The sequence below is a fragment of the Pseudomonas sp. P5_B3 genome (genome assembly GCF_056400405.1).
This window is the reverse complement of the sequence record NZ_JBFULI010000014.1, coordinates 1-57,671: the sequence shown is the minus strand read 5'-3', so window position 1 is coordinate 57,671 and position 57,671 is coordinate 1. Positions and strand designations below refer to the sequence as shown.

Below are 57,671 nucleotides of genomic sequence, written 5' to 3'. Positions count from 1 at the left end.
GCGAGCAAGCTCGCTCCCACAGTAGATCTCTGTAGTTCAAACCGGGATCAGGGTTGCACGACAGCCCCCGGCACCAACGGCAATTCCAGACTGGCAATGAACCCGCCCTCCGGGTGATTGGCCAGCACCAGGCTGCCGCCATGTCGCTCCGCTGCTCGCCGGGCAATGGCCAGGCCCAGGCCATGTCCGGCGGCGGTCTGTCCCGGTGCCCGATAGAACGGCTCACCGAGCTGGCTGAGGTTTTCGGCACTGACCCCCGGCCCGTGATCGCGCACGGTCACGACGATCCGCTCACCCTGACGTAGCGCCTGCATTTCGATCGGCAGGCCACCCACCGGATTGAAGCGCTGGGCGTTGCGCAGCAAGTTGTCGACGGCCCGTTCGATCATGGTCGGCCAGCCCTTCAGATTCAGTTGCGACTCGGCTTCAAGGTGGACGAGTTGCTCGGGTGAACCGAGTTGCGCGTCCTTCTGCAGGGTATAAAGCAAGGCGTTCAGATCCACCTCTTCGGCACTGGCGTTATCGGAATCGACCCGCGCCAGTACCAGGATTTCGCTGATCAGCGCCTCCAGTCGGTCGCACTCACGGGTCAGGCGCGGCCAGAGCTGTTCCCGTTCCTGCGCGGTGGCCCGTTCGGCCAGCGCCAGTGCGATACGCAGGCGAGCGAGGGGCGAACGCAGTTCGTGGGACACATCCCGCAGCAGTTGCCGCTGACTGCCAATCAGGCTTTGCAGGCGCGCGCCCATACGGTTGAAGTCGTTGGCCAGGACGCCGAACTCATCGCGACGGTTGGCCAGTTTGACCAGGCTGTTTTGTTGATAGGTGGTTTGGCCAAGGTCATGCACCGCGCCACGCAGACGGCTGAGCGGGCGGGTGATGGAAAAGGTCACGAGCAGACTGAACAGGGTCAGCACCACCAGGGCGATCCCCAGCGCACTGAGCGGCCAGAGCAGGCTCTCGCGGTGCCAGGCGTCCAGTTCCGGGTGCGGAATGCGGTAGATGAACAGGTAGGTGTCACCGGTTTTTTCGCTGGTGAACTCATCGGTCAGACGCCGCCACGGCAGGCGCCGGTCATTGTTGTTCTGTCGCGCCTCAAAGGCCGCCGCACGTTTGGGGAAGGTGCCGCGCACTACAGGGTCGCCACTTTCGTTGAGCACCTGAACGTCGATGTGATACTGGCGTTTGCGTTGCTGGAGAATGTCCTGGGCGGCGTCTTCGCCCTGACTTTCGTAGGTTTGCGTCCACTGTTCGGCCAGCGTGTTGAGGCCCGGGTGGCGGCTGAGAATCCATGCGTCCTGGTTGAGCATGTGCCCGAGCAGGATGGAAAGCCCTGCAACCAGAGCGATGGCCAGCCAGAAGCTGGCCAGGATACGCCAGAACAATGAACGCACGGAAAATCCTCAGGCAAACACAACCCCTGTGGGAGCGAGCTTGCTCCGGGCGGCGTTCCGACGATGGCGGTCTTTCAGTCACGTTGATGTTGAACGTGCTGACGCTATCGCGAGCAGGCTCGCTCCCACAGTGATAGGTGTGGTGTCAGACCCAACGGTGCTTGGCCGTCGGGTCCCGGGTCAGCGCATTATTGCGCTTTTTGCTGTTGTTGCGCTTTCCAGGCTTTGAACTCGGCCCACTCGGCGCGGCGTTCGGCCTGTTTTTTCTGGATCTCGTCGAATTTCTTCTGTTGATCCGGTTTCAGCAAGGCGCGCACGTCCGCTTCAGCTTTCTTGTGGTTAGCGGCCATCTCGTCTTTCATGGCTTTCTGGTCGGCTGGCGAGAGTTTCTCCAGGTACTTCTCGACCAGTTGCTTACGCTCGTGCATCTGCTCGCCCATGATCTTGCGGATCTGCTCGCGCTGTTCGCGGCTCAGGTCCAGTTCACTGTAGGGGCCTTTGCCGTGCATGCCGTGCATCTGACCGCCGTGGCGCGAACCGTCCATCGGCCCATCCATCGGGCCGGTGCCTTCAGGCATGGCCATGGCAACGGTCGGCAGGGCAGCAGCGAACATCAGAGCGATAAGAGTCTTGCGCATGGTGAATCTCCTTGTCTCGTTCCCGGTACGTTCCGGATGAATACAGATTACGCAGATCAAGGTCAGCGGCGGTCAGCGGAGGGTAAAGCTTGGGTAAAGACGGTTTTCCGCCGACCTGACAAACCCGTATACGGGGATCAGAGGCTGTAGTAGTAGCCGCGGCTGCGCAGGGCGACGATGCGCGGTCGACCATCGGGGTGTGGGCCGATCTTCTTGCGCAGGTTGCTGACGTGCATGTCCAGGCTGCGGTCGTACAGGGTCAGCTTGCGACCGAGAGCGATCTGCGCCAGTTCCTGTTTGTCCAGGGGTTCGCCGGGTTGCTTGAGCAGGGCTTCCAGCAGGCGGCTTTCGGAAACAGTGAGGGTGAACTCTTGCTCATCGATGCTGACCACGCCGCGCACCGGGCTGAAACACAGGTCGCCCAGTTCCATCTGGCTGGACACCGCTGCCGGGTGGCTACGACGCAGCACAGCGCGCAGGCGGGCGGTCAGTTCCCGTGGATCGCAGGGTTTGGCCAGGTAATCGTCGGCGCCGAGCTCCAGGCCGAGGATGCGGTCCAGGGGCTCGCCCCGGGCCGAGAGCATCAGCACCGGCAGATCCGGGTGATCGCTGCGCAACTGCTTGAGCAGTTCCAGGCCGCTACCATCGGGCAACATCACATCCAGAACCACGGCCGCCGGGGCGGTTTCGGTCAGTGCACGGCGCGCGCTCTGGCCGTCGTGACAGGCACGTACCTGAAACCCTTCCTGGCTCAGCCAACTGCTCAGGAGCTCACACAGCTCCTGATCATCATCAATAAGTAACAGCTCGCTCATGACTCACTCAATTTAGCCATTGTCGACGTTTTCGACTTGCTCCACTGGCGAAGATACCGCAGAGCAGAGCCAATAGCGCTACCCCGGCGCCAATGACAAACCATTGTTGCTGGTCGGTCAGCAGGCGCGGCAGCGGACTGCTGGCCTGGGCTTCCTTGAGTTGCAGCTTCAAGCGCTGGTTCTCCTGGCGCAACCGGGCCAGCAGCGGGCTTTCGCGTTCGCCATCGGCAGTTTGCAATTGTTTGCTCAGTTCATCCCGTTGCCGTTCGCTTTCTTTCAAGCGTTGCTGCAACTCGGTGATCTGGCTGCCGGCGCTCAAGGAAAGCGGCGTCGAATTACCGCCCTCGACACTTTCCTCACCGTGGGCGGGCGCCCCGATCGACAACGTGACCAACATCAGACACAACGGACCCTTGCGCATCGCGACTCCTGATTCCAAGACGAGTATTGGGCAGGTTGTCGGCAGGCAAACGAGAATAATGAGCGATTGAGAGCGCGAYGAACCGACAAGGTTCATCGCGTGGGGGCAATTGCGAGAAGAAAGTTACGGAAGGACTTGCTTGAACGGCTTGACCAGAACGTTGGCATAGACGCCTGCGGCGATGTACGGATCAGCGTCGGCCCAGGCCTGGGCGGCGCTCAGGGAATCGAATTCGGCGACGATCAGGCTGCCGGTGAAACCCGCCGCGCCCGGATCATTGCTGTCGACCGCCGGATTTGGACCGGCCAGAACGATGCGACCTTCGCCCTTGAGCACTTGCAGGCGCTCGAGGTGCGCAGGCCGTGCGGCCAGGCGGGCTTCCAGGGAGTTGGCGACGTCTGTGGCAATGATTGCGTAAAGCATGTCAGTCCTCGGTTTTTGGCGTAGTGGTATCGGCATCGTGCAGATGGCGGGACAGGTAGATGCCCTGGCCGACCAGGAACAGCAAAGTCATGCCCAGGCTGCCGAAGACCTTGAAGTCGACCCAGTAGCTCTGGAAGGTGAACGCGACAAACAGGTTGGCGGCACCGCAAAACAGGAAGAAGGCGATCCAGGCGATGTTCAGGCGCGTCCAGACCGGCTCCGGCAAGGTCAGCGCGTGGCCCATGATGCGCTTGATCAGCAGGCTGTCACCGACGAAGTGGCTGCCGATGAACGCCAGGGCGAACAGCCAGTTGACCACCGGGGCTTTCCACTTCAGGAAAGTCTCGCTGTGGAACGCCAGGGTCAGGCTACCGAAGACCAGGCAGGCGATCAGGGTCAGCCACTGGCTCTTCTCCAGCTTGCGCTGTTTGATGAACAGTGTGCCGTAGACCACCAGGGAGCTGACGATCAGCATCGCGGTGGCGCTGTAAATACCGCCTAGAGTGACCTCATGGCCGGCGATGTCGACGACCCGTGGATCGATCTTGAAGACGATGAAAAACAGCAGGAGCGGGATGAAATCGATGAATTGTTTCACAGTGGCAGCCAGAAGCAGGATGTGGCGGCATAATAACAAACATATGGGCGTGCGATAGCGCCAGCTGATTTGAGGTTACAAAGCCCTGTGAATGTTGATTTGCACTGCCATAGCACGGCCTCCGATGGCGCCCTGGCGCCTGCGGTTCTGGTGGCGCGGGCGTACGAGAAAGGCGTGCGAGTCCTGGCCCTGACCGATCACGACACCCTTGAAGGCCTTGACGAGGCCCGCCACGCGGCCACCGCGCTGGGGATGCAACTGGTCAATGGCGTCGAATTGTCCTGCACCTGGGGCGGCGCGACCATTCATGTCCTGGGCTACGGTTTTGACGTGAACGCCGCGCCGTTGGTCGAGGCCATCGCCAGATTGCATGATGGCCGCTGGCTGCGCTCCGAGGAAATCAGCCGCAAACTCGCGCTCAAAGGTATGCCGGGGGCGCTGGAAGGCGCCCGCAAGATCCAGCAGGAGCTGGGCGACAGCGGTAACGCGCCGGCCCGCCCGCATTTCGCCGACTGGATGGTGCGTGAAGGTTTCGTCAAGGATCGCGCCGAGGCGTTCCGTAAATGGCTGGGTGCTGGCAAGCTGGGCGACGTCAAGCAACACTGGCCGACCCTGGAAGAAACCGTCGAAACCCTGCGCGCAGCCAAAGCCTGGGTCAGCCTGGCACACCCCTGGCACTACGAATTTACCCGAAGCAAGCGTCGTCGCCTGATTGCCGACTATATTCAAGCAGGGGGCCACGCCATCGAAGTGGTCAATGGTTACCAGCCTGCCGAGCAAGTGGGCAGCCTGGCCATTCTGGCCCGCGAGTTCGGTCTGCTGGTCAGCGCCGGCAGTGATTTTCATGGCCCTGGAGGCTGGTCGGAGATCGGTGAATACCGGCCACTCCCGGAGGATCTGCCACCACTATGGTGTCGATTCAAACATGACCCAGTTATTGCCGCCGTCTGAACAGGTAGAGAATGTGAGTCAATTTTTCCAGATTCATCCGGAAAACCCGCAAGCGCGCCTGATAAAACAGGCAGTCGAGATCATCCGCAAGGGCGGGGTGGTGATTTATCCCACAGACTCTTCCTACGCCATTGGTTGCCAGATCGGCGACAAAGTGGCTGTGGAGCGCGTGCGACGTTTGCGCGGGCTGGATGAAAAGCACAACTTCGCGCTGATTTGCTGCGATCTGTCGCAACTGGGGCTGTTTGCCAAGATCGACACCGGCACTTTCCGCTTGCTCAAGGCCCACTTGCCGGGGCCGTACACGTTCATTCTCAACGCCACCCGCGAAGTACCGCGACTGTTGTTGCACCCGAAGAAGCGCACCATCGGCCTGCGGGTGCCAAGCCATCCGATTGCCCTGGCACTGCTGGAGCAGCTCGGCGAGCCGTTGATGAGCGTGAGTCTGATCATGCCCGGTGAAACCGACCCTATGTTCGATCCCTATGAAATGCGCCAGCTGCTCGAACATCAGGTTGATCTGATCATCGACGGCGGCTTCGGCGGGATCAAGGCGTCCACCGTGATCAACCTCGCCGACGGCGAGCCGGAAGTCATCCGCGTTGGCTGCGGCGACCCTGCGCCGTTCATGGTCGAGGCCTAGATGTCCGCAGTAGAACCCGTCGACAGTCAGGCCGGAGCCCAGCAGGAACTGCCCTTCGCCATGGTCTATGGCCAGGCGGTCATGGAAATGCCGCTGGACCTGTACATTCCGCCGGATGCCCTCGAGGTCTTCCTCGAAGCCTTCGAAGGGCCCCTCGACCTGCTGCTGTACCTGATCCGCAAACAGAACATCAACATTCTCGACATCCCGGTGGCGGAAATCACCCGCCAGTACATGGGCTACGTCGAGTTGATGCAGTCGGTGCGCCTGGAACTGGCCGCCGAATACCTGGTGATGGCCGCGATGCTGGCCGAGATCAAGTCGCGGATGCTGCTGCCACGGGCCGAAACCGTCGAAGACGAAGAGGAAGACCCGCGCGCCGAACTGATCCGCCGCTTGCAGGAATACGAGCGTTTCAAGGCTGCCGCCGAAGGCATCGATGGGCTGAGTCGCGTTGGCCGTGATGTGGTGGTGCCCAAGCTTGACGCCCCGCAAGCCCGGGCGCGCAAGCTGTTGCCGGACGTGCGCTTGTCAGAGCTGCTGTTGTCCATGGCCGAGGTGTTGCGCCGTGGCGATATGTTCGAAAGCCATCAGGTCAGCCGCGAGGCGCTGTCGACCCGCGAGCGTATGAGCGATGTGCTTGAACGCCTCAAGGGCGGCGGTTTCGTGCCGTTTGTCGAGCTGTTCACCGCTGAAGAAGGGCGCCTGGGGGTGGTGGTGACCTTCATGGCGATCCTTGAGTTGGTCAAGGAATCCCTGGTCGAGCTGGTGCAGAATGAGCCATTTGCCGCGATCCACGTGCGAGCCCGAGCCGAATAACGAGTCGAAACATGAACCTGAGTGAACCCCGTGATCTGGCACCCTTGCTCGAAGCCTTTCTGTTGGCTTCGGGAAAGCCGCAATCTCTGGAAAGCCTGTTCGAACTCTTCGAGGAAGGCGAGCGCCCGGAGCCGCCGGTCTTCAAGAAGGCCCTGGCGATTCTGGCCAAGTCCTGCGATGGCCGCGCCTTTGAACTCAAGGAAGTGGCCTCGGGTTATCGCCTGCAAATTCGCGAGAAATTTGCGCCTTGGGTCGGGCGTCTGTGGGAAGAGCGCCCGCAGCGTTACTCCCGTGCCATGCTGGAAACCATGGCCCTGATCGCCTATCGCCAACCGATTACCCGTGGCGAAATCGAAGACGTGCGGGGTGTGGCGGTCAACAGCAACATCGTCAAGACGCTGATGGAGCGCGAGTGGATCCGCATCGTCGGCTACCGTGACGTGCCCGGCAAACCGGCGATGTTCGCGACCACCAAGGCGTTCCTCGATCACTTCAACCTGAAGAACCTCGACGACCTGCCGCCGCTGGCGGAACTGCGCGAGCTGGAACCGGATCCGGTGCTCGATTTCGATGACGCGCCCGTACCCGCCGGGCTTCAGGAGTTGGCCGACGCCAGCGCCGAGCAGGAAGAGCCGAAGGAAGAAACCAGTTTCCACACGCTGTTGCTGGAACTGGACAGCATGGAGGAGGGGCTCAAGACCGACTTCGACGATTTGCTGCGTGATGGTGCGTCGCCTGAATTCGATCCGGAACAGTCGGTTATCGAACCGGAAGTCGAAGCGGCGCAGCCCGAGACTGAGTCGGAAGGCGAGCCTGAGCCGGAAATTGAACCGGAGCAGGACGACGACATCCTTGGCGTTGCCGAAGCCCGGGAAAAACTCCTGGCCGCCGTGGCTGCCCTCGAACAGCCGAAACCCGAGCCGGAGCTTTCGGACGAAGAGGCCGAGGCCCAGGCCCTGGCGGAAGCCATCGAAGCCGAGCGCCGCCAGTTCGAAGACTGATGCAATTCTCATGAACAATGGATATTCACTGTGGGAGCGAGCTTGCTCGCGATGGCGGCAGTACATTCAACATCAATGTGACTGAAAAACCGCTATCGCGAGCAAGCTCGCTCCCACAGGGTTTTGTGTTCGCAAGCAAGCTGCGTGTCACCGGTCAGCGGAAAAACAAATAACCTTGCATTGATCAGCTAGTCTCTGATGCGCAAACGCCCGCATGCGCGTATGATTCGCGACCCTTCGGCGATCCCTTCGCCCAAGTACCCAGTTTTCAGACCACACCGGGAGGTGCCCAGATGAGTATCAAAGACCAGCAAGACGACCAGCCAATCGGCCCAGCAGGCGAAAAACTGCAGAAAGTCCTCGCCCGTATCGGCGTCGGCTCGCGCCGTGACGTGGAAGCCTGGATCAGCCACGGCCGCATCAAGGTCAACGGCAAAGACGCCACCCTTGGTCAGCGTGTCGATATGCACGACGCCATCACCATCGATGGCAAGGTGATCAAGCGTGAAGAGGCCGCCGAGTCGGTCCGCCGCGTGATCATGTACAACAAGCCCGACGGCGAAATCTGCACCCGTGTCGACCCTGAAGGTCGTCCGACGGTGTTCGACAAGCTGCCGCGTCCGAAAGAAGGGCGCTGGATCAACATCGGCCGTCTCGACATCAATACCACCGGTTTGCTGATGTTCACCACCGACGGTGAACTGGCCAACCGTTTGATGCACCCGTCCTACGAGATGGACCGCGAGTACGCCGTGCGTGTACGCGGTGAAGTCGACGACGAGATGATCGAGCGCCTGAAGGCTGGCGTTGTCCTTGAAGATGGCCCGGCCAGGTTCACCGACATCAAGCAGGCGCCAGGTGGCGAAGGTTTCAACCACTGGTACCACTGCGTGGTGATGGAAGGTCGTAACCGTGAAGTGCGTCGCCTGTGGGAATCCCAGGGCCTGGTGGTCAGCCGTCTGAAGCGCGTGCGTTTCGGCCCGGTGTTCCTCAACTCTGACCTGCCGATGGGCCGCTGGCGTGAAATGAGCCAGTACGAAGTCGACATTCTCAGCGCCGAAGTTGGCCTGACGCCGGTAGCCATGCCGCAACTCAACGCCAAGAGCAAGGACAAGCTCGACCGGATGCAGCGTAAATCGTCGCGGCCGATGGCCAGGACCGAGCGCGTGCGCACCCTGCGTCCAGCGAATGGCGGGCCTGCTGCCCCGCGTGAAAACCGCGAGCCGCAGATCGAAGGCGAGCGTCCAGGTCGCAAGCCAGCCGCCCGTCAGGACGGGGAACGCGGTCCACGCACGCCACGTCCGGCCAACGGCCGTAGCGAGCGTGGCGAAGGTCGTGGTACGCCGGTGGCGGACCGTCCGGTCGACACCAAGCGCCCGGCCAAGCCTGCACCGAAGCGTCCGGGGATCAAACTGGTCGACGGTGACACGCCATCGGGCAAGCGCCGTGGCGCACCAGCCGGTTCCGGCCAGCGTCCGGGCTTTGGTCGTCGCAAGCCGGAGTGAGGCAGCTGTAAGCTGAAAACTCCAGGTAAAAAACGTCAATCTTCGGGTTGGCGTTTTTTTTTGCCAGGCTTTGTGTCTGTGTTGTGTTTGAGTACGCCATCRCGAGCAAGCTCGCTCCCACAGGGAAATGAGTTTGCTTGGAGAATCGCGATCAAAATGTGGGAGCGAGCTTGCTCGTGATGGCGTCAGTCGCCGCACCGAGAGCTTCAATGTGGAAACGCTAATTTACGTCGTGTAAAGAAAACCTGACAAAATCCACCGATTAACCCCGTGGATTCGCCACCTCCTGGATTCCGTAAGAAAACTCTTACGCGTCAGCGCCTTCCTTCCTACATCCGACCCCCTAGCCCGCTTGTTTCCCCGCTCCATGCAGGGTGTTATGCGCGCCATGCCTGTCGTGCAGGTGCATAACAAAAAGGAGGCGCAATGAACGCCGTATTCCATCTCCATCTCTCTGCGAGGGGCGGTTTTCCTGCCTTTCCCGTCGATGATCCGCAAGGATCTGACCCTTTTTTTGCAGCCGCCCGAGCACCTCGGGGCGGACACAGGCAATCCCGGCCATAGGCACGCTTGTCCAGCGGGTCTGTCAGCAGGGGGTTACAGGTGTACAATGCGCCGCGTTTTACCTGTGACCTCCTGCGCACCTGCGCAAACCTCAAGGCTATCCGCCTTGTTCACTCCGTCGCGTCACGAGCGTGTCGGGTTCGATTTCGTCGCAGATAAAAACAAACAGGTGACGCATGACCGTTGTAAATACGCTGAACTCCTGGTGCCTGCGCTGGGGTTTGATCGGTGCCGCTTAACGCTTTTCTTGAGCAGCAACGTCTACTGAACATCATCAAACCTTGCGTGAGACCCTTTTCATGAGTGGACAACACCCGCAATCAGGCGAGCTGAAACGCGGCCTGAAAAATCGCCACATTCAATTGATCGCCCTCGGTGGCGCGATCGGTACCGGTTTGTTCCTCGGCTCGGCAGGGGTACTGAAATCCGCCGGCCCGTCGATGATCCTCGGCTACGCCATCTGCGGCTTCATCGCCTTCATGATCATGCGCCAACTGGGCGAAATGATCGTCGAAGATCCGGTGGCCGGCTCCTTCAGCCATTTTGCGCACAAGTACTGGGGCGGCTTTGCCGGCTTCCTGTCGGGCTGGAACTGCTGGATTCTGTACATTCTGGTGGGCATGTCCGAGCTGACTGCGGTCGGCAAATACATCCACTACTGGGCGCCGGACATCCCGACCTGGGTCTCCGCAGCGGCCTTCTTCGTGCTGATCAACGCGATCAACCTGGCCAACGTCAAAGTGTTCGGCGAGGCCGAGTTCTGGTTTGCGATCATCAAGGTCGTGGCGATCGTCGGCATGATTGCCCTGGGCAGCTACCTGCTGGTCAGCGGCAATGGCGGCCCGCAAGCGGCGGTCAGTAACCTGTGGTCCCACGGTGGCTTCTTCCCGAACGGCGTCAGCGGCCTGGTGATGGCCATGGCTTTCATCATGTTTTCCTTTGGCGGCCTGGAAATGCTCGGTTTCACCGCAGCGGAAGCCGACAAGCCGAAAACCGTGATCCCGAAAGCCATCAACCAGGTGATCTACCGGATCCTGATTTTCTACATCGGTGCCCTGGTCATCCTGCTGTCGTTGACCCCGTGGGACAGCTTGCTGACCACCCTCAACGCCTCCGGTGATTCCTACAGCGGCAGCCCGTTCGTGCAAGTGTTCTCGATGCTGGGCAGCAACACCGCCGCGCACATCCTCAACTTCGTGGTCCTGACTGCGGCGTTGTCGGTGTACAACAGCGGCACCTACTGCAACAGCCGCATGCTGCTGGGCATGGCCGAGCAGGGCGATGCGCCGAAAGGTCTGGCGAAGATCGACAAGCGCGGCGTGCCGGTGCGCTCGATTCTGGCCTCGGCCGCCGTGACCCTGATCGCGGTACTGCTGAACTACCTGATCCCGCAAAACGCGCTGGAACTGCTGATGTCGCTGGTGGTGGCCACCCTGGTGATCAACTGGGCGATGATCAGCTACTCGCACTTCAAGTTCCGCCAGCACATGAACAAGACCAAACAGACGCCGCTGTTCAAGGCCCTGTGGTATCCGTACGGCAACTACATCTGCCTGGCGTTCGTGGTGTTCGTCCTTGGCGTGATGCTGTTGATTCCGGGGATTCAGACATCGGTGTATGCGATTCCAGTGTGGCTGGTGTTCATGTGGGTCTGCTACTGGATCAAGAACAAGCGCAGTGCACAGCACGTGTCGAATGCCACGCCTGCTGTTAACTAAAGGCATCGAGCAATAACAAAAACCCGGCCTTGTGCCGGGTTTTTGTTGTATGAAGTTGTAAGGCTCGCGGGTAAGAATAGTTGCCTGGACGTAATGTTCAGCGAATTTTAATTATGACTGTGTTGAATAAAAGGCGTGTAACTCGGCGCGCCCTGTTTCAACTGGCCATGTTCGTCCCAGTCATCGGGCGAGTTGAAGGGAAGTACCGCTGCTTGATCGATGTTGCAACAGTGCGAACGGTAGCGTTGCAGTTCCTCCTCAAGATCACGCCCGGCTGCCGTGCAACCCGCCCAGATGCCGTGAATCAGGTGAGCCTGGAGCACCTCGAAGCCAACGTAACGGAAGGCGTACTGAATCGGCCATAACAGCATATGGGTGTTGCCCTCTCGACCATTGGGCGCGCACTCGTCTGCCGATGAGCCGGTGGTGACGCACAGAAGTACTTTTTTGCCTCGGCATACCCCTTGCTCGAAGCGCTGTTCACTCGAGTAAAGGCCGCCGTAAACCAATACTCGATCCATCCAGCCCTTGAGCATTGCGGGGGCGCCGAACCACCACAGGGGAAACTGGATAACCAGCAGATCGGCCCAGTCAATGGCCGCCAGTTCCTGCGCCACCTGTGCGGGCAAGGTTCCGTTCTCGTAACCGAAGCGCTGCTCGGCCTGTACGTCGAAGCGCTGGCTGTCCTTGCGTTGCTGAAAGTGTCGGGCGTGCTCGCAGGCATCGAAGTTCTGCGCATACAGGTCGTTGACCCTGACACGATGTCCCTGGGCTTCGAACGTATCGCTCGCGGTTGTTACCAGACTGTTGGTGAATGACGTGGGTTCCGGGTGTGCAGACACTATATAGATATTCATTGTTGGCTAATGAACTCCAGAGTTCGGTGGGGTGAATTCCATTCAAAACTCAGGATAGGCTTTTAGTGACCTGGGACGCTGGCTGGATATGTTCCCGAATGTAAGGCATTAAAACAGCTGAATCTCATTCAGTTGTTCCGGGCAGGGTCAATACGCGGCAGCGAAATGGCGTATCCTGCCCACTCTGTTTACGGATTTTTTTTCATGCTGGTCATTTCCAACAACGTGCATCTGCCGGATGCCGAGATCGAGTTGACGGCCATTCGCGCTCAGGGCGCCGGTGGGCAGAACGTCAACAAGGTCTCCAGTGCCGTGCACCTGCGCTTCGACATTCCGGCGTCGTCCCTGCCCGAGTTCTACAAGGAGCGGCTACTGGCGCTACGCGACAGCCGCATCACCAGCGACGGTGTGTTGATCATCAAGGCCCAGCAGTACCGCACGCAGGAGCAGAACCGCGCCGATGCACTGTTGCGGCTGACCGAGTTGATCCTCAGTGCCACCAAGGTCGAGAAAAAGCGCCGTCCGACCAAGCCGACACTCGGCTCGAAGACCCGTCGCCTCGAGTCCAAGAGCAAGCGAGGCAACATCAAGGCCGGGCGCGGCAAGGTCGATTTCTAACGGACATCCCGCGTTTCTCGTTGCTTTGGCGCCTGCCAATACAAGTAAAGGCTCAGTATCAATCCGCTCAAGGCGGCGAAGGCAGCGAACAGGAAGATCGAAGCGAACCCGAATCCGGCCGCAATGGCGCCGGCGAGCGGCCCGGTGATCCCCAGCGACAAGTCGATGAACAGCGAATAGGCGCCGACGGCTGCGCCACGGCTGGAGGCCGGGACCAGGTTGACCGCTTCCACCCCCAGCGCCGGAAACACCAGCGAAAAGCCAAAACCGCTCAGCGCCGCTCCCGCCAGAGCCCAATGTGCATCTGGTGCCAGCCACAGCAACAGCAACCCGAGTGTTTCCACTGACAGGCAGGCAATGGCGACGCGAAAGCCGCCGAGGCGGTTGATCAGGTTGCCGAACAGCAAGCGCGCGCTGATGAAGCTGGCGCCGAACAGGCTCAGGCACAGCACGGCGTTATCCCAGTGTTGCGTGGCGTAATACAGGGTGATGAAGGTGGCGATGGTGCCAAAACCAATGGAGCCCAGGGCCAGTCCGCAGCCGTGGGGGAAGACCCGCCCGAGCACGTGGATGAACGGCAGGCGCTCACCGGCAACGATCGGCGTGGCGGTTTTCGGCCAGGCCAGCAGCAGGCCGAGCACGGCCAGCAACACAATGCTTACGCCCATGCTCCACAAGCCCAGTCGATGGACGAGCAAAACACCCAAGGGCGCGCCGACGGCCAGTGCGCCATAGCTGGCGATTCCGTTCCACGAAATGACTTTGGCCGTATTCGCCGCGCCGACCCGGCCGATGCCCCAGCCAATCGAGCCCGAGCCCACCAGGCTTTCCGCGCTGCCGAGAACCAGACGGCCGATCAGCAGGCTGAACAGGCTCAAGGCCGGCAGGCTCTGGGTCCAGGCCGAGATCAACATGAACACACCACTCAAGCCGCAACCGGCCAGGCCATACATCACGGCCAGTTTGCTGCCCTTGTTGTCGATGATCTTCCCTGCATAGGGGCGGCTGAGCAGGGTGGCCAGGTATTGCACGCTGATCACCAGGCCCGCGATCACCGCGCCGAACCCCAGGTCGCTGTGGACGTAACCGGGCAATACGGCCAGGGGGATGCCGATGTTCAGGTAGCCGATGAAGGTGAAAAGGACGATGGAAACGACTTGCAGCGTGACCGCCAGGGGGCGCTGGTTTTCAGGCATGGGTAAAGGTCCACGGTAAAGCAGGATAGATAGGCTGCTTATGATAGCGGTGTGGACGGTCGCAGGTTGTGAAAAAGTAAAACTATTTGCCGGGCGCTGTCATTCAGGTTTGACGGGAGCGACCAGCTGCGTGGTGACCAGGGCGGCCAGCGCATTTTCCTGGGTGCCGAAGCGGGCGAGCAAGGCGGCTTGTTTCTCGGGGGAGAGGCGATTCCAGATCTCGATCATTTTCTCGGCGGTGCCGATCAGGACGCTGGCCTGCGCTTCGCTGAATTCATCGGTCATGGGTAAAGACTCTTTCAGGCAGTGTGGAAAGCGCATGTTAGCGCTTTCCACACGGTCTGTACGGCGGGTGTTTCAGTCTTCTCTGTCAGCCTGGCGGCTGCCAGTGGCTTCTTTCGGCTCGGGCTGTTGGGCTCCGGCTTGCTGCGTGGTCGTCTGCTCAGGTTCGTGCAGGCTTGGGAAGGGGAGATTAGGAATCTCGTGCATGGTCGCGCTCCTCGCTAAGTCTGTTGATAGATCTGGTAGATCCGCGCTTTAAAAAAAGCTTGGGCAGGATACAGCACTGAAAATGACAAACAGACTTTTATATCCATTTGTTTCGACGGATGGGGTTGTATAGACAGATCGATAACAGTTGCGCAGAAACAACTGTGGGAGCGAGCTTGCTCGCGATGGCGGCCTGACAGTCAACAGAGATGTTGAATGTTATGGCCTCATCGCGAGCAAGCTCGCTCCCACAGGGTTTGGTGGTGTTATTTGCAAACCTTGGCAATCGCCTCAGCCAGCAAATCCAGGCGCGTTGCATCAATGCCTGCGACGTTAGCCCGTCCTGAGCTAACCATGTAAACACTGTGATGATCCCGCAGGTTCTTCACTTGTTCCGGCGACAGGCCGGTGTAGGAGAACATCCCGCGTTGCACGCCAATGTGCGCAAAGCGCTCGCGCAAACCGTGAGGCTCCAGCGCCTCCACCAGACCGCTGCGCAGTTGGGCAATACGCAGGCGCATGGCTTCCACTTCGTCAGCCCAGAGGTTTTTCAGTTCCGGGTCGCCGAGGATGGTCGCGACCACGGCCGCACCGTGATCCGGCGGCGTCGACCACAGGTTGCGGGCGATGTTGGCCAGTTGGCTGCGGATGTCGGTGAGCTTGTCGGCGGTTTTCGCGCAGACAATCAGCGCGCCGGTACGGTCGCGGTACAGGCCGAAGTTTTTCGAACAGGAACTGGTGATCAGCAGCTCCGGCAACTCGGCGGCGAACAGCCGGGTCGACCAGGCATCCTGTTCCAGGCCATCGCCGAATCCTTGATACGCGAAGTCGATCAGTGGCAGCAGTTCGCGCTTGCGTACGACCTCCAGCACCCGCTGCCAGTCATCCTGGGACAGGTCGAATCCGGTCGGGTTGTGGCAGCAGGCGTGCAGCAACACCACGTCACCCTTGGGCGCTTCATTGAGCGCCGCCAGCATGCCGTCGACGTCGAGCCGGTTGTCACTGCCCACGTACGGGTAGTGGCTGACCTTGACCTTGGCTGTCGCAAAAATCGTTTCGTGGATCGGCCAGGTCGGGTTGCTCAACCACACGCCACGGCCCGGCAGGCATTGGGCGATGAAGTCCGCGCTCAGGCGCAAAGCCCCGGTGCCGCCCGGAGTCTGGGTGGCGCCGGCGCGTTGTGCGCTGATCAGCTTCGAGTCGACGCCCAGCACCAGCTCATTGATGGCCTTGCCGAATGCGGGCTCGCCGTGGCCACCGATGTAGGTCTTGGTGGACTGACGATCCACCAGGCGCTGCTCGGCAAGTTTCACCGACTCGAGAATCGGCGTCAGGCCCTGGGCGTCTTTGTAGACACCCACGCCCAAATCGAACTTGCGCGGGTTCGGGTCCTGCGCGTAGGCCTCCATCAGGCCGAGGATCGGGTCGCCAGGCACTCGACCGATGGCGTCGAAATGCATTACTTGCGCCCCTCAGCATCCTTCGCCACTTCGTCAGTGCGCGCGGCCATGATGAAGTCGTTGCGGTGCAGGCCCTTGATCGAGTGGCTCCACCAGGTCACGGTGACTTTGCCCCACTCGGTCAGCAGGCCCGGGTGGTGGCCTTCGGCCTCGGAGATTTCACCAACGGCGTTGGTGAAGGCGAGGGCATGTTTGAAGTTCTTGAACAGGAAGACCTTTTCCAGCTGCATGACGCCGTCGCGTACTTCGATGTTCCAGTCCGGGATCTGCTTGATCAGGATCGGCAGTTCTTCATCGCTGACTTGTGGGGCGTCGGCGCGGCAGGCTTCGCAATGGGCTTGGTTCAAAGTGGACATGATGTGTTTCCCGTAATCGAGTGTTTTTATATCGGTCGACAGTACCGTCACGCTAAACCAAAGCGACGGTGACTGACAGACTCACTTGTCAGCAAAAGTCGCGGTTCACGCAGCCTTTGGCGGAAATTTCGGTGTGTGCAGACCCATCTGCATCGCGTGCTTGACCATGCCCATGATGTCTTCGTGAGCGAGGTCGAAAAGGCGCTTGAGGTTCGGCAGAACGAAATACAGGGGTTGCAGGATGTCGATGCGGTAAGGCGTGCGCATGCATTCCAGCGGGTCGAAGGCTTGATGTTCAGGCTCGTTCGACAGGCTGTAGACGGTCTCTTTCGGTGAAGACAGAATGCCGCCGCCGTAGATGCGCTGGCCTTGCGGGGTGTCGACCAGGCCGAATTCGATGGTCATCCAGTACAGCCGCGCCAGGTACACGCGCTCTTCCTTGGTCGCCTTGAGGCCGAGTTTGCCGTAGGTGTGGGTGAATTCAGCGAACCACGGGTTGGTCAGCAGCGGGCAGTGACCAAAGATCTCGTGGAAAATGTCCGGCTCTTGCAGGTAGTCCAGTTCTTCGCGGGTACGAATGAAGGTCGCCACCGGAAACTGCTTGCTGGCCAGCAATTCGAAAAAGGTCTGGAAGGGAATCAGTGCGGGAACCCGGGCAACCTGCCAGCCGGTGGTTTCACCGAGGACCTTGTTGATTTCGCCGAGTTGAGGAATGCGGTCGTGGGGCAGACCGAGTTTTTCGATACCGTCCAGGTACTCCTGGCACGCACGCCCTTCGATCACTTTCAGTTGACGAGTGATCAGCGTGTTCCACACCGCGTGTTCTTCGGCGGGGTAGTCGATAAAACCTTGCGCATCGGGCTCGCGAGCCACGTATTGCGTCTGCTTCATGCTGCTCTCCTGCTAGGGGATTTCGTTCTTGTTATGTACTGCTATGGACCTAGAAGTACTCCAAGGATTGCACTGTTGCAGCAGGTGCCCGGCGTCATGTGCGGCGAAACCCCTCAATTATCGTAAAGTTTTCGTTACGTATCGGCCGTTGTCGCGCAGATGTTGAGATTGGCGGGTGGGAAAAGCCCTACATCTGTCACATAATCTTGACGACTATCTGAGCGCCTAATCAGAAAAGTCGGGCGCTAACCCTGTGGGAGCCAGCCTGCTGGCGATAGCGGTGTGTCATTCGACATCAATAGGGCCTGATGCGACGCCATCGCCAGCAGGCTGGCTCCCACAGGTCAATCATCGTTTATCAGGTCTTTTTTATGCGTATCAAAGTCCATTGCCAGAACCGCATCGGCATCCTGCGCGACATTCTCAATCTGCTGGTGGAGTACGGGATCAACGTGGCCCGCGGTGAGGTGGGCGGTGAGCATGGCAACGCCATCTACCTGCATTGCCCGAACCTGATCAACATTCAGTTCCAGGCCTTGCGTCCGAAATTCGAAGCGATTGCCGGGGTCTTTGGCGTCAAGCGTGTAGGGCTGATGCCCAGCGAGCGTCGGCACATGGAGCTCAATGCACTGCTCGGTGCGCTGGAGTTTCCGGTGCTGTCGATCGACATGGGCGGCTCCATCGTCGCGGCCAACCGTGCGGCGGCGCAGTTGCTCGGGGTGCGGGTCGACGAGGTGCCGGGGATTCCCCTGTCGCGGTACGCCGAAGATTTCGATTTGCCGGAACTGGTGCGCGCCAACAAGTCGCGGATCAACGGGCTGCGGGTCAAGGTCAAGGGTGACGTGTTCCTGGCCGACATCGCGCCGCTGCAATCGGAGCATGACGACAGTGAAGCCATGGCCGGTGCGGTGCTGACGCTGCACCGCGCCGACCGGGTGGGCGAGCGCATCTACAACGTGCGCAAGCAGGAATTGCGTGGCTTCGACAGCATCTTCCAAAGCTCGAAAGTCATGGCCGCGGTGGTGCGCGAAGCCCGGCGCATGGCGCCACTCGATGCACCGCTATTGATAGAAGGCGAAACCGGCACCGGCAAAGAGTTGCTGGCGCGGGCCTGCCATCTGGCCAGTCCTCGTGGGCAGTCGCCATTGATGGCGCTCAATTGCGCCGGTCTGCCGGAATCCATGGCCGAGACGGAATTGTTCGGCTATGGCCCTGGTGCCTTTGAAGGGGCGCGAGCCGAGGGCAAGCTCGGGCTGCTGGAATTGACGGCGGGCGGCACGCTGTTTCTCGATGGCGTCGGGGAAATGAGCCCGCGCTTGCAGGTGAAACTGCTGCGTTTCCTGCAGGACGGTTGCTTCCGTCGCGTGGGCAGCGATGAAGAGGTCTACCTCGACGTGCGGGTGATCTGCGCGACCCAGGTCGACCTGTCCGAGCTGTGCGCTCGCGGTGAGTTCCGCCAGGACCTCTATCACCGCTTGAATGTGTTGTCGCTGCACATTCCGCCGCTGCGCGAGTGCCTCGACGGCTTGACGCCGCTGGTGGAGCACTTCCTCGATCAGGCCAGCCGGCAGATTGGTTGCCCGTTGCCGAAACTGGCCCCGGCGGCCATGGAACGGCTCAGCCACTACCATTGGCCGGGCAATGTGCGGCAACTGGAGAATGTGCTGTTCCAGGCGGTTTCCCTGTGCGACGGCGGCACGGTCAAGGCCGAGCACATTCGTTTGCCGGACTATGGCGTGCGCCAGCCCCTTGGCGATTTTTCGCTCGAAGGCGGACTGGATGAAATTGTCGGGCGTTTCGAAAAAGCCGTGTTGGAGCGGCTGTATTCCGAGCATCCGAGTAGCCGGCAACTGGGCAAGCGGTTGGGTGTTTCGCATACCACCATTGCCAACAAGTTGCGTGAGTATGAGGTGGGCAAGACTGAGTCATAGCTGAGGCCTGCTGCGTTTGTGCTGGCCTCATCGTCGGAACGCCGCCCGGAGCAAGCTCGCTCCCACAATGGTTCATCGGCGGACACACAATCTGTGATCACCTAATAACCCTGTGGGAGCAAGCTTGCTCGCGATGGCGGTTGTGGCCATGGCCCAAGGTCAATCCTTGCCACCCACCGGCATGACACCGCCGGTTTTTCGTCTCCGATACAAATCCCTCATCCCCTCTGAATCCCCAAAGTCCTTTGTTTGCCGGGCCTGGCGCCGCCAAAAACAAGTTGGTCTGCAAATTGCTTATGGCTCAGCAGTACAGCAGTGGACGGCAAACGTCCGGCAGGCAGAGGAAAGAGTGTGGACAAGTACCTTTATGTGGCAATGACCGGCGCCAGCCAGAATGCACTGGCGCAAAAGGCTCATGCCAACAACCTCGCGAACATCTCCACCAACGGCTTCCAGAAAGACCTGGAGCAGGCCCGTTCGATGCCGGTGTTCGGTGACAGCTTTCCGGCGCGTGCGTTTGCCATGTCCGAACGCCCGGCCACCGATTTCTCCCCTGGCTCACTGGTGGAAACCGGCCGCGACCTCGACGTTGCCGTGCAAGGCAACGGCTGGATTGCCGTACAGACTCCCGATGGCGGTGAAAGCTACGTGCGCACCGGCAGCCTGAACGTTGACGCCCTGGGCGTGCTGCGCGCCGGCAACGGCATGCCGGTCATGGGCAATGGCGGGCCGATTGCCGTGCCGCCGGAGCAGCAGATCGAAGTCGGCGAGGACGGCACCATCAGCATCCGCGCGATGGGCGAAGGTCCCCGGGTGATGGCTGAAGTCGACCGCATCAAGCTGGTCAACCCGGACCTCAAGAACATGACCAAAGGCCTGGATGGTTCGATCCACACCAAGGACGGCAAGCCGGCGCAGGCCGATGCCGGCGTCAAGCTGGTGTCCGGGTTCCTCGAGTCGAGCAACGTCAATGCCGTGGAAGAGATGACCTCGGTACTGGCTTTGTCCAAGCAGTTCGAACTGCACATCAAGATGATGAACACCGCCAAAGACGATGACCAGGCCATGGCTCGGGTCTTGCAGATCAGCTAATTACCAGAACGTCGCGCCGTAAAACAGGCGCACGAGGAGAATCGAATGCTTCCGGCTCTATGGGTTGCCAAAACAGGTCTGTCCGCCCAGGACACCAACCTGACCACCATTTCCAACAACCTGGCCAACGTGTCGACCACGGGTTTCAAACGTGACCGCGCCGAGTTCCAGGACCTGCTCTACCAGATCAAGCGCCAGCCAGGCGCCCAGTCGACCCAGGACAGCGAACTGCCGTCGGGTCTGCAACTGGGTACCGGTGTGCGCATCGTCGGCACCCAGAAAAACTTCACCGCCGGCAGCCTGCAAACCACCGAGCAGCCACTGGACATGGCCATCGACGGTCGCGGTTTCTTCCAGATCCTGCAACCGGACGGCACCACGTCCTACACCCGTGACGGTACCTTCCACCTGGACTCCAACGGCCAGATCGTCAACGCCAGCGGCTTTGCCCTGGAGCCGGCGATTGTCATTCCAAACGACGCGCAGACCTTCACGGTCGGTCGCGACGGCACTGTGTCCATCACCGTTGCCGGCAACCCGGCTGCCCAGGTGATCGGCAACCTGCAAACCGCCGACTTCATCAACCCGGCCGGCCTGCAGGCAGTGGGCAACAACCTGTTCCTGGAAACCGCCGCCAGTGGCGCGCCGCAAGTCGGCACTCCGGGCCTGAACGGTTTCGGCACCACGCTGCAGAACACCCTGGAAACGTCCAACGTCAGCACCGTTGAGGAGATGGTCAACATGATTACCACCCAGCGCGCCTACGAGATGAACTCCAAGGTGATCTCCACCGCCGACCAGATGCTCTCGTTCGTAACGCAGAATCTGTAATCAAGTCTATGGGGCGGCCATGAGGCTGCCTGCAACACCGTGAGGTAGGGTCATGAATCGCTTTGTATCTGTTCTGGCACTGAGTGGGATCACCGCGCTCGCAGGTTGCGTGCCTGCGACGCCCAAGCCCAATGACCCTTACTACGCTCCGGTGTTGCCGCGCACGCCGTTGCCGGCGGCGGCGAACAACGGCTCGATCTACCAGGCCGGTTTCGAACAGAACCTCTACAGCGACCGCAAGGCGTTCCGGGTCGGTGACATCATCACCATCACCCTGAACGAAAGGACCCAGGCCAGCAAAAACGCCAACTCGCAAATTGGCAAGAACAGCAAGGCCAACATCGGCCTGACCTCGTTGTTCGGCTCCACCCCCAACACCAATAATCCGTTTGGCAGTGGTGACCTGAGTCTGGACGCCAGCTATGAAGGCGACCGCGCGACCAAGGGCGACAGCAAGGCAGCCCAGGGCAACACCCTGACCGGCTCGATCACCGTGACCGTCGCCGATGTGCTGCCCAACGGCATCATTGCGGTACGCGGCGAAAAGTGGATGACCCTCAACACCGGCGATGAGCTGGTGCGGATTGCCGGCCTGGTTCGCGCCGATGACATCGCTACCGACAACACCGTGTCGTCGACCCGTGTCGCCGATGCGCGCATCACCTACTCGGGCACCGGTTCGTTTGCCGATGCGAGTCAGCCAGGCTGGTTCGACCGTTTCTTCCTCAGCCCGCTGTTCCCTTTCTAGGTGGCTTTCCAGTTGAGCATGTTGAACTTCAAACACCTTATGGTGGCCGCCTTGATGCTGTCGGCAGCCTTCAACGTTCAAGCCGAGCGCCTGAAGGACATCGCCAGCATTTCCGGCGTGCGTTCCAACCAATTGATCGGTTACGGCCTGGTGGTCGGGCTTAACGGCACCGGTGACCAGACGACGCAAACCCCGTTCACCCTGCAGACCTTCAACAACATGCTCTCGCAGTTCGGCATCAAGGTGCCGCCGGGTTCGGGCAACGTGCAGTTGAAGAACGTCGCGGCCGTGTCGATCAGTGCCGATTTGCCGGCGTTCGCCAAGCCGGGTCAACAGGTCGACATCACCGTTTCGTCCATCGGTAACTCCAAGAGCCTGCGTGGCGGCACCTTGCTGCTGACACCGCTCAAGGGTATCGACGGCAACGTCTATGCGGTGGCCCAGGGCAACCTGGTGGTCGGTGGTTTCGATGCGGAAGGGCGAGACGGCTCGAAGATCACCGTCAACGTTCCGTCGGCCGGTCGCATCCCCGGTGGTGCCTCGGTGGAGCGTGCGGTACCGAGCGGTTTCAACCAGGGCAACAGCCTGACGCTGAACCTCAACCGTTCCGACTTCACCACCGCCAAGCGCGTCGTCGACAAGATCAACAACATGCTCGGCCCTGGCGTGGCTCAGGCCATCGACGGCGGTTCGATTCGCGTCACCGCGCCGCTCGATCCGAGCCAGCGGGTCGACTATCTGTCGATCCTGGAAAACCTCGAAATCGATCCAGGTCAGGCGGTGGCGAAAGTCATCATCAACTCCCGTACCGGCACCATCGTGATCGGCCAGAACGTCAAGGTTTCCCCGGCCGCCGTGACCCACGGCAGCCTGACCGTGACCATCACCGAAGACCCGATCGTCAGCCAGCCCGGCCCTCTGTCCAATGGCACGACAGCGGTTGTGCCGCGTTCGAAGGTCAATGCCCAGCAGGAAGCCAAGCCGATGTTCAAGTTCGGCCCGGGCACCACCCTCGACGAGATCGTGCGGGCGGTGAACCAGGTCGGCGCGGCACCGGGTGACTTGATGGCCATCCTCGAAGCGCTGAAGCAGGCAGGCGCCCTGCAAGCCGACCTGATCGTGATCTGAGGACGGCCATCGTGGATATGCGCAAGAGCGGTCTGGTCAGCAGCAGCGATTCGGGCTCCTATTCGGACCTCAATCGTCTGAGTCAGCTCAAGGTCGGCGACAAGAACAGCGACGGCAACATGCGCAAGGTGGCGCAGGAGTTCGAATCGCTGTTCCTCGGTGAGATGCTCAAGTCGATGCGCTCGGCCACTGAAGCGCTGGGGCAGGACAATCCGCTGAACACGCCGGCGGCCAAGCAGTATCAGGAAATGTACGACCAGCAACTGGCCGTTTCCATGTCCCGCGAGGGCGGTGGTATCGGCCTGGCTGACGTGTTGATGCGCCAGATGTCGAAGAACAAGCCATTGGCGCCGGGCGAGGCGGCCGCCGCGTCGCTGGCCAGGCAAGAGGCAGCCAGGACAGCCGTGCAAACGCCGGTGGCGGCAGGCACGGTCGCAATCAACGGGCCGCTGTCGCGAGTCAATGGACAGCGTCCATTGTGGGCTTCGCGATCGGTTCATGCGTCGCAGGAAGCAGGCGAGGGTGCTCATCGCAATGACATGGCGCTGATCAATCAGCGGCGCTTGGCTCTGCCGCCGAAATTGGCAGATCGGTTGTTGGCCGGGTTGGTGCCTTCGGCGACGACCGCCGCAGTAACAGTCAACGCAACCCAATTGCCGCAACGCACGACCACCACCGGTACCGGTCCGTTGTACAACGGCGACTGGCTGGCCAGCGCGCAGCAAGCCTCCAGCGGCGGCATGCAGATCTACGGTCGCGCCATGGCGCAGATTCCTCTGGCGCCGGCGAAGAAAGCCTTCAGTTCCGCCGACCAGTTCGTCAACACCATGTTGCCGATGGCCAGGGAAGCTGCGGCCCGGATCGGTGTCGACCCACGTTACCTGGTGGCCCAGGCGGCCCTGGAAACCGGTTGGGGCAAGTCGGTCATGCGCCAGCAGGATGGCAGCAGCAGCCACAACCTGTTCGGCATCAAGGCCGGCACTAGCTGGCAGGGCAATTCGGCGCGGGCGATCACCAGCGAATTCAGGGACGGGCAGATGGTCAAGGAGACGGCCGAGTTCCGCTCCTACGACTCCTACAAGGACAGTTTCCATGACCTTGTGACTTTGCTGCAGACCAATAATCGCTATCAAGATGTCGTGAAGTCGGCCGATAACCCAGAACAGTTTGTACGCGAGTTGCAGAAGGCCGGTTACGCAACCGACCCGGACTACGCAAGCAAGATTTCGCAGATAGCCAGGCAGATGACGAGTTACCAGAACTACGCTGCGGCAGGCGTTTCCACCACGCCTTTATAGGCACAAGGTATAAGGTCTGAATCATGAGTTTGCTCAATATCGGGATGTCGGGGCTCAGTGCTGGCCATAACTCGTTGGTGACGACCGGCAACAACATTGCCAACGTCGACACCGCCGGGTACTCGCGCCAGCAGTCTGTGCAGAGCACCAAAGGCTCGATTCAGTACGGCAACGTGTTTATCGGCACCGGCACGACGCTGGCCGATGTGCGCCGCGTGTATAACACCTACCTCGATTCGCAGCTGCGTACCGCAACTTCGCTCAACAGTGAAGCCGCGTCGTACAACGCTCAGGCCACACCGCTGGACGCCACGCTTTCCGATACCAATACCGGGCTGACCGGTGTGCTGCAAAAGTTCTTCACGTCGATGCAGGGCGTTGCGACGTCGGCCACCGACGACACGTCGCGCCAGTCGGTGCTGACCGGTGCCCAGGCTCTGTCCAGCCGCTTCAATTCGATTGCCAAGCAGTTGAATGACCAGAACACCAACCTGAATGGCAATCTTGGGGACATGGCGGACCAGGTGAACAAGCTGTCCTCCAAGATTGCCACGCTCAACCAGAAGATTTCCGAACTCTCCACCGGCACCAACCAGCCAAACGACCTGCTGGACTCGCGCAACGAAGCCGTGCGCCAACTGTCCGAGCTGGTCGGTACCCAGGTGGTCGAGCGTGGCAACAGCTACGACATCTACATCGGCAGCGGTCAGCCACTGGTGGTCGGCAACACCACCAATACGCTGCAAACCGTACCGGGCAAGGATGATCCATCGCGCATGGCGCTGCAGCTCAACCGTGGCTCCAGCACCATCGACGTGACCTCGGTGGTCAGCGGCGGTGAGATCGGTGGCCTGCTGACTTACCGCAAGGAAGTGCTCGACCCTTCGCTCAATGAGCTGGGGCGCGTGGCGCTGGTGGTGGCCGACCAGATCAACAGCCAGCAGGCGCAAGGGATCGACAAGAACGGTGATTTCGGCGCGGCGATCTTCAACAACATCAACAGTGCCGCCCTGGTCAGTCAGCGCAGCATTGCGGCGGCGGGCAACAGTGCCGGCTCCGGCAACCTGGATGTCACCATCAAGGACACCGGCAAGCTGACCACCAGCGACTATCAGGTGACGTTCACCAGCGCCACCGACTACACCGTCAAGCGCTCTGACGGCACCGACATGGGCGCGTTCAGCACCACGACGACCCCGGTCCCGGTGATCGACGGCTTCAGCCTGAGCCTCAATGGCGGTGCGTTGAGCGCCGGCGATTCGTTCAAGGTGACACCGACCCGCGGCGCGGCGGCCAGTATCCAGACCGTGCTCAGCGACCCGAAAAAAATCGCTGCCGCAGCACCCTTGACCGGCGTGACCAGTGCCAACAACACCGGCACCTACACCCAGCCGACGCTGACCAGCACCATCGATATCTACAACCCGGCGGCCCAGGCAGAAATGCAGACCGCGCTCAAGTACTCGACGCCGGTCAAGCTGGTGTTCGGGACGGCCAGCGGCGGTAGCCAGAGCTACAACATGGTCGATGCCAAGGGCAACTCGATCGGCACCGGCAACATCGTTCCCGGCCAGAGCAACACCCTGAACCTGAAAGTGGGCATGGTCGATGCCAGCGGTGCGCCGGTCATGGACACCAGTGTCACCCCGGCCGTGCAGAAGACCTTCACCGTGCAAACCACGGTCGGCGCCACGCCTGCCAGCGGCGAAAGCTTCACCATCAACCTGACCGGCGCGGCGTCTTCGGACAACCGCAACGCCCAGGCACTGGTCGGTCTGCAAACCAGGCAGACCGTAGACACCGGCACGGCGAGCAAGGGCATCAGCCTGACCGATGCCTACAACAAGCTGGTGACCAACGTCGGCGCCAAGGCTGCCCAGGGCAAGTCCGACAGCGACGCTACCACGGCGATCCTGGACAACGCCAAAGGGGCGCGGGATTCGAACTCAGGGGTCGACCTGGATGAAGAAACCGGCAACCTGGTCAAGTACCAGCAGTACTACACCGCGTCTTCGCAGATCATCAAGGCTGCGCAGGAAATTTTCACCACGCTGATCAACAGCCTTTAAGGAGTCGTAATTCATGCGCATTTCCACCGCCCAGTATTACGAAATCACCGCTGCCAACTACCAGCGCAACTTCAACAAGGCCATCGCTACCAGCAACGAAGCCAGCAGCCTGACCCGCATCAACACCGCCGCCGATGATCCGATCGGCGCCGGTCGTTTGCTGGAGCTGGGTCAGCAGAGCGCGATGCTTGAACAGTACGGCACCAACATCGACACCACCAAGAATGCGTTGAGCCTGCAGGAAACGACGCTCGACTCCATCGGTACTGCTTTGCAGCGCGCCAAGGAACTGGCCCTCGCCGCCAGCAACGGCATTGCCACCGACGCGGACCGCAAGGCTTATGCGTCGGAGTTGGGCCAGATCCAGCAACAAGTGCTGGGCCTGATGAACGCCAAGGATGCCAACGGCAACTATGTGTTCTCCGGTTCGAAAACCGACACCGCGCCTTACTCGCAGAACTCGGACGGCACCTACAGCTACAACGGTGACCAGACCACCATCGACCTTGGCATTGGCGATGGCATGACGGTCGGGACCAACACCACTGGCTGGAGTGCGTTCCAGCAGACCATCAACACCAGTCGCACCCAGACCACCATGACCGCGCCGGCGGTGGATGACGGTCGCGTGGTGTTGTCCAACGGCACGGTCGGCACCAGCTCTACCTACAACGCAAAGTTCACGGGCGGCCAGCCCTACACCGTCAGTTTCCTCAGCAGCACCCAATTGAAGATCACCGACTCGCTGGGCAACGACGTGACTGCCGAAGCCAGTCAGAACGGCCTGATCAGCAACTCCAACGGTGCCAACCAGACGGTCAGTTTCCGTGGCGTCGACCTGAAGCTGAACATCAACCTCAAACCCGGTGATACCAACCCGGATGCGGTGATCGCCGGTCACAGCTTCAATCTGTCTTCCACGTCGGACACCTTCAACACCTCGCGCAGCGCCGGTAACCCGTCGACCGCGGTCATCACCGGTTCCAGCGTGACCAACCCGACGGATTACACCAACGCCTTCCCGTCGGGCGGGGCGATCCTCAAGTTCACCAGCGCCACCAATTTCGACCTGTATGCCGCGCCGATCACTGCCGACAGCAAGCCGGTGTCGTCGGGCACCGTAGCCGGCGGCAACGCCACTGCTGCGGGTGTGACGTTTGCCCTGGGCGGTGGCGCCCCGGCGTCCGGCGACCAGTTCGTGATTCAGTCCAACAACCATCAGACCCAGAACGTGCTCGACACTCTGGGCCAGATGATCGCCGCGCTGAACACGCCAATCGATGGCGACCCGGTGGCCAAGCAGAAATTTCTGGGCACCATGGAGTCGGGAATGGGCAACATCGACAGTGCGGCCAACCAGATCGGCTCGGCCATCACCACGATAGGTGCTCGCGGTCAGGCGCTGGATAACCAGGCTGCGACCAACGAGAGCCTGACCCTGGCGAACAAAGCGAGCCAGTCGTCGATTCGCGATTCGGACCCGGCCGAAGTCATGACTCGCCTGACCTTGCAGCAGACCATGTTGCAGGCGGCGCAGCTGGCATTCAGCAAGATTTCCCAGCTGGGCCTGTTCAACAAGATCTGACGGTGGTCGGGCGCGCAGGTGCCCGATAGCCTTGCCCCTTCAGTATTTATCGTCTTTTTTGCGGTAACAAAGGGCTCGCTTTTCAGGGCGGGCTCGCGCCGCCTGTGAGCCCGCCGTGAATTCACTTCCGCTTGTCAGCCTGGTCATTCCCGCCTTCAATCCTCGCTTTTTCAGTCGTGCCTTGCACACGGCTGTGAACCAGAGCTACGGCAATCTGGAGATCATCGTTTGCGATGACAGTCGCGGTCACGAGATCGAAGACTTCGTGGCTTCGGTGGTTGAGCAGGGCGCGACCGTGCGCTATGTGCGTAACCCGCGCACCCTGGGGCTGGTGGGTAACCTGCAAGCCTGCCTGGAAGTGGCGCAAGGCGAGTACATCAAGATTCTGTGTGATGACGATCAGTTGTTCTCGGCCTGCATCGAGCGTCAGGCCCAGGTGCTGATCGATTGTGCCGACGTCAATCTGGTCGTGGCCCAGCGCCTGCTCTGGGATGCCGACGACATGCCACTGCCGTCGCGCCTCGAAAACACTCCGCTGTCCCCGGTGGGCGGAGTGTTCAAGGGCGAGGACCTGCTGGCGATCTTCGAAAACTTCCCGGTCAACATCCTCGGCGGCTTCAGCAACGCGATGTTCCGGCGGGCTGACGTGCTCGAGCTGTTCCCGGCACTGACGCAGCCCGGCCATTGCTTCGTCGCGACCCTCGACTTTGCCTTGTACGTCTGCCTGATGCGGCGCGGCAATCTGGCGGTGTCCAATCATGTGCTCGGCGTCGAGCGCCTGTACCCCGAACGTCTGAGCAGCCAGCAGTCGATGAAAGACGCGGCCGAAACCGAGCGGCAATGGCTGTCGCAGATGCTCAAGGCCCGTGGCGGCGAATCTGCGCCGGCCCAGGGCTGGGTGCGCTATGTGCCACTGACGAAAGTGGACGAGTCACCGCGGGTTTGGGAAGAGTTGCCGCTGAGCAGGACCCTGGGCACCAAGCAGACCACCCAGGATTGGCATGTCGGCATCGCCAGTGTCAGTTTTGCGCAACTGTATGCCCAGTGGCTGGCGTGCCGCACGCTTACCGACGGTCAGCGCGAGTTGCTGACGGATACGCTGGAGGCTTGGCCATCCAGACCCAAAATCGTTCCGGTCATCATCGACGAGCAAGGCAGCCGTTCGGCGCTGGAGCTTACCCTGCAATCGCTGGCGGATCAGGATTACGCCCCTGAACTGACACTGGTGCTGTCGGCATCTTGCACTGAAGCCGAGCTGGACGAGCGAGTCTTCCGCTTGCCGTTGCAGGACGACTGGCAGCAGCAGATCAACACCCTGTTGCCGCAACTGGAGGGCATTGGCTGGTTCTATCTGCTGCGCGCCGGTGATCGCCTGGTGGCGCCGGCATTGCTGGTCATGGCCGAGCGGATTGCGTTGTCGCGCACGCTGACCTGCCTGTACAGCGACGAAGGTGGGCTGCATCAGGGTGAGTCGGCCGAGCCTGCGTTCAAACCGGATTTCAACCTGGACCTCATGCGCAGCTATCCCTACGTGGGGCGAGCGTTGGCATTCGAGCGCGAGCAATTCCTGGCGCTGGGCGGGTTCGATTCGGCGTACGGCGAACTGGCGCCTCACGATGTGTTGTGGCGCATGGTCGAGAGTGCTGGCACGCACGTGGTCGGGCACATTTCGGAGGTGCTGCTGGAGTCGGCGTTCGACCTGGCCAAATGGCTGTCGCAGGCGCAAGTGATGGACACCAATCCGCGGTTGCTCGAGGCACACTTGCAGCGCCTGGGAGTCGCCCACGACATTCGTGAGGGCAGTTCGGCGCTGCTCAATCGAGTCGACTATCGGCATGCTGATCGGCCGCTGGTGTCGATCGTGATCGTCAGCAAGGACCAGACCCTGGCATTGCAACGTTGTGTCGAGAGTCTGTTGGAGAAAACGGCCTACGGCGAATACGAGTTGCTGTTGGTGGACAGCGGCAGCGAGAGCGCCGAGGCGCTTGACTGGTTCGCCGGCATGGCGCAATTGGGCAGCGAGCGGATCCGGGTGCTGCGCTGCGAGTTGCAGGGTAATGCGGCGGCGGTGCGCAATTTCGCCGCGCAGCAGGCCGCTGGCGACTACGTTCTGATGCTCAACCCCTACACGGTGATCACCCAGGGCGAATGGCTGGGCGAGCTGCTCAATCATGCGCAACGTCCGGAAGTCGGCGTGGTAGGCGCCAAGCTGTTCAACCCCGATGGCCGCGTGCTGCATGCCGGCCTGATACTCGGGTTGCAAGGGCCGGCCGGGGTGCCGTTCCATGGTGAGACGCTGCACGCAGCGGGCTACATGTACCGCTTGCAGGTCGCTCACAATTTCAGTGCGGTCGGCGGCGATTGCCTGATGGTGCGCAAGTCTGTCTTTGATGCAGTCGGTGGCCTGGATGAACAGGACCTGGCGCAGTCCCTCAACGAAGTGGACCTGTGTTTGCGCGTCGGTCAGGAAGGTTATCTGGTGGTCTGGACGCCTCACGCGCAACTGGCATTGGGTGCGCAGCCGGCGGTGGTTGCGCAAGAGGGTGACCAGGCCCGGAGCGAGCAGGAGCAGGAAGCTTTCTATAAACGCTGGCTGCCGATAGTGGCCCGTGATCCGGCCTACAACGCCAACCTGGCGCTGCAAGGTTTGGGTGGGGCGAGCTTCAGTCTCGAGCCCGGCCTGCGCTCCGGTTGGAGCCCGTTTTCCAAGGCTCAGCTGCCGAAGATTCTCGCGTTGCCGGTCAATGCGTCCGCCATCGGCCATTACCGGGTCACGCAACCGCTGATCGAGCTGGAGGCCGCCGGCAGGGCGCACGGACGCATTCATTACAACCTGCCGACCATCATCGAAGTCGAGCGTCATTCGCCTGACGTGATCATCCTGCAGGGGCGCTATTCCGAAGGTCCGATCAACGAAATCCCGAGCCTGCAAAAATACTCCAGCGCGCGACGTATTTATGAGCTCGATGACTTCGTGATCAACGTTCCGCACCGCAATGCGCATATCCGCAATATGCCGGGCAAGGACGAAATGGAAAAACTGGTGCGGCGCGCCATCGGCATGTGCGATCGCGTGGTGGTCTCCACCGAACCGCTGGGTAATGCGCTGTCGGACATGCATCACGACATTCGCGTAGTGCCCAACATGTTGGCCTCGCACTTGTGGACCGATCTGCGCAGTCAGCGCCGCACGTCGAAAAAGCCCCGGGTCGGTTGGGGCGGCGGCACCAGCCACCACGGTGACCTGGCGGTGATCGCCGATGTGGTTCGCGAACTGGCCAATGAAGTCGACTGGGTGTTCTTCGGCATGTGCCCGGACGATCTGCGCCCGTACATGCATGAGTTTCATGGGGTGATCGGGCTGGACGTCTACCCGGCCAAGCTGGCCAGCCTGAACCTGGATCTGGCATTGGCGCCGTTGGAGTTCCACATTTTCAACGACTGCAAGAGCAACCTGCGCTTGCTGGAGTATGGCGCTTGCGGTTACCCGGTGATCTGCACCGACACCGAGGCCTATCGCGGCTACCTGCCGTGCACCCGGATCAAGACCAACTCTACGGATGAATGGCTGCAAGCGATCCGCATGCACCTGGCCGATCCGGACGCCAGCTATCGCATGGGTGATGAGTTGCGCGAGATCGTGCTGCGTGACTACGTGCTGCGCGGCGACAATTTACGCTACTGGGAAAATGGCTGGCTGGCGGACTGACAGTCCGCAACCATCCCGACCGGGCAGGCGACGCTGAGTCGCCTGCCTTTTTTTTGCCGCCAGACTTTGCGACTTGGCTCGAAGTGGCCGCTGCGCTTTGCCCGGTAGCGGATTGAAATAGCTGGCGCGTTTCCTGCAAGTCCCCCTCATATCGCCATAAAACGAGCACTTCCGGTGAGCCCGGACGTGCCCTGAACGGCGGCAGGTTTAACCCGGATGGCCCGAAAAAGCTTGATACAGCTTGGCTGAGCCCTGTGACGAACAAGAGAGGAAGGGGATGAAGGCAGTTATTTTGGCGGGTGGCCTGGGTACGCGGATCAGCGAGGAGTCGCACCTCAAGCCCAAGCCAATGATCGAGGTCGGCGGCAAGCCAATTCTCTGGCACATCATGAAACAGTACTCCGCTCACGGGATCCACGATTTCGTGATCTGCCTTGGCTACAAGGGCTATGCGATCAAGGACTTCTTCGCCAACTACTTTCTGCATACCTCCGACGTCACGTTCGACATGCGTAACAACCGCATGGATGTTCACCAGAACTACAGCGAGCCATGGCGCGTCACGCTGATCGACACAGGGGAAGAGACCATGACCGGCGGCCGTTTACGCCGCGCCCGACGCTACCTCGAAGACGAACAGGCGTTCTGCTTTACCTACGGTGACGGCGTGTCGGACCTCAATATCGGTGCATTGGTGGATTTCCATCTCAAGCACGGAAAGCTGGCGACCGTCACCGCGGTACAACCACCCGGCCGGTATGGCGCGCTCAATCGCGATGGTGACAAAGTCCTGGGTTTCACCGAAAAGCCACGCGGTGATGGTGGCTGGATCAACGGCGGGTTCTTCGTCCTCTCGCCCAAGGTGTTGCCGCTGATCGAAGGCGACGAGACCTCGTGGGAGTCCGGGCCGCTGGATGGTCTGGCCGAGCGCGACGAGCTCATGGCGTTCCAGCACGATGGTTTCTGGCAACCGATGGACACCTTGCGTGACAAAAACCACCTCGAGGCGTTGTGGCAGAGCGGGGAGGCCCCATGGAAGCAATGGGACTGAGCCCGCAATTCTGGCGCGGCAAGCGGGTGCTGGTCACCGGCCACACCGGTTTCAAGGGCAGTTGGCTGACGTTGTGGCTGCAAAGCCTGGGTGCCGAAGTCAGCGGGTTTTCCCTCGACCCGTCCACCGAGCCGAGTCTGTTCGAACTGGCGCGGGTGCATGAAGGCATCAATGATCAGCGCGGCGACTTGCGTGACCTGGGCGCTTTGCTGGAACTGATCGCCGAGACCCGGCCGGAAATTGTCCTGCACCTGGCGGCACAGCCGCTGGTGCGCGAAGGTTATCGCGACCCGTTGGGCACGTACTCCAGCAACGTCATGGGCACCCTCAACCTGCTCGAAGCAATCCGTCAGGTCGGCGGCGTGCGTGCTTGTGTGCTGGTGACCACTGACAAGGTCTACGCCAATCAGGAATGGCTGTGGCCGTACCGCGAAAACGAAGCGCTGGGCGGTCACGATCCCTACAGCAGCAGCAAGGCGTGCTGCGAATTGCTCGCGCAATCCTATGCCGCCTCATTCTTTGCGCCTGAAAAGCATGCCGAGCATGGTCTGGCGTTGGCCACGGCGCGTGCCGGCAACGTACTCGGTGGTGGCGATTTCGCCCCGGAGCGGTTGATTCCCGACGTGCTGCGGGCATGGTCGGCGGACGAGCCCGTGACCTTGCGCTATCCGCTGGCAGTGCGCCCGTGGCAGCACGCACTGGAACCGCTGGCCGGTTATCTGCAACTGGCTGCCGGGCTGTATGAGCAAGGTCCGGAATTCGCCGGAGCGTGGAACTTCGGCCCGAGTGAGGCAGATATGTGCAGCGTCGGCGAAGTGGTCGAGTTGCTCGCCAATCGTTGGCCTCAAGCGCGGGGTCTGCGGATCGAACCGAGTGACCTGCATGAAGCAGGCCTGCTGCGCCTGGACAGCAGTCGCGCTCGTCAATTGCTGGCCTGGAAACCCCGCTGGTCGTTGCAGCAATGCCTGACTCAGACCCTGGATTGGCATTTGGCGTGGCAGACCGGTGACGACATGCGCACGGTCACCCTGCAGCAGCTCAACCTGTACCGAGGCGCGTTGTGAGCGAGTTTCTGTTGAAGGTGCTGCCGTTGAACGGGTTGTTCAGCGTCCAGCACAAACGCTTCGAGGACGAGCGCGGGCACTTTTCCCGGTTGTTTTGCGAGGGCAGCCTCAGTGCGTTTGGCCAGGCGTTTCATATCCGCCAGATCAATCACTCCTGCACCCGCGAACGCGGCAGCGTGCGTGGCCTGCATTACCAGAATGCCCGCGCGCCGGAAGCCAAGTTGATCACCTGCCTGCGCGGTGAAGTCTGGGATGTCGCGGTGGATTTGCGCCCCGACTCCGAGACCTTCCTGCACTGGCACGCCGAACACTTGCGTGCCGGCGATGGCCGCAGCCTGTTGATTCCGGCCGGGTTCGCCCATGGCTTCCAGACCCTGAGCGCCGACGCCGAGCTGCTTTACCTGCACAGCAACGACTACACGCCGGAACACGAAGGTGGTTTGTCGGTGCTCGATCCACGGCTGGCGATTGCCTGGCCATTGCCTGTCAATAATCTGTCGGTGCGCGATGCCAGTCATCCAGCGCTCGATGAACACTTCGCCGGAGTGCGTCTATGAACTGCCGTGGTTGCGCCACTGCGCTGACCCTGCCGCTGATCGACCTGGGCACCTCGCCGCCGTCCAATGCCTACGTGCGGGTCGACCAGCTGGAACAGGCTGAACAATGGGTGCCGCTGAAGGTTGCCGTGTGCCAGCAATGCTGGCTGGTGCAAACCGAGGATTACACCAGCGCCGACAGCCTGTTCGATGCCGAGTACGCCTATTTCAGTTCGTTCTCCAGCACCTGGCTGGCCCATGCCGAGCGTTATGTGGCCGAGATGGTCGAACGCTTCGGCCTGAACGCCGACAGCCATGTGGTGGAAGTCGCCGCCAACGACGGTTACCTGTTGCAGTACGTGGCCAGGCGCGGCATCCCTTGCCTGGGCGTCGAGCCGACCCGCAGCACCGCGCAAGCGGCGCGGGAAAAAGGCCTGGAGATTCGTGAACTGTTTTTCGGTCGCGACACCGCCGCGCAGTTGAAAAGCGAAGGCTGGGGCGCCGACCTGATGGCTGCCAACAACGTGCTGGCGCATGTGCCGGACATCAACGATTTTCTCGGTGGTTTTGCGACCCAGCTCAAACCGACCGGCGTGGCAACGTTTGAGTTTCCGCAACTGCTGACCCTAATGGCCGGCCAGCAGTTCGACACGCTGTACCACGAGCACTATTCCTATCTGTCGTTGACCTCCGTGCAAACCCTCTGCGCGCGCAACGGCCTTGAAGTGTTCGACGTCAGCCAGTTGCCGACCCATGGCGGCTCGCTGCGGGTGTTCGTGCAGCGCATGGACGGCGAACGCCGTGAAGTGCTGCCGGCGGTGCAACAGCAGTTGCAGGCCGAACTCGCCGCTGGGGTGAAAACCCCCGAGTACTACGCGACCCTCGCCCCGGCGGCCGAACGCATCAAGCACGAACTGCTGCGCTTCCTGTTGCAGGCCAAGGCTGACGGTAAGCGTGTGGTCGGCTACGGCGCCGCCGCCAAGGGCAATACCTTACTCAACTACGCGGGGGTCAAGCCGGACCTGCTGGCCTGGGTGGCCGATGCCAACCCGCACAAGCAAGGCAAATACCTGCCCGGTAGCCGCATTCCGATCGTGTCGCCGGCCCGGATCGACATCGAAAAACCGGACTACGTGCTGGTACTGCCGTGGAACCTGCTGGATGAGATCACCCAGGCTTTTGCCGGCATCCGTGCATGGGACGGTCGTTTTGTCATTGCCATTCCCGAGTTGATCATTCGATGAGCCGAATTCATTACACCAAACCCAGTGTCGGCGAGCTGGAAGCTGACTACGTACTCGATGCCGTCCGCCATGGTTGGGGAGAGCGCTGCTACGAGTACCTGACGCGCTTCGAAAAGTCCTTTGCCGAGCACGTGGGTGCGACGTACGCGATTGCCACGTCCAGTTGCACCGGTGCGCTGCACATGGGCATGGCGGCGCTGGGCATCGGTGCCGGCGATGAGGTGATCCTCGCCGATACCAACTGGATCGCCTCGGCCGCGCCCATTACCTATCTGGGCGCGACGCCGGTGTTCGTCGACGTGCTGGCCGACAGTTGGTGCCTCGACCCGCAGCAGGTTCGCCAGGCGATCACCCCACGAACCAAAGCGATTCTGGCGGTGCACCTCTACGGCAATCTCTGCGACATGGATGCGTTGCTGGCCATCGGTCGCGAGTTTGGCCTGCCGGTCATCGAAGACGCCGCCGAGGCGATTGGCTCGCAGTGGCGCGGTCAGGCCGCCGGTTCGCTGGGGGCGTTCGGCGCGTTTTCCTTTCACGGCACCAAGACCATGACCACCGGCGAAGGCGGGATCTTCGTGACGTCGGACAAGGCCCTGTATGACCGCGTACTGACCCTGTCCAATCATGGCCGGGTGGCGGGCAGCAGCAAACAGTTCTGGCCGCATTTCCTCGGTTTCAAATACAAGATGAGCAACCTGCAAGCGGCCGTCGGTTGCGCACAGGTCGAGCGGATCGACGAGTTGATCGAGCGCAAGCGTGCGATCTTCGCCCACTACGCCGAGGCGCTGGCGTCGTTGCCGGGCTTGTCCATGAACCCTGAGCCCGAACATGCGCGCAACGGTTACTGGATGCCCACCGTGGTCTTTGACCGCGAGCTGGGGATCACGCGGGAGATGTTGATCGCCGCCTTCCAGGCCGCCGATATCGATGCGCGGGTGTTCTTCTGGCCGCTGTCGTCCTTGCCGATGTTCAGCGAACTGACGGCTGACTCGCCCGTGGCGCATGCACTGCCGGAGCGCGCGATCAATCTGCCGAGTTACCACGACATGACCGATGACGATCAGCACCGGGTCATCGAGGTGCTGCGCGCGCTGGTACTCAAAAGGACCCGGCTATGAAGGTTTACCTGCTGGGGGCGGCCAATCCTGAAGCGGTACGGATGATCCTCACCCTGCAACGCAGCCAGCCGGACGTGCAGTTCGCCTTTCTCGATAACGATCCGGCCAAGCAAGGCACGCTGTTTCATGGCGTGCCGGTGGTGGGTGGTACCGACAAGGTGGCCGAGCTGAAAGGCCCCGACACACGCTTTGTCAATTTGATCACCGGCAGCACGGCGCTGCGTTACCGGACCACCTGCGAGATCGTCGAGGCCGGTGGCACCCTGGGCAACTTCATCCACCCGGGCATCGATCTGACGATGATCACCATGGGCGTCGGCACCTATCTGCAAGAGGGCGTGATCCTGCAGGCGCAAGTCAGCCTGGGTGACAACACCAGTATCAGTGCCGGCAGCGTCGTCGGGCATGAAGGGCAGGTCGGCCATTCGGTGTTCATGGCACCGGGTGTCTGCATTGCCGGTTGTGTCGAGATCGGTGACGGCACCTTCATCGGCACCAACGCCACGATCCTGCCGCGATTGCGCATCGGTCGTTGGGTCACCATCGGTGCGGGCGCCGTGGTGACCAGGGACGTTCCAGACTATGCGGTTGTGGTGGGCAGCCCCGCCAGGACCATCAAGACCAATCCTGCTTCCTTTCAAGACGGTCGGGTTTTCAAGTAACCACCGCGACTAATTTCCGGAGAGTCTGTAATGAATCCTCATGAGCAGTTTCGTGAAGAAGTAAAAGAGAACATCGAAGGCCTGCAACAGGACAAAGCCTTGCAAGCCACCTCGCTGGATTGGGTTGGCACCACCGCCAAACATAAGTACACCTACAACTTCAGCTGGATGGGCCGCCCGATCATTCAGTTTCCCCAGGACATGGTCGCCATGCAGGAGATCATCTGGGCGCTGCGGCCGGACATCATCGTCGAGACCGGTATCGCCCACGGCGGCTCGCTGGTGTTTTACGCCTCGATGCTGGAGCTGATCGGCCATGGCGAAGTGCTGGGCGTCGACATCGATATCCGCCAGCACAACCGTGAGGCAATCGAAGCGCACCCGATGAGCAAGCGGATCCGGATGATCCAGGGTTCGAGTATCAATCCGGCGATTGTCGAACAGGTTCGCCAGCGCGTCGAAGGCAAGAAAGTGCTGGTGGTTCTGGACTCCAACCACACCCACGAGCACGTACTCGAAGAGCTGCGGGCCTATGCGCCGATGACCTCGGTGGGCAGCTACTGCGTGGTGATGGATACCGTGGTGGAAGACATGCCCGAAGACGCCTTCCCGGACCGCCCGTGGGGCAAGGGCGACAACCCGAAAACCGCGGTATGGGCCTACCTGGAAGAAAACCGCGACTTTGAAATCGACCAGGCCATTCACAGCAAGCTGCTGATCACCGTCGCGCCGGATGGCTATTTGCGTCGCGTGCGGTAATCGACAAGACATCGTTGGGTTTTTTCGGCGATACGCCGTTGTGGGGAAAGGTATGCAAGGCAGGAACAATTCTGGACACGGGTTGGCACTCAACGAACAGTTGACCGTGGTGCTGATGTCTCACGAGCGGCCGGCATTTTTGCGCCGGGCGGTACGTTTCTACAGTGGCTTGCCTTGCAGGATTCTGGTGCTGGACTCTTCGAACGAAGGCCAGCCAAGCCTGGCCGGGCAGTTTGAAAATGTGGATTACCAGCATGTCCCGCAGTTTGGCTACTGGGGCGTTCGCGCCAAGCTGGCCTTTGGCGTGGAGCAAGTGACCACGCCGTTCATGGTGTTCGCCGCCGACGATGACTTCCATGTGCATGACGCCCTGCGCGCAGCCGTGGCGTTCATGGAGGCCAATCCCGACTACGGCCTGTGCCACGGTTACAGCATGATGTACCTGTCGCAACCCAACAGCGTCAGCTACTTTCGGCGTGACAAAAAGGTCTGCGAAGACTATTCGTCCGAGCACGCCGAGGAGCGTGTGCTCGATTACATGCACCAGTACCTGCCGCCTTTTTATGCCGTACAACGCACCGACCTGGTACGTGACTGGTATCAGGTGATGCCTCAGGATACGTCCTTCCAATGGCAGGAAATCGGTCACACGTATTACATGCTGGCGCGGGGCAAGGCGCGGATTCTGCCGATCCCGTATGTCGTGCGTGAGATGAACTACGGGTATTCGGACCACAACACCGAGATCTTCCACACGCTGGCTCATACCGATGCCAGGACGGTCGCCGAGCGCGAGGCCTTTGCCGATTTCCTCTTCGGGCTGCCGACTCAAGTTCAAAACGAAGACCCGGAGCAAGGCCGGCAGTTCGCGCTGCAAAGCTTTGAAGCCCTGGCCGATAGCTTGCGCACCGGTCGCGCACTGACCACCGAGCTGATTATCGAGTCCGCCTGGACGAGCGTCGAGAAAGGCCCTGTGCGCCGATTCGGCCCCAAGCAGTACGTCGAAATGCCGTTCTACAATCAGCAGTTTTTCGATCAGTTGACTCAGTTCGAATTCCTGTTGCATGCCATGCCGGCCGGTCGTGTTCAGTTGGCAGGCCTGGAGGGTATCTGGACCCGTCAGCAGAACCTGATGCTCGCGCGTAACAATGATACGCCGGAAAGTGTGGTCGACCGTTTGTGGCAGGCCCACGACAGCAACGTGTTCAATCGCGCGGTGGTCAAGCGTCTGGTGGCTCAGCTGGAGCTGCTGGGCGAAGACGAAGAGGCGCAGACTCTGCGCGACTGGGCGGCACGTCTTGAGGCGGTGTCGGTCGAGGGTAATCGTGCGACGTTCGACAAGATGCTCTCCGGTCGTTTGCTCAAGTGGCTTGCGCCCCGTCAGCCCGATGCCCATGAGGCCGAGTCGATTGCCCAACACCTGGCGGCCAACGACGGTGGCCCGCAGTTCGGGATTTTCCTGCTGGACCTGGATAACGATATCGACAAGCTGCAGGTCAGCCTCGACAGCCTGCTCGAAGGCCACAGCAAGGCGTTCAAAATCGTGGTCTTCACCACCGGTGAAGCGCCGGCGGCGACCACGGCGCAGAACACCCTGCACTTTGTCCGGGTTACCCAAAGCAACTACGTCGACAAACTGAACCAGAGCGCGCGTCAGTCGACGTGCGACTGGCTGCTGCTGGCTGAAGCCGGCGACGAGTTCACCGCCGGTGGTCTGTTGCGTGCCAGCCTGGAATTGCTCGCCGCGGCAGACTGTCGCGCCGTCGCCACCGACGAAATCCAGCGCACCGCCGAAGGCGCACTGATGGACGTGTTCCGCCCTGGCTTCAATCTTGACTTGCTGCAAAGCCTGCCGGCCTTGATGGCGCGTCACTGGCTGATCCGGCGGGAAGTGTTCATGGAAGTCGGCGGCTACCAGCCTGACTTCAGCAAGGCCCTGGAGTTCGACTTGCTGCTGCGTATCATCGAGCAGGGCGGCCTCAACGGGCTGGCCCACCTGGACGAACCGTTGCTGATCAGCCGGGCACCGGTGCTGGAAGAAAACGCCGATGAGCGCCTGGCGTTGCTGCGCCACTTGGGCAATCGTGGCTACAAGGCCAAGATCACGTCGGCAGTGCCTGGCACTTATCAGATTGACTACCGCCACACCGAGCGCCCGCTGGTGTCGATCATATTGCCGGCCGGGGACGACCTGGCTGCGCTGCAACAGTGCCTGCAAGCTGTGTTGCTGCGTACCCGCTACATCCAGTACGAAGTGCTGATCGCACTCAATCCGAATCAGTCGGCCGAGGTCAATGACTGGCTGGGTACTTACCAGCATCCGAAAGTCAGCGTGCTGCGTGCCGACCGGACCCTGAGCGATGCGGCGTTGTACAACGCGGCCAGCCAGCAGGCGCAGGGCGAGTACCTGGTGCTGTTGGCCGCCGACAGTGAAGTGGTCAACCCGAACTGGCTCGAGTCGCTGCTCAATCACGCCCAGCGTCCGGAAGTCGGGGTGGTCGGTCCCAAGTTGATCGACCGCGACGGCAAGGTCACCCAGGCCGGGCTGATTCTCGGCATGAACGGTGGTGTGGGCTCAGCATTTGTCGGTGAAAAACACGACGCCGAAGGTTACCTGCACCGGTTGGCGCTGGAGCAGAACTACTCGGCGGTGTCGAAGGTGTGCCTGATGGTGCGTAAAGCGTTGTTCGACGAACTGGACGGTCTCGATAGCGTGACCTTCGCCGACGGCTTGAGCGACGTCGACCTGTGCCTGCGGGCCGGACAGGCCGGTTACCTCACCGTTTGGACACCGCTGGTACAGGTCATTCATTCGGGTGCCGTGCCACAGGTGCCGCAGGCCCTCGATGCGCTGCGTGACAAGTGGGCGGCAGCCTTTGCCCAGGACCAGGCCTATAACGCCAATCTGGCCTTGAGCGGCAAGGGCTTTGCCCTGGGCGAAAGTGCTTCGGTGAACTGGGCGCAGATGCTCGGCTAGGCCCGGCGAAAAGGTATAAGGGATTCAAGGCATGCACAACGGTATTTCGATTTTCATTGCAGGCCGGACMGGTTCGTTCGGGCGTCAGATCATCCGGGACGCGCTGGTGCGTGTCTGGTTGCCAGCATGATTCCTTACGCTCGGCAAAGCCTTGATCAGGCGGACATCGACGCCGTGGTCGGTGTGTTGCAGTCTGACTGGCTGACCCAGGGGCCGACCATCGAGCGCTTCGAGCGAGCCATGGCCGAACGCTGCGAGGCCGGTTTTGCCGTGGCGGTGTGCAATGCCACGGCGGCCCTGCACATCGCTTGCCTGGCGGCGGGGCTCGGCCCGGGCGATTGGCTGTGGACGACACCGAACACCTTTCTCGCCTCGGCAAACTGTGGTCGCTACTGCGGTGCCGAGGTGGATTTTGTCGATATCGACCCGCTGACCTGGAACCTCGATGCCGCTGCGCTGGCCGTCAAGCTGGAACGGGCCGAACGTGAAGGCCGGTTGCCGAAAGTGCTCGTGGCCGTGGCGTTCTCGGGGCAGAGCTGCGACATGCGCAGGATTGCCGCACTGGCCAGGCGCTATGGCATAACGGTGATCGAAGATGCGGCCCATGCCGCCGGTGCGTCCTACGCCGGGCGCCCGGTGGGTTGTGGCGAGTTTGCCGCAATGACCGTGTTCAGCTTTCATCCGGTGAAGATCATCACCAGTGCCGAGGGCGGCATGGTCATGACCAACAGCCCGGAACTCGCCGAGCGTTTGCAACGCTTGCGCAGCCATGGCATGACCCGTGATCCGCAACAAATGACCGGACCCAGTCACGGCCCCTGGTACTACGAACAGGTGGAGCTGGGTTTCAATTACCGCATTACCGACCTGCAGGCGGCCCTTGGTTTGTCGCAGTTGAACAAACTCGATGAGTTTATCGAGCGTCGGCGTGAACTGGCGGCGCGTTATGAGCGCTTGCTGGCGTATTTGCCGCTGACCCTGCCCAGTGCGCAGCCTGAGGCCGAGTCGTCATGGCATCTGTATGTAGTGCGCCTGCAACTCGATCAGATCAATCTCACCCATCGTGAGGTGTTCGAGGGCTTGCGAGCTGCCGGGGTCGGTGTGAACCTGCACTACATTCCCGTGCATTTTCAGCCTTACTATCGTGATCTCGGGTTCGCCGAAGGTGATTTTCCACAGGCCGAACGTTACTACGCCGAAGCCATCAGCCTGCCGTTGTACCCGTTGCTCAGTGATGAACAACAGGACTATGTGGTCGAGCAGATGCGGCAACTGATCGAAATAATCCAGCCATTACGGCGGGTGGGAAATGTGTGATGCGTGAACTGACCGAGCAGGAAACTTTCTGGCAGGGCGAATTCGGCAACCAGTACGTTGATCGCAATGTCGGACAGCCGCTGGTGGCAGCTAACCTGGCGCTGTTTGCCAAGGCGCTGACACGGGTCGGGCGCATCGACAGCCTGGTGGAACTGGGCACCAATGCCGGCAACAACCTGCAGGCACTGCGTCAGCTGTTGCCGCGCTGCGAGTTGTTCGGTGTGGAGATCAATGCCAGTGCCTGTGCTGCTGCCCAGGCGTTGGGTATTGCACAGATCTGGCAGGGATCGCTGTTCGATTTCCCCCGCGAACGCACCTTCGACCTGACCCTGAGCAAAGGCGTGCTGATTCACCTGGCGCCGGAGTTGCTGCCGGCCGCATACGCGCAACTGTATGAGCTGAGCCAGCGCTACATACTGATCGCCGAGTACTACAATCCGGCGCCGGTCGAAGTCCCGTATCGCGGCAATAGCGGCAAGTTGTTCAAACGCGATTTTGCCGGTGAAATGCTCGATCGCTACGACGACCTGCAACTGCTCGATTACGGTTTTGGCTACCACCGCGATCGGCAATTCCCGGTGGATGACATCACCTGGTTTGTCCTGGAAAAACGCCGTTGAACAACGTCGCCATCATACCGGCCCGCGGTGGCAGCAAACGCATACCCCGCAAGAACCTCAAGCCGTTCGCCGGTGTGCCGATGATTGCCCGCTCGATTCAGGTCGCGATGGAGTCCGGGTTGTTTTCCCGGATCGTGGTCAGCACCGACGACGAAGAAATCGCCGGACTGGCGCGGGACTGTGGCGCTCAGGTGCCCTTCATGCGCCCGGCGGCACTGGCCGACGACTTCACGGGGACCGCAGCGGTGATCGCCCATGCCCTGCAAGCATTGGGCGAACAGGGTGACGAGTTTGATCGCGCCTGCTGCATCTACGCGACCGCGCCGTTGTTGCAAACACGATTTCTTGCCCAAGGGCTGAGCCTGCTGGATCAGCATCCCGACAAGTCGTTCGCCTTTTCGGTGTGCGACTTCGGTTTTCCGGTTCAGCGAGCCTTGACCCTTGATGATCGCGGCGCATTGACGGCACTGTATCCGCAGTATCGTGACACCCGCTCCCAGGATTTGTCGGTCGCCTATCAGGATGCCGGGCAGTTCTACTGGGGCCGCAGCGACGCCTGGCTGCGTGGCGAGGTGCTGTATTCACCGTACAGCCTGCCGGTCATCCTGCCGCGTCATCTGGTGCAGGACATCGACACACCGCAGGACTGGAAGCGCGCGGAGTACCTGTATGCCGCGCTTAAAGCCGCAGGTGAGCTGCAATGAGAGTGCTGATTCGCTCTGACGCCTCGCCGACCATCGGCAGCGGCCACATCGCGCGTTGCCTGTGCCTGGCCCGCGTGTTGCGCCGGCAGGGCAGTCACGTGGCTTTCGCCTGTCGCCTGTTACCCGGGCATCGAGTGGAGGCACTGCGGGCCGAAGGTTTCGAAACCTTCGCGCTGCCTGAGCGCTACAGCGATGAAGACCCGCAGCAAGCCATCGAATCCATGCTGCCATGGCAGGCGGACGTCGCCGCGCTCGAGCCGTTGCTGGAGCACCAGCCGGCGTTTGACTGGATCATTGTCGACCACTACGGCCTCGATCATCACTGGCAGACGGCCGCGCGGCGCTGGGCGCCACGGATCGCGGTAGTGGATGACCTCGCCACGCGGACCTACAGCGCCGACTTGTTGCTGAACCAGAATCTCTCGGGTACGCCAGAGGCTTATACCTCGCTGCTGACGCCGGGCTGCCGGACATTGTTCGGTCCCCGGTTTGCCATGTTGCGCGACGAGTTCTGTTGCCCGGCCATCGACATCAAACCACAGGCCCGGCGTGTTCTGGTGAACTTCGGTGGGTTCGACGCGGCCATGCAAACCCATCATGCAATGCTGGCGCTGGCGGATTTTGCCGAGCTGGAAGTCGATTTTGTCGCCGGTGCGGATAATCCGGCCTGGGCGCAGATGCAGGCGTTGGCGGCCAGTCGCCCGCATTGGCGCCTGCACAGTTTTGTCAGCGACTTTTATCGATTGATGACCGAAGCTGACCTGTTTGTCGGCGCGGGTGGCGGCACCAGTTGGGAGCGGGCGGCCATGGGGCTGCCGACGATCTGCATTGCCGTATCGAACAACCAGCAGGCCAACGGCGAGGTGATGGCGGCCGCGGGCGCCCATGTGTTCATGGGCGCCCGCGAGCAGGTCAGTGTCGAGCAGTTGCGCCTGGCCATTGGCTTTGTCGCGGGTAATCAGGGTTTGCGCCAGAGCCTGGCACAGCAGTCGCGACAACTTGTCGATGGGCGTGGGGCGCAGCGGGTAGCGGTTGCGCTGGCCGGTGCGGTGCTGAGGATGCGCCCGGCGACCCTGGGTGATGCGCAGTTGTTGTTCGACGGGCGCAACACCGAGGCCGTGCGCCGCTGGTCGCTGGAGACCGGCGTGATCGAATGGCCTGCGCACCAAAACTGGCTGGCCGCGAGCCTGAACAATCCCTGGCGACTGCTGTTGATTGCCGAGGCCGATGACGGTCCGGTCGGTGTGCTGCGTTATGACCTGCGTGGCTTTAGCGCCGAGGTGTCGATTTATCTGTTCGAAGGCCGGTTCGGCCTGGGCTGGGGCAGGGCGCTGCTGGCCCGTGGGGAAACCTTTGTGAAGGCCCTCTGGCCGGAACTTCAGTCGCTCACCGCCCAGGTGTTGCCCGCTAACCAGCCGTCGCTGAACGTCTTTCGCGAAGCCGGTTTTACCCAGAGTGCCTGCGCGTTCACGCGCGTATTGAAGGATCACGCAGATGACTAGCTTCAAGATTGGCGATCGCCTGATCGGTGCCGATGCGCCACCTTTCATCATTGCCGAGATGAGCGGCAATCATAACCAGTCCCTGGACGTGGCGCTGCAAATCGTCGAGGCCGCGGCCAGGGCCGGTGCCCATGCATTGAAGCTGCAGACCTACACCGCCGACACCATGACCCTGGACCTGGCTGAAGGCGAGTTTTTCATCAAGGACCCGAACAGCCTGTGGGCCGGTACTTCGTTGTACGCGTTGTACGAGAAGGCCCACACGCCCTGGGAATGGCATGCGCCGATTTTCGCTCGCGCCAAAGAACTGGGCCTGCTGGCGTTCTCCACGCCATTCGATAAGAGCGCCGTGGACTTTCTCGAAAGCCTCGAGGTGCCGGCCTACAAGATCGCCAGTTTCGAAAACACCGATTTGCCGTTGATTCGCCGGGTGGCCGCGACGGGCAAGCCGCTGATCATTTCCACCGGCATGGCCAGCATCGCCGAGCTCGATGAAACCGTGCGCGCCGCCCGCGAGGCTGGGTGCAAGGATCTGGTGCTGCTCAAATGCACCAGTACCTATCCGGCATCTCCCGCGAACAGCAATGTGCGCACGATCCCGCATTTGCGGGAATTGTTCGATTGCCAGGTGGGGCTGTCCGATCACTCCATGGGCGTCGGTGTGTCCGTGGCGGCGGTGGCACTGGGCGCAACGGTGGTGGAAAAGCATTTCACCCTCGAGCGTGCGGCCGGTGGCGTCGACGCCAGTTTCTCTCTGGAGCCCTCGGAGCTGGCCAGCCTGGTGATCGAAACCGAACGCGCCTGGCAAGCCATGGGGCACGTGCATTACGGCGTCACCGAGGCGGAGCGCCAATCCCTGGTGTACCGTCGATCGTTATATGTCACCCGGGACATGGAGGCCGGTGAGCCCTTCGACGGGAAAAATCTGCGAGCCATCCGTCCGGGTCTCGGGCTGGCGCCCAAACATGCGCAAAGCCTCCTGGAACGCCGTGCCCGTCAGGCTATCAAGCGTGGAACACCACTGGACTGGTCGTTGGTCGAATGACCCATTGCCGGGCTGATTCGGCAAAATAGCGTGACCTGCGAGTCATAACGGGCATCTTCACTGTATTGTATTGACCGGGAAGATGGCGCCTGACCCTTTATCGGGTTCAGTGATAGTCCTTTATGCTTCCCGGCCGTCGCCTTGGGGTGACAGAAATCCAGGTTTGTCGGCGCCCCTCGATTCCTGCGGGTGGTGGTATTGGGCTGTTTATTATTGGGAAGCCGTAATGATTGGCATAAAAAGCATTGCGAGCTACGTTCCTGTAGCCGGCGTGGACAATTACGCACAAGGTGCAAAATTCGAGAAGGATGAAGAATTCATCCTGGGCAAGATCGGTTCGGCTTTCCTGCCGCGCAAGGGCGTTGATCAGGAAACATCGGATCTGTGCGTTGAAGCGGCCAATGCGCTGTTTGCCGGCAACCCTGATCTGAAACGTGAATCCATCGATGCGTTGATTATCGTCACCCAGAACGGTGACGAAGAAGGCCTGCCGCATACCGCGGCCATCGTGCAGGACAAACTCGGCCTGCCGACCAACGTCGCCGCGTTCGATATTTCCCTGGGCTGTTCCGGTTACGTCTACGGCATCTATGCGATCAAGGGCTTCATGGAGGCCGCAGGCCTGAAGAACGGCCTGCTGATCACCGCCGACCCGTATTCGAAGATCGTCGACCCGGAAGATCGTAACACCACCATGTTGTTCGGCGATGCGGCCACCGCGACCTGGATGGGTGAAAACCCGACCTGGGCACTGGGCAAGGCCAAGTTCGGCACCGACGGTTCCGGCGCGCCACATTTGAAAGTCAGCGACGGCGTGTTCTTCATGAATGGCCGCCAGGTATTCAACTTCGCACTGCTCAAGGTGCCGGCACATTTGCATGAGTTGCTCGGCGAGTCGCAACTGAGCGCCGACGACATCGACGCGTTCTGCATTCACCAGGGCAGCGCGGCGATTGTCGATGCGGTCGCGCGGCGTTTCGAAGAATGCCCGCAGAAGTTCATCAAGGACATGGTCGAGACCGGTAACACGGTGTCGTCGAGCATTCCATTGCTGCTGGAAAAGCATATCCTCGATTCCGAATGGAAGCGCGTTGCGCTCAGCGGTTTCGGTGTGGGGCTGTCATGGGGTTCGGCGATCATCTATCGCCCTTGAGTGAAAGTTTTTTAATAAAAAGGCCGGTACAAAAAAGCGCTCAAGGGTTAACCTTGAGCGCTTTTTTGCTTGTAAGGAATGCGAGGTAGCATGAGCGAATGCTTTGAAGACAATGCTCAGGTTATCCAGCGGCGCTGGCCGTCGCTGTATGCGCGATTGGAAACGGAAGATCGCCTGGCCGTCGATGTCGACCTGATCGAAGGGCGGGACTCGACGTTGTGTGTGGGTGGCATCCAGCTCACCAGCCGCCATGATCGCCTGAGCGAGGCCCGTTTGCAGGCCGCCAGCCTCCCGCTCGACAAGGCACAGCTGCACGTTTACGGCACCGGCTTCGGCGATTTGCCTTCGGTTTTGCTGGAGCGCGCCGGGCTTGAAAAGCTCTATGTCCATATTCTCAACGGCGCGCTTTTCGCGCTGGTGTTGCAGCTGATCGATCAGCGCCAGTGGCTGGGCGATCCGCGTGTGCAATTGCTGTATGCCGGCGATCTGTCGGACATCTGCACACCGTTCTTTGCATTGCCTGCCGAGATGCTGCTGGCGGATGACTTTAGTGCGAAGATTCGTGATCGGCTGGTCAGCGAAGTGCACCTGAGTTTCAACAATCGTGAGTTCGACCCGCAGTCTCCCGTCATTCAGCAGCGCTTGCAGGACACCCTTGAAGTGCTGCTCGCCGATGATGATGTGGCACAGCTGTTTGGCACGTGTTCCGGGCGTGAAATCTATGTGATCGCCACAGGGCCCAGCCTTGAAGGGAATTTCGAGCGTTTGGCAGCGGTGCGCAATCAAACGCCGCGACCGCTGTTCATCAGCGTGGATACCGCTTACCGGCCCCTTCGCGAGCACGGAATCAAACCTGACCTGGTCGTGAGCATCGATCAGCGCATCAGCGTGCTGCACTTGCCGGGCGAGGGCTCCGAAGGCATTCCGCTGGTGTATTTGCCTTTGAGCGATCCACACATGCTGAAAGCCTGGAAAGGCAAACGTTATGGCGGTTACTCCGCCAGCCCGATCTACGCCGAATTGCGTGAGAAACACCCGCGTGCGCAGCTCTACGTCAGCGGCAGCGTGATCCATCCTGCGGTCGATCTGGCGGTGAAAATGGGCGCGCAGCGCATCACGCTTTTCGGTGCGGATTTTTCCTTTCCGATGAACAGGACCCATACCGGTTGGAACGATGGTGACCTGGGGCCGCCGGTGAACCAGGCCAGGCACTGGGTGCACGATGGTCATGGTCAGAAGGTCAAGACGCAATTGAATTTCCGCAGTTACCTGTGCGAGCTCGAACGTTACATTGCCAGGCATCCAGAGGTGCTTTTTTTCAATAGCAGCCGGGCTGGGGCAATGATTGCCGGTACGCGGTTCAATCAGGATTTCGTGCAATGAAGCCGCCAGTGAAAGGCATCGATGAGTACCGGCAGTGCGCAGGGCTTTTTCGCCTGGGGCGTGATGTCGAAGCGGCATTGAACATGGTTGATCTGTTCGATGAGGCGCAGCGACTGTTTGCGCAGACGCCCCAGGAGGTTCAGCAGGCCTGGGCTTTGATGCTCAGGCAAATGCTGGCCTGTCAGGAGCGCCAGGATTGGCTGGGGCTCGCCGACTTCATGGAATATGAGTTGATCGAGCTGCTCGAAAACCTGCCGGACTGAGGGGCAGCAACAGCTTTGGCACGGGCGTTTGTGGGCTGGACAGTTTTATGGCGTCATTTTTTCGTGGTTGAGGGGCGCTAAGCCCTTGTTTTCTCGGGGGTGGCAGGGTGATGGCATTTTTTTTAAAAAAAGCCCTCAAGCAACCTGCCAACCCGACGATAACTATTACGAAGGTTCTCTAGGCCATACCCGGCGGTTGCCAGGGCCGGAAGCCGCAGTACCCAACCAACGAGGAATTCGTCATGGCTTTAACAGTAAACACCAACACCACGTCGTTGAACGTTCAGAAGAACCTGAACCGTGCTACCGACGCTCTGTCGACTTCGATGGCTCGCCTGTCTTCCGGCCTGAAAATCAACAGCGCCAAAGACGACGCCGCTGGCCTGCAGATCGCAACTCGCATGGCCGCACAGATTCGTGGTGGCAACCAGGCAGTGCAAAACGCCAACGACGGTATCTCCGTTGCCCAGACCGCTGAAGGCGCGCTGCAAGCTTCGACCGACATTCTGCAGCGTATGCGTGAACTGGCTGTTAAAGCACGTAACGGTACCAACAGCACTGCTGATCAGACCGCTACCAACTCCGAATTCGCTCAGATGTCTGACGAAATCACCCGTATCTCTGCCTCTACCAACCTGAACGGCAAAAACCTGCTGGACGGTTCGGCTGGCACCATGCAGCTGCAAGTTGGCGCCAACACTGGTTCGGCCAACCGCATCGACCTGGTACTGAGCTCCAAGTTCGACGCCGTATCCCTGTCCGTAGGCAGCGGTACTGTTGTTCTGACCGGTGCGACTTCCGCTACCCTGTCTGCCAACATCGACAACGCAATCACCGCTATCGACGCTGCTCTGGCATCGATCAACGCCACCCGCGCAAACCTGGGTGCTTCGCAGAACCGTCTGACCAGCACCATCTCCAACCTGCAGAACATCGTGGAAAACACCACTGCTGCACAAGGCCGTGTACAAGACACCGACTTCGCCGCAGAAACCGCGAACCTGACCAAGCAGCAAACCCTGCAACAGGCTTCTACCTCGGTTCTGGCTCAAGCCAACCAACTGCCTTCCGCTGTACTGAAACTGCTTCAGTAATTTCGGAATGAGTTTAAGCGGGGGAGTGTGCTGGTCACGCTCTCTCGCTTTTTACGTTAAGAGGTGTTGGACATGGAGATGAGCGTAAAGCTTGGCGTGTCTTATCCGGCTCCCCAGCCAGCGAGCGCTGTCTCGGATAAAGCGCCGGAAAAGCCTGAAGCCGCGAGCGTGACGCCGGCGGCGGATAAGAAACCGGAGGCGGATGACGTCCACCTGAAGCAGGCGGTGCAGCAGATCGAAAAGTTCGTACAGTCGATCAAGCGCAATCTGGAGTTCTCGATAGACGAGCAATCCGGAAAGGTCGTCGTCAAAGTGATTGCAAGCGAAACGGGTGAAGTCGTGCGACAGATCCCCTCCGCAGAAGCCCTCAAGCTGGCAGAAAGCCTGAGCAATGCGAGCCATGTATTGTTCGACGCCAAAGTCYGATAGCTGGCATGAATAGTGTTTGTACGTTCTTGGGCGCAGGTATTGGCCAAAAGAGTGGCAGCAACCTGAAGGGAGACGCAAAATGGCAAGTCCAATTTTACCGGGTACGGGCTTAGGCTCTGGCCTGGATATCGGTGCGATCGTCACTGCGCTGGTCAACGCCGACAAATCGGCGAAACAGACGCAGATCGATACTCAGACCAAAACCAACACGCTGAAGATTTCCGGTGTCGGTTCCCTGAAAAGCGCACTGACGGCCTTTCAGACGGCGCTGACCAATCTCGGTAGCAAGACCAATCCTGTGTTTGCGGGCTATACCGCCACTTCGGGTACCCCGTCGATTCTGGGTGCGACTTCCGACAATACCGCCGTTGCCGGTACCTACAGCGTTGTTGTGAATAACCTGGCCACCAGCTCGAAAGTCGCCAGTGCTTCTTTCGCCGGCGGTGCGGCCAGTGCCATTCCGAGTGGTACTTTGAAAATCAGTCAGAATGGCACTGATTACGATGTCACGATTCCAGCCAATGCGACCCTGCAGAGCACCCGGGATGCCATCAACTCCGCGCAGGCGAGTAATGGTATTTCTGCCAACATCGTGACCGACAGCAGTGGTGCGTCGCGACTGGTGATCAGCTCCAGCAAGACCGGCGCGGGTTCCGACCTGACGGTCAGCGGTATCGCCGGCCTTGATATCGACGGTACCCAACCGATGGGCGCCAACCCTTCGGCTTCAAGTTCAGGGGCTGTCAACGGGGTTGCGGTGGATGCATCGCTGACCATCGATGGTCTGGCAGTGACCAGCAAGAGCAATACGGTGACCGGCGCAGTCAGCGGCCTGACCCTGAACCTGGCGTCGGTGAGTCCGGGTACGCCGCCGGCTGCGGCGACCGTCACCGTCGCGACCAATACCGCCGGATTGCAAACCTCGATCCAGTCGTTCGTCGATTCCTACAACACCCTGATGAACACCATCAATTCCCTGTCCAAGGCGACCGCGGATGCCGATGGCAACCTGACGGTTCAGGCGGCGTTTACCGGCGACTCGATGTCGCGCACACTGATTTCCGATATCCGCGGTGTGCTGACGGCTCCCGGGGCGGGCGGTCCATTGGCCGTGCTGTCGCAGATCGGCGTGCTGACTAACGAGAAAACCGGCAACCTGGCGTTCGATGCAACGGCGTTCAATAAGACGATGGCCATCAACGGCATGAGCGGTCAGGTGCAGCAGTTGTTCAACGGTAGCAATGCTACCAACGGCCTGCTGGCGCGCATGGGCACTGCAATCAAACCTTATGTGCAGACGGGCGGGTTGCTTGATCAGCGCAATACCAACCTGCAGAGCGTGAGCAAGAACCTTTCAAATCAGCAGACTGCGTTGGACTTGCGAGTCGCCAACATGACCAAGACGTTGACCGCCAAATACAACGCAATGGACCTTTTGGTCGGGCAAATGAAGGCGACGGCGACGAACATCACCTCGTTCTTCACTTCCTTGAACGCCCAGAAGTCCAACAGCTAGTTTTAAGCTGTCGACAAAACCCGGCTACGCATTTTCGCGTGTGCCGGGTTTTTGTCTTTTGATCTAAAGTTTCCCGGTACGCGGACGATACACTGGCTATACGAGTCATTGTGGTAATGAGGTAGAACATGAATCCAATGTTAGCCCTTCGGCAGTATCAGAAAGTGGGGGCGCACGCCCAGACGTCCGAAGCGAGTCCGCATCGTTTGGTGCAGATGCTCATGGAAGGTGGCCTGGACCGGATCGCTCAGGCCAAAGGCGCGCTGGAGCGCAAGGACATTCCCGGCAAGTGTGTGTCGATCAGCAAGGCGATCGGCATCATCGGTGGCTTGCGTGAAGGCCTGGATCTTGAAAATTGCGCCGAGGCCGTGGGCGAGCTCGACAGTCTTTACATCTACATGATGAAACGTCTGGCCGAGGCGAACATCAGCAGCGATCCGAAGATTCTCGATGAAGTCGCGGGGTTGCTGCGCACGGTGAAAGAAGGCTGGGACGGCATTGCTGAGCCAGGTCCGCAGTTCTAGGGAGATCGCCATGAGTCTTGTATTGCAGCGAATAGAACAAACTCGAGAAGCGCTGGTCGGTGCTCTGGCCGAGCGCAACTGGGAGGCTATCGGTCAATTGGACCTGGATTGCCGTTCCTGCATGGAAGACGTCTTGAGCGAGGCTTCGCTGGACGAAGAAGTTCTGCGTAGCAATCTTGAGGAGTTGCTGTATGTCTACAAGCAGCTACTTGAGGTGGCGATGGGGGAGAGGCAGGCGATAGTCGATGAAATGTCTCAGATCCAGCAAGCGCGGAACGCAGCAAAGGTTTACCATCTGTTTGGATAATTAACCCCAAGTTAATCCAGATATGTGCGCCATAAATTTGACTGTGCACGGTTTTTTGACTTAACTAGTGGCTGGTTCCAGATTTCAGTCGTCTTCAGGCATAACGTGTCTGCAAGCGTCTAGCTTGCCCCAGCATTTTGGGCATTGAGTTGACTAGGGAAGTTGCTATTGCATGTGGCGTGAAACCAAAATTCTGCTGATTGATGACGATAGCGTCCGCCGCCGCGACCTGGCGGTGATTTTGAATTTTCTCGGTGAAGAAAATTTACCCTGCGCAAGCCATGACTGGCAGCAGGCTGTCGGCTCTTTGTCGTCAAGTCGTGAAGTAATCTGTGTCCTTATCGGGACGGTCAATGCTCCTGGTGCGCTTCTGGGCTTGTTAAAGACACTCTCGACCTGGGATGAGTTCCTTCCGGTTTTGTTAATGGGCGATAATTCTTCCATTGACCTGCCGGAAGACCAGCGTCGTCGAGTGCTTTCAACCCTGGAAATGCCGCCCAGCTACAGCAAATTGCTCGATTCGCTGCACCGTGCCCAGGTCTATCGCGAGATGTACGATCAGGCCCGCGAGCGCGGTCGTCATCGCGAACCCAATCTTTTCCGCAGTCTTGTCGGCACCAGCCGGGCGATTCAACACGTCCGCCAGATGATGCAGCAAGTCGCCGATACCGATGCCAGCGTGCTGATCCTCGGTGAGTCCGGAACGGGCAAGGAAGTGGTTGCACGCAACCTGCATTACCATTCCAAGCGCCGCGAAGCGCCGTTCGTGCCGGTCAACTGCGGGGCGATTCCGGCCGAGTTGCTGGAAAGCGAACTGTTCGGTCATGAAAAGGGTGCCTTCACCGGGGCGATCACCAGCCGCGCCGGTCGATTCGAGCTGGCCAACGGCGGCACCCTGTTCCTCGATGAAATCGGCGACATGCCGCTGCCGATGCAGGTCAAGTTGCTGCGTGTATTGCAGGAGCGCACCTTCGAGCGCGTGGGCAGCAACAAGACCCAGAGCGTCGACGTGCGCATCATTGCGGCGACCCACAAGAATCTCGAAAGCATGATCGAGATCGGCACCTTCCGCGAAGATTTGTACTACCGCCTGAATGTGTTCCCGATCGAGATGGCGCCGCTGCGTGAGCGCGTTGAAGACATTCCGCTGCTGATGAACGAGCTGATCTCGCGCATGGAGCACGAGAAGCGCGGTTCGATCCGGTTCAACTCGGCGGCGATCATGTCGCTGTGCCGGCATGGCTGGCCGGGCAACGTCCGCGAACTGGCCAACCTGGTGGAGCGCATGGCGATCATGCATCCCTACGGCGTGATCGGCGTGGTCGAGTTGCCGAAGAAATTTCGCTACGTCGACGATGAAGACGAGCAGATGGTCGACAGCCTGCGCAGTGATCTGGAAGAGCGTGTGGCCATCAACGGTCATACGCCGGACTTCACGGCCAGCGCCATGTTGCCTCCGGAAGGCCTGGACCTGAAGGACTACCTCGGTGGTCTGGAGCAAGGCTTGATTCAGCAGGCGCTGGATGATGCCAACGGCATTGTGGCGCGCGCGRCCGAGCGGTTGCGTATCCGTCGTACCACGCTGGTGGAAAAGATGCGCAAGTACGGCATGAGCCGGCGTGATGGAGACGAACAGGCGGATGATTGACGCCTGTTTTTCAAGTCATTCATTTATAGGAAGTTTTTTTTAGGCACGGGTATTGCTAAGTCCCTCGCAACGTTCCGTTTAACTGACGGTCAGCCAAGCGAGAGAGCACAATGCCCCAAGCCGCCCAGATGTCTCCTGTCCCTGATGCTTCGCGGCAACCGTCGTCCGTAGAGCAGGCGAGTCGGCTGGGTCTTGAGCAGGCATTCGCACTGTTCAATCAGATGTCCACTCAGTTGACCGATTCCTACAGCATGCTTGAAGCCCGGGTTACCGAGCTCAAGGGTGAACTGGCGGTGGTCAGCGCCCAGCGCATGCAGGAGCTGGCGGAAAAGGAACGCCTGGCCAACCGCCTGCAAAATCTCCTTGATCTGTTACCCGGCGGGGTCATCGTCATTGACGCCCAGGGCATCGTGCGCGAAGCCAATCCGGCGGCGTGCGAGTTGCTGGGTCTGCCGCTGGAAGGTGAATTGTGGCGCCACGTCATTGCCCGCTGTTTTGCGCCGCGAGAAGACGATGGTCACGAAGTCTCCCTCAAGGATGGTCGGCGTCTGTCGATCGCCACGCGCTCGCTGGACGCCGAGCCCGGCCAGTTGGTGCTGCTCAATGACCTGACTGAAACCCGCCATCTGCAGGATCAACTGGCCCGTCATGAGCGTCTGTCGTCATTGGGGCGCATGGTCGCTTCATTGGCTCATCAGATACGCACGCCGTTGTCCGCCGCGTTGCTGTATGCCAGTCATTTGACCGAGCAAGAGTTGCCGGTCGCTACCCGGCAGCGCTTTGCCGGGCGCCTCAAGGAGCGCCTGCACGAGCTGGAGCACCAGGTGCGCGACATGCTGGTGTTCGCCCGGGGCGAGTTGCCGCTGACCGACCGCGTGACGCCCGGTCAGCTGATGCAATCGTTGCAAGCGGCGGCGCTGACCCACGTACAGGATCTGCCGATCCGCTGGCAGTGCGACAGTCACTCGGGGGAGTTGCTGTGCAATCGCGACACTCTGGTCGGCGCGATCCTCAATCTGATCGAGAACGCCATTCAGGCCAGTGCCGGTCAATTGCGCCTCAAGATTCACCTCTACACCCGAGGCAATAACCTGCGCCTGTGCGTCAGCGACAGTGGCAGCGGTATCGACGCCGCTGTTCTGGCGCGATTGGGCGAACCCTTTTTCACCACCAAGACTACCGGCACGGGTCTTGGCCTGACCGTGGTCAAGGCAGTGGCGCGTGCTCATCAGGGCGAATTGCAGCTGCGTTCGCGGCTCGGTCGCGGCACCTGCGCGCAAGTAATCCTGCCGTTGTTCAGCAGCGCTCAAGGAGCGGAGTGACGCAGATGGGTATCAAGGTTCTGCTGGTCGAGGACGACCGCGCTTTGCGCGAGGCACTGGCTGATACGCTGCTGCTCGCGGGGCATGATTACAAGGCGGTGGGTTCGGCAGAGGAGGCGTTGCTTGCCGTCGGCGACGAGGCCTTCAGCCTGGTGATCAGTGACGTCAATATGCCGGGCATGGACGGCCACCAGTTGCTTGGCATGCTGCGAGTGCGGCAGCCGCAGTTACCGGTGTTGCTGATGACTGCTCACGGTGCGGTCGAGCGCGCGGTCGATGCGATGCGCCAGGGGGCGGCGGATTACCTGGTCAAGCCATTCGAGCCCAAGGCGTTGCTCGATCTGGTGGGGCGTCATGCCCTGGGCAGTCTCGGCCTGACCGAGGGCGGAGGGCCGGTAGCGTTCGAGCCGGCGAGCGCGCAGTTACTCGAGTTGGCGGCGCGGGTCGCACGCAGTGATTCCACTGTGTTGATCTCGGGCGAGTCGGGCACGGGCAAGGAAGTGCTGGCGCGTTATATCCATCAGCATTCTCATCGCGCCAATCAGCCGTTCATCGCGATCAACTGCGCAGCGATTCCGGACAACATGCTCGAAGCGACCTTGTTCGGTCACGAGAAGGGTTCCTTCACCGGCGCCATTGCCGCGCAAGCCGGCAAGTTCGAGCAGGCCAACGGCGGCACCATTTTGCTCGATGAAATTTCCGAAATGCCTCTGGGGCTCCAGGCCAAATTACTGCGTGTGCTGCAAGAGCGCGAGGTCGAAAGGGTTGGCGCGCGCAAACCGATCGCGCTGGATATTCGCGTGGTCGCCACCACCAATCGCGACCTGGCGGGTGAAGTGGCGGCGGGGCGTTTCCGCGAGGACCTCTATTATCGCCTGTCGGTGTTTCCCCTGGCCTGGCGCCCGTTGCGCGAGCGTACCGCCGACATCCTGCCGCTGGCCGAGCGTCTGCTGGCCAGGCACGTCAATAAAATGAAGCATTCGCCTGCCAGGTTGTCGCCCGAAGCTCAGGCGTGCCTGATCGGTTATCCATGGCCGGGTAACGTTCGTGAACTGGACAACGCGATTCAGCGTGCGCTGATTCTGCAGCAGGGTGGCTTGATCCAGCCGCAGGATTTCTGCCTGGCCGGGCCGGTGGCTTGCGCGCCACTGCCTGCGTTGGCGCAGGCGCCGGTACGTCCCGTGGAAGTCGAGTCCGAGTCGGTCGGTGCGCTGGGCGATGACCTGCGTCGCCGTGAATTCCAGATGATCATCGATACCTTGCGCGCCGAGCGCGGTCGTCGCAAAGAGGCGGCCGAGCGCCTGGGAATCAGCCCGCGGACCCTGCGCTACAAGCTGGCGCAGATGCGCGATGCCGGCATGGATGTGCAAGCGTTTTTGTTCGCGACCTGATTTTTACTGTGTAGGAGCGAGCCTGCTCGCGATGGTCGTGAACGATATTGCGGGGCGGCAGGATAAGCGCGACAGCCTTGAGTCCATCGCGAGCAGGCTCGCTCCTACACAGTAAAAATCAGGTCGCGAACAAAAACGCTTGCACATCCATGCCGGCATCGCGCATCTGCGCCAGCTTGTAGCGCAGGGTCCGCGGGCTGATTCCCAGGCGCTCGGCCGCCTCTTTGCGACGACCGCGCTCGGCGCGCAAGGTATCGATGATCATCTGGAATTCACGGCGACGCAGGTCATCGCCCA

The 57,671-nt window shown here is 60.6% G+C and carries 54 protein-coding genes; 40 read left to right on the top strand and 14 right to left on the bottom strand.

The window, feature by feature from the left end:
• Window positions 1–47 precede the first annotated feature (47 nt).
• From AC1DRN_RS11125 to AC1DRN_RS11100, 6 genes are all read right to left on the bottom strand, one after another.
• Window positions 48–1,391: a sensor histidine kinase gene (locus AC1DRN_RS11125; protein ID WP_317851122.1), complete on the bottom strand. Its 1,344-nt coding sequence runs from the start codon at window positions 1,389–1,391 to the stop codon at window positions 48–50.
• A gap of 188 nt (window positions 1,392–1,579) precedes the next feature.
• Window positions 1,580–2,029: a Spy/CpxP family protein refolding chaperone gene (locus AC1DRN_RS11120; protein ID WP_223461278.1), complete on the bottom strand. Its 450-nt coding sequence runs from the start codon at window positions 2,027–2,029 to the stop codon at window positions 1,580–1,582.
• 137 nt (window positions 2,030–2,166) lie between these two features.
• Window positions 2,167–2,844 carry a response regulator transcription factor gene (locus AC1DRN_RS11115; protein WP_223461280.1) on the bottom strand — a complete coding sequence of 226 codons (678 nt, stop codon included), beginning with the start codon at window positions 2,842–2,844 and terminating at the stop codon, window positions 2,167–2,169.
• Between the two features lie 7 nt (window positions 2,845–2,851).
• On the bottom strand, window positions 2,852–3,265 hold the full coding sequence (locus tag AC1DRN_RS11110; protein WP_223461282.1) for an SH3 domain-containing protein: 414 nt from the start codon (window positions 3,263–3,265) through the stop codon (window positions 2,852–2,854).
• Between the two features lie 123 nt (window positions 3,266–3,388).
• The gene (locus tag AC1DRN_RS11105; protein WP_108218598.1) at window positions 3,389–3,688 is read right to left on the bottom strand and encodes a YciI family protein; all 300 of its coding nucleotides are present in this window, start codon (window positions 3,686–3,688) and stop codon (window positions 3,389–3,391) included.
• A gap of 1 nt (window position 3,689) precedes the next feature.
• Entirely contained in the window at window positions 3,690–4,286 is a 597-nt protein-coding gene (locus tag AC1DRN_RS11100; protein WP_223461284.1) for a septation protein A, read from the bottom strand.
• Between the two features lie 87 nt (window positions 4,287–4,373).
• Here AC1DRN_RS11100 and AC1DRN_RS11095 point away from each other — a divergent pair, with 87 nt between their 5' ends.
• From AC1DRN_RS11095 to AC1DRN_RS11070, 6 genes are all read left to right on the top strand, one after another.
• Window positions 4,374–5,237: a PHP domain-containing protein gene (locus tag AC1DRN_RS11095; RefSeq protein WP_223461286.1), complete on the top strand. Its 864-nt coding sequence runs from the start codon at window positions 4,374–4,376 to the stop codon at window positions 5,235–5,237.
• A 13-nt stretch (window positions 5,238–5,250) separates the two neighbouring features.
• A complete protein-coding gene (locus AC1DRN_RS11090; RefSeq protein ID WP_108218704.1) occupies window positions 5,251–5,880 on the top strand; it encodes an L-threonylcarbamoyladenylate synthase in 630 nt (209 codons plus the stop codon).
• Between the two features lie 60 nt (window positions 5,881–5,940).
• Window positions 5,941–6,699, top strand: coding sequence for a segregation and condensation protein A (locus AC1DRN_RS11085; protein WP_223461458.1), 759 nt, complete (start codon window positions 5,941–5,943; stop codon window positions 6,697–6,699).
• 11 nt (window positions 6,700–6,710) lie between these two features.
• Complete coding sequence (scpB, locus tag AC1DRN_RS11080; protein WP_223461288.1) at window positions 6,711–7,700, top strand: SMC-Scp complex subunit ScpB; 990 nt, start codon at window positions 6,711–6,713, stop codon at window positions 7,698–7,700.
• A 293-nt stretch (window positions 7,701–7,993) separates the two neighbouring features.
• A complete protein-coding gene (gene rluB, locus AC1DRN_RS11075; RefSeq protein WP_223461290.1) occupies window positions 7,994–9,205 on the top strand; it encodes a 23S rRNA pseudouridine(2605) synthase RluB in 1,212 nt (403 codons plus the stop codon).
• 863 nt (window positions 9,206–10,068) lie between these two features.
• Window positions 10,069–11,487: an amino acid permease gene (locus tag AC1DRN_RS11070; protein ID WP_223461292.1), complete on the top strand. Its 1,419-nt coding sequence runs from the start codon at window positions 10,069–10,071 to the stop codon at window positions 11,485–11,487.
• A 107-nt stretch (window positions 11,488–11,594) separates the two neighbouring features.
• Here AC1DRN_RS11070 and AC1DRN_RS11065 read toward each other — a convergent pair whose 3' ends face one another.
• On the bottom strand, window positions 11,595–12,344 hold the full coding sequence (locus AC1DRN_RS11065; RefSeq protein ID WP_223461294.1) for an NAD(P)H-dependent oxidoreductase: 750 nt from the start codon (window positions 12,342–12,344) through the stop codon (window positions 11,595–11,597).
• Window positions 12,345–12,548: 204 nt separating this feature from the next.
• Here AC1DRN_RS11065 and arfB point away from each other — a divergent pair, with 204 nt between their 5' ends.
• On the top strand, window positions 12,549–12,962 hold the full coding sequence (gene arfB / locus AC1DRN_RS11060; protein WP_008021374.1) for an alternative ribosome rescue aminoacyl-tRNA hydrolase ArfB: 414 nt from the start codon (window positions 12,549–12,551) through the stop codon (window positions 12,960–12,962).
• Here arfB and AC1DRN_RS11055 read toward each other — a convergent pair.
• The 6 genes from AC1DRN_RS11055 to phhA all read right to left on the bottom strand — a co-directional run bounded on the left by AC1DRN_RS11055 (window position 12,959) and on the right by phhA (window position 17,354).
• Complete coding sequence (locus AC1DRN_RS11055; protein WP_223461296.1) at window positions 12,959–14,158, bottom strand: MFS transporter; 1,200 nt, start codon at window positions 14,156–14,158, stop codon at window positions 12,959–12,961. The two genes, arfB and AC1DRN_RS11055, sit on opposite strands and share 4 nt — an antisense overlap.
• A gap of 99 nt (window positions 14,159–14,257) precedes the next feature.
• The gene (locus tag AC1DRN_RS11050) at window positions 14,258–14,443 is read right to left on the bottom strand and encodes a hypothetical protein (RefSeq protein ID WP_108218605.1); all 186 of its coding nucleotides are present in this window, start codon (window positions 14,441–14,443) and stop codon (window positions 14,258–14,260) included.
• Between the two features lie 72 nt (window positions 14,444–14,515).
• Window positions 14,516–14,647 (bottom strand): hypothetical protein, encoded by a 132-nt coding sequence (locus AC1DRN_RS11045; protein ID WP_263289743.1) that lies wholly within the window; start codon window positions 14,645–14,647, stop codon window positions 14,516–14,518.
• Window positions 14,648–14,913: 266 nt separating this feature from the next.
• The gene (locus AC1DRN_RS11040) at window positions 14,914–16,107 is read right to left on the bottom strand and encodes an amino acid aminotransferase (protein ID WP_223461298.1); all 1,194 of its coding nucleotides are present in this window, start codon (window positions 16,105–16,107) and stop codon (window positions 14,914–14,916) included.
• Window positions 16,107–16,463: a 4a-hydroxytetrahydrobiopterin dehydratase gene (locus tag AC1DRN_RS11035; protein WP_018929944.1), complete on the bottom strand. Its 357-nt coding sequence runs from the start codon at window positions 16,461–16,463 to the stop codon at window positions 16,107–16,109. The genes AC1DRN_RS11040 and AC1DRN_RS11035 overlap by 1 nt, the downstream gene beginning before the upstream one ends.
• Before the next feature lie 105 nt (window positions 16,464–16,568).
• Window positions 16,569–17,354, bottom strand: coding sequence for a phenylalanine 4-monooxygenase (gene phhA / locus AC1DRN_RS11030; RefSeq protein WP_223461301.1), 786 nt, complete (start codon window positions 17,352–17,354; stop codon window positions 16,569–16,571).
• 371 nt (window positions 17,355–17,725) lie between these two features.
• Here phhA and AC1DRN_RS11025 point away from each other — a divergent pair, with 371 nt between their 5' ends.
• The 33 genes from AC1DRN_RS11025 (at window position 17,726) to AC1DRN_RS10865 (ending at window position 57,374) form a co-directional block, all read left to right on the top strand.
• Entirely contained in the window at window positions 17,726–19,285 is a 1,560-nt protein-coding gene (locus AC1DRN_RS11025; protein WP_008021363.1) for a sigma-54-dependent phenylalanine hydroxylase transcriptional regulator PhhR, read from the top strand.
• Between the two features lie 351 nt (window positions 19,286–19,636).
• On the top strand, window positions 19,637–20,377 hold the full coding sequence (locus AC1DRN_RS11020; protein ID WP_085717038.1) for a flagellar basal body rod protein FlgF: 741 nt from the start codon (window positions 19,637–19,639) through the stop codon (window positions 20,375–20,377).
• Window positions 20,378–20,422: 45 nt separating this feature from the next.
• The gene (gene flgG / locus AC1DRN_RS11015) at window positions 20,423–21,208 is read left to right on the top strand and encodes a flagellar basal-body rod protein FlgG (RefSeq protein ID WP_007975316.1); all 786 of its coding nucleotides are present in this window, start codon (window positions 20,423–20,425) and stop codon (window positions 21,206–21,208) included.
• A 52-nt stretch (window positions 21,209–21,260) separates the two neighbouring features.
• Window positions 21,261–21,956, top strand: a complete 696-nt coding sequence (gene flgH / locus AC1DRN_RS11010; RefSeq protein WP_223461303.1) for a flagellar basal body L-ring protein FlgH — start codon at window positions 21,261–21,263, stop codon at window positions 21,954–21,956.
• An 18-nt stretch (window positions 21,957–21,974) separates the two neighbouring features.
• Window positions 21,975–23,084, top strand: a complete 1,110-nt coding sequence (locus AC1DRN_RS11005; protein WP_223461460.1) for a flagellar basal body P-ring protein FlgI — start codon at window positions 21,975–21,977, stop codon at window positions 23,082–23,084.
• Window positions 23,085–23,095: 11 nt separating this feature from the next.
• A complete protein-coding gene (gene flgJ, locus AC1DRN_RS11000; protein WP_223461306.1) occupies window positions 23,096–24,382 on the top strand; it encodes a flagellar assembly peptidoglycan hydrolase FlgJ in 1,287 nt (428 codons plus the stop codon).
• A 23-nt stretch (window positions 24,383–24,405) separates the two neighbouring features.
• Window positions 24,406–26,451 carry a flagellar hook-associated protein FlgK gene (gene flgK / locus AC1DRN_RS10995; RefSeq protein ID WP_223461308.1) on the top strand — a complete coding sequence of 682 codons (2,046 nt, stop codon included), beginning with the start codon at window positions 24,406–24,408 and terminating at the stop codon, window positions 26,449–26,451.
• A 13-nt stretch (window positions 26,452–26,464) separates the two neighbouring features.
• Window positions 26,465–28,036: a flagellar hook-associated protein 3 gene (locus tag AC1DRN_RS10990; RefSeq protein ID WP_223461310.1), complete on the top strand. Its 1,572-nt coding sequence runs from the start codon at window positions 26,465–26,467 to the stop codon at window positions 28,034–28,036.
• 115 nt (window positions 28,037–28,151) lie between these two features.
• Entirely contained in the window at window positions 28,152–31,745 is a 3,594-nt protein-coding gene (locus tag AC1DRN_RS10985; RefSeq protein ID WP_223461312.1) for a glycosyltransferase, read from the top strand.
• Between the two features lie 277 nt (window positions 31,746–32,022).
• A complete protein-coding gene (gene rfbF / locus AC1DRN_RS10980) occupies window positions 32,023–32,796 on the top strand; it encodes a glucose-1-phosphate cytidylyltransferase (protein WP_223461314.1) in 774 nt (257 codons plus the stop codon).
• Window positions 32,778–33,860, top strand: coding sequence for a CDP-glucose 4,6-dehydratase (rfbG, locus tag AC1DRN_RS10975; protein WP_223461316.1), 1,083 nt, complete (start codon window positions 32,778–32,780; stop codon window positions 33,858–33,860). Before rfbF ends, rfbG begins: the two co-directional genes overlap by 19 nt.
• Window positions 33,857–34,417 (top strand): dTDP-4-dehydrorhamnose 3,5-epimerase family protein, encoded by a 561-nt coding sequence (locus tag AC1DRN_RS10970; protein ID WP_223461319.1) that lies wholly within the window; start codon window positions 33,857–33,859, stop codon window positions 34,415–34,417. The genes rfbG and AC1DRN_RS10970 overlap by 4 nt, the downstream gene beginning before the upstream one ends.
• Window positions 34,414–35,640 carry a class I SAM-dependent methyltransferase gene (locus tag AC1DRN_RS10965; RefSeq protein ID WP_223461321.1) on the top strand — a complete coding sequence of 409 codons (1,227 nt, stop codon included), beginning with the start codon at window positions 34,414–34,416 and terminating at the stop codon, window positions 35,638–35,640. Before AC1DRN_RS10970 ends, AC1DRN_RS10965 begins: the two co-directional genes overlap by 4 nt.
• On the top strand, window positions 35,637–36,758 hold the full coding sequence (locus AC1DRN_RS10960; protein WP_223461323.1) for a DegT/DnrJ/EryC1/StrS family aminotransferase: 1,122 nt from the start codon (window positions 35,637–35,639) through the stop codon (window positions 36,756–36,758). The genes AC1DRN_RS10965 and AC1DRN_RS10960 overlap by 4 nt, the downstream gene beginning before the upstream one ends.
• Window positions 36,755–37,420 (top strand): acetyltransferase, encoded by a 666-nt coding sequence (locus tag AC1DRN_RS10955; RefSeq protein ID WP_223461325.1) that lies wholly within the window; start codon window positions 36,755–36,757, stop codon window positions 37,418–37,420. The genes AC1DRN_RS10960 and AC1DRN_RS10955 overlap by 4 nt, the downstream gene beginning before the upstream one ends.
• A gap of 30 nt (window positions 37,421–37,450) precedes the next feature.
• A complete protein-coding gene (locus AC1DRN_RS10950) occupies window positions 37,451–38,179 on the top strand; it encodes a cephalosporin hydroxylase family protein (protein WP_223461327.1) in 729 nt (242 codons plus the stop codon).
• Between the two features lie 52 nt (window positions 38,180–38,231).
• Window positions 38,232–41,156, top strand: a complete 2,925-nt coding sequence (locus AC1DRN_RS10945; RefSeq protein WP_223461329.1) for a TIGR00180 family glycosyltransferase — start codon at window positions 38,232–38,234, stop codon at window positions 41,154–41,156.
• Window positions 41,157–41,282: 126 nt separating this feature from the next.
• The gene (pseC, locus tag AC1DRN_RS10940; RefSeq protein ID WP_223461331.1) at window positions 41,283–42,473 is read left to right on the top strand and encodes a UDP-4-amino-4,6-dideoxy-N-acetyl-beta-L-altrosamine transaminase; all 1,191 of its coding nucleotides are present in this window, start codon (window positions 41,283–41,285) and stop codon (window positions 42,471–42,473) included.
• Complete coding sequence (locus AC1DRN_RS10935; RefSeq protein WP_223461333.1) at window positions 42,473–43,093, top strand: pseudaminic acid biosynthesis-associated methylase; 621 nt, start codon at window positions 42,473–42,475, stop codon at window positions 43,091–43,093. Before pseC ends, AC1DRN_RS10935 begins: the two co-directional genes overlap by 1 nt.
• A complete protein-coding gene (gene pseF, locus AC1DRN_RS10930; RefSeq protein ID WP_223461335.1) occupies window positions 43,090–43,797 on the top strand; it encodes a pseudaminic acid cytidylyltransferase in 708 nt (235 codons plus the stop codon). The genes AC1DRN_RS10935 and pseF overlap by 4 nt, the downstream gene beginning before the upstream one ends.
• Window positions 43,794–45,299 (top strand): UDP-2,4-diacetamido-2,4,6-trideoxy-beta-L-altropyranose hydrolase, encoded by a 1,506-nt coding sequence (gene pseG / locus AC1DRN_RS10925; RefSeq protein ID WP_223461337.1) that lies wholly within the window; start codon window positions 43,794–43,796, stop codon window positions 45,297–45,299. The genes pseF and pseG overlap by 4 nt, the downstream gene beginning before the upstream one ends.
• Window positions 45,292–46,344 carry a pseudaminic acid synthase gene (gene pseI, locus AC1DRN_RS10920; RefSeq protein WP_223461339.1) on the top strand — a complete coding sequence of 351 codons (1,053 nt, stop codon included), beginning with the start codon at window positions 45,292–45,294 and terminating at the stop codon, window positions 46,342–46,344. Before pseG ends, pseI begins: the two co-directional genes overlap by 8 nt.
• Before the next feature lie 226 nt (window positions 46,345–46,570).
• On the top strand, window positions 46,571–47,497 hold the full coding sequence (locus AC1DRN_RS10915) for a ketoacyl-ACP synthase III (protein ID WP_223461341.1): 927 nt from the start codon (window positions 46,571–46,573) through the stop codon (window positions 47,495–47,497).
• A gap of 90 nt (window positions 47,498–47,587) precedes the next feature.
• Complete coding sequence (locus AC1DRN_RS10910; RefSeq protein WP_223461343.1) at window positions 47,588–48,880, top strand: motility associated factor glycosyltransferase family protein; 1,293 nt, start codon at window positions 47,588–47,590, stop codon at window positions 48,878–48,880.
• On the top strand, window positions 48,877–49,143 hold the full coding sequence (locus AC1DRN_RS10905; protein WP_223461345.1) for a hypothetical protein: 267 nt from the start codon (window positions 48,877–48,879) through the stop codon (window positions 49,141–49,143). The genes AC1DRN_RS10910 and AC1DRN_RS10905 overlap by 4 nt, the downstream gene beginning before the upstream one ends.
• 242 nt (window positions 49,144–49,385) lie before the next feature.
• The gene (locus AC1DRN_RS10900; protein ID WP_108218632.1) at window positions 49,386–50,237 is read left to right on the top strand and encodes a flagellin domain-containing protein; all 852 of its coding nucleotides are present in this window, start codon (window positions 49,386–49,388) and stop codon (window positions 50,235–50,237) included.
• Between the two features lie 72 nt (window positions 50,238–50,309).
• On the top strand, window positions 50,310–50,666 hold the full coding sequence (locus tag AC1DRN_RS10895; RefSeq protein ID WP_477786709.1) for a flagellar protein FlaG: 357 nt from the start codon (window positions 50,310–50,312) through the stop codon (window positions 50,664–50,666).
• 79 nt (window positions 50,667–50,745) lie between these two features.
• On the top strand, window positions 50,746–52,182 hold the full coding sequence (fliD, locus tag AC1DRN_RS10890; RefSeq protein ID WP_223461349.1) for a flagellar filament capping protein FliD: 1,437 nt from the start codon (window positions 50,746–50,748) through the stop codon (window positions 52,180–52,182).
• A gap of 128 nt (window positions 52,183–52,310) precedes the next feature.
• Entirely contained in the window at window positions 52,311–52,706 is a 396-nt protein-coding gene (fliS, locus tag AC1DRN_RS10885; protein ID WP_223461351.1) for a flagellar export chaperone FliS, read from the top strand.
• A 10-nt stretch (window positions 52,707–52,716) separates the two neighbouring features.
• Complete coding sequence (fliT, locus tag AC1DRN_RS10880) at window positions 52,717–53,013, top strand: flagellar protein FliT (protein ID WP_223461353.1); 297 nt, start codon at window positions 52,717–52,719, stop codon at window positions 53,011–53,013.
• Window positions 53,014–53,185: 172 nt separating this feature from the next.
• Window positions 53,186–54,661, top strand: a complete 1,476-nt coding sequence (locus tag AC1DRN_RS10875; protein ID WP_477786708.1) for a sigma-54 dependent transcriptional regulator — start codon at window positions 53,186–53,188, stop codon at window positions 54,659–54,661.
• 128 nt (window positions 54,662–54,789) lie between these two features.
• Window positions 54,790–55,983, top strand: a complete 1,194-nt coding sequence (locus AC1DRN_RS10870) for a sensor histidine kinase (protein WP_223461462.1) — start codon at window positions 54,790–54,792, stop codon at window positions 55,981–55,983.
• A gap of 5 nt (window positions 55,984–55,988) precedes the next feature.
• The gene (locus AC1DRN_RS10865; RefSeq protein WP_223461357.1) at window positions 55,989–57,374 is read left to right on the top strand and encodes a sigma-54-dependent transcriptional regulator; all 1,386 of its coding nucleotides are present in this window, start codon (window positions 55,989–55,991) and stop codon (window positions 57,372–57,374) included.
• 118 nt (window positions 57,375–57,492) lie between these two features.
• Here AC1DRN_RS10865 and AC1DRN_RS10860 read toward each other — a convergent pair.
• A partial coding sequence (locus AC1DRN_RS10860; protein WP_477786717.1) for a helix-turn-helix domain-containing protein occupies window positions 57,493–57,671 on the bottom strand: 179 nt, incomplete at its 5' end.

Coding starts and splice junctions, on each gene's coding strand:
- rluB (WP_223461290.1), top strand. CDS start 7,994: ATGAGTATCAAAGACCAGCAAGACGACCAGCCAATCGGCCCAGCAGGC.
- flgK (WP_223461308.1), top strand. CDS start 24,406: ATGAGTTTGCTCAATATCGGGATGTCGGGGCTCAGTGCTGGCCATAAC.
- AC1DRN_RS11065 (WP_223461294.1), bottom strand. CDS start 12,344: ATGAATATCTATATAGTGTCTGCACACCCGGAACCCACGTCATTCACC.
- scpB (WP_223461288.1), top strand. CDS start 6,711: ATGAACCTGAGTGAACCCCGTGATCTGGCACCCTTGCTCGAAGCCTTT.
- AC1DRN_RS10965 (WP_223461321.1), top strand. CDS start 34,414: ATGAACTGCCGTGGTTGCGCCACTGCGCTGACCCTGCCGCTGATCGAC.
- AC1DRN_RS11040 (WP_223461298.1), bottom strand. CDS start 16,107: ATGCATTTCGACGCCATCGGTCGAGTGCCTGGCGACCCGATCCTCGGC.
- AC1DRN_RS11115 (WP_223461280.1), bottom strand. CDS start 2,844: ATGAGCGAGCTGTTACTTATTGATGATGATCAGGAGCTGTGTGAGCTC.
- rfbF (WP_223461314.1), top strand. CDS start 32,023: ATGAAGGCAGTTATTTTGGCGGGTGGCCTGGGTACGCGGATCAGCGAG.
- AC1DRN_RS10960 (WP_223461323.1), top strand. CDS start 35,637: ATGAGCCGAATTCATTACACCAAACCCAGTGTCGGCGAGCTGGAAGCT.
- AC1DRN_RS10915 (WP_223461341.1), top strand. CDS start 46,571: ATGATTGGCATAAAAAGCATTGCGAGCTACGTTCCTGTAGCCGGCGTG.
- AC1DRN_RS10865 (WP_223461357.1), top strand. CDS start 55,989: ATGGGTATCAAGGTTCTGCTGGTCGAGGACGACCGCGCTTTGCGCGAG.
- AC1DRN_RS11070 (WP_223461292.1), top strand. CDS start 10,069: ATGAGTGGACAACACCCGCAATCAGGCGAGCTGAAACGCGGCCTGAAA.
- AC1DRN_RS11025 (WP_008021363.1), top strand. CDS start 17,726: ATGCGTATCAAAGTCCATTGCCAGAACCGCATCGGCATCCTGCGCGAC.
- AC1DRN_RS11035 (WP_018929944.1), bottom strand. CDS start 16,463: ATGTCCACTTTGAACCAAGCCCATTGCGAAGCCTGCCGCGCCGACGCC.
- AC1DRN_RS10870 (WP_223461462.1), top strand. CDS start 54,790: ATGTCTCCTGTCCCTGATGCTTCGCGGCAACCGTCGTCCGTAGAGCAG.
- fliS (WP_223461351.1), top strand. CDS start 52,311: ATGAATCCAATGTTAGCCCTTCGGCAGTATCAGAAAGTGGGGGCGCAC.
- pseC (WP_223461331.1), top strand. CDS start 41,283: ATGATTCCTTACGCTCGGCAAAGCCTTGATCAGGCGGACATCGACGCC.
- pseG (WP_223461337.1), top strand. CDS start 43,794: ATGAGAGTGCTGATTCGCTCTGACGCCTCGCCGACCATCGGCAGCGGC.
- AC1DRN_RS10905 (WP_223461345.1), top strand. CDS start 48,877: ATGAAGCCGCCAGTGAAAGGCATCGATGAGTACCGGCAGTGCGCAGGG.
- AC1DRN_RS11045 (WP_263289743.1), bottom strand. CDS start 14,647: ATGCACGAGATTCCTAATCTCCCCTTCCCAAGCCTGCACGAACCTGAG.
- flgH (WP_223461303.1), top strand. CDS start 21,261: ATGAATCGCTTTGTATCTGTTCTGGCACTGAGTGGGATCACCGCGCTC.
- AC1DRN_RS10945 (WP_223461329.1), top strand. CDS start 38,232: ATGCAAGGCAGGAACAATTCTGGACACGGGTTGGCACTCAACGAACAG.
- fliD (WP_223461349.1), top strand. CDS start 50,746: ATGGCAAGTCCAATTTTACCGGGTACGGGCTTAGGCTCTGGCCTGGAT.
- AC1DRN_RS11055 (WP_223461296.1), bottom strand. CDS start 14,158: ATGCCTGAAAACCAGCGCCCCCTGGCGGTCACGCTGCAAGTCGTTTCC.
- AC1DRN_RS10910 (WP_223461343.1), top strand. CDS start 47,588: ATGAGCGAATGCTTTGAAGACAATGCTCAGGTTATCCAGCGGCGCTGG.
- phhA (WP_223461301.1), bottom strand. CDS start 17,354: ATGAAGCAGACGCAATACGTGGCTCGCGAGCCCGATGCGCAAGGTTTT.
- AC1DRN_RS11120 (WP_223461278.1), bottom strand. CDS start 2,029: ATGCGCAAGACTCTTATCGCTCTGATGTTCGCTGCTGCCCTGCCGACC.
- AC1DRN_RS10955 (WP_223461325.1), top strand. CDS start 36,755: ATGAAGGTTTACCTGCTGGGGGCGGCCAATCCTGAAGCGGTACGGATG.
- AC1DRN_RS10935 (WP_223461333.1), top strand. CDS start 42,473: ATGCGTGAACTGACCGAGCAGGAAACTTTCTGGCAGGGCGAATTCGGC.
- fliT (WP_223461353.1), top strand. CDS start 52,717: ATGAGTCTTGTATTGCAGCGAATAGAACAAACTCGAGAAGCGCTGGTC.
- pseI (WP_223461339.1), top strand. CDS start 45,292: ATGACTAGCTTCAAGATTGGCGATCGCCTGATCGGTGCCGATGCGCCA.
- AC1DRN_RS10900 (WP_108218632.1), top strand. CDS start 49,386: ATGGCTTTAACAGTAAACACCAACACCACGTCGTTGAACGTTCAGAAG.
- AC1DRN_RS10950 (WP_223461327.1), top strand. CDS start 37,451: ATGAATCCTCATGAGCAGTTTCGTGAAGAAGTAAAAGAGAACATCGAA.
- arfB (WP_008021374.1), top strand. CDS start 12,549: ATGCTGGTCATTTCCAACAACGTGCATCTGCCGGATGCCGAGATCGAG.
- AC1DRN_RS11005 (WP_223461460.1), top strand. CDS start 21,975: ATGTTGAACTTCAAACACCTTATGGTGGCCGCCTTGATGCTGTCGGCA.
- AC1DRN_RS10990 (WP_223461310.1), top strand. CDS start 26,465: ATGCGCATTTCCACCGCCCAGTATTACGAAATCACCGCTGCCAACTAC.
- AC1DRN_RS11110 (WP_223461282.1), bottom strand. CDS start 3,265: ATGCGCAAGGGTCCGTTGTGTCTGATGTTGGTCACGTTGTCGATCGGG.
- AC1DRN_RS11050 (WP_108218605.1), bottom strand. CDS start 14,443: ATGACCGATGAATTCAGCGAAGCGCAGGCCAGCGTCCTGATCGGCACC.
- flgG (WP_007975316.1), top strand. CDS start 20,423: ATGCTTCCGGCTCTATGGGTTGCCAAAACAGGTCTGTCCGCCCAGGAC.
- rfbG (WP_223461316.1), top strand. CDS start 32,778: ATGGAAGCAATGGGACTGAGCCCGCAATTCTGGCGCGGCAAGCGGGTG.
- AC1DRN_RS11105 (WP_108218598.1), bottom strand. CDS start 3,688: ATGCTTTACGCAATCATTGCCACAGACGTCGCCAACTCCCTGGAAGCC.
- AC1DRN_RS11085 (WP_223461458.1), top strand. CDS start 5,941: ATGGTCTATGGCCAGGCGGTCATGGAAATGCCGCTGGACCTGTACATT.